General features: G+C 28.5%; 51 protein-coding genes, 3 pseudogenes and 1 other annotated feature (1 of these 55 running past the window's edge). Of the genes and pseudogenes, 36 read left to right on the top strand and 18 right to left on the bottom strand.

What is annotated here, in order from left to right:
* Both ACY1IQ_RS08185 and rsgA read right to left on the bottom strand, forming a co-directional pair.
* On the bottom strand, positions 1–784 hold the 5' portion of the coding sequence (locus ACY1IQ_RS08185; RefSeq protein ID WP_461613490.1) for a GNAT family N-acetyltransferase. Its footprint begins 266 nt before the window's first position; 784 of the gene's 1,050 nt are visible here — the first part of the coding sequence; it begins with the start codon at positions 782–784; its stop codon lies beyond the left edge, outside the window.
* Between the two features lie 5 nt (positions 785–789).
* Positions 790–1,848 (bottom strand): ribosome small subunit-dependent GTPase A, encoded by a 1,059-nt coding sequence (rsgA, locus tag ACY1IQ_RS08180; protein ID WP_461613489.1) that lies wholly within the window; start codon positions 1,846–1,848, stop codon positions 790–792.
* Between the two features lie 860 nt (positions 1,849–2,708).
* Between rsgA and ACY1IQ_RS08175 the strand changes: the two genes are divergently transcribed.
* The 3 genes from ACY1IQ_RS08175 to ACY1IQ_RS08165 are packed head-to-tail and all read left to right on the top strand — an operon-like array spanning position 2,709 to position 5,428.
* Positions 2,709–3,284 (top strand): class I SAM-dependent methyltransferase, encoded by a 576-nt coding sequence (locus ACY1IQ_RS08175; RefSeq protein ID WP_461613488.1) that lies wholly within the window; start codon positions 2,709–2,711, stop codon positions 3,282–3,284.
* Positions 3,281–4,144 carry a class I SAM-dependent DNA methyltransferase gene (locus tag ACY1IQ_RS08170; protein ID WP_461613487.1) on the top strand — a complete coding sequence of 288 codons (864 nt, stop codon included), beginning with the start codon at positions 3,281–3,283 and terminating at the stop codon, positions 4,142–4,144. Before ACY1IQ_RS08175 ends, ACY1IQ_RS08170 begins: the two co-directional genes overlap by 4 nt.
* A gap of 6 nt (positions 4,145–4,150) precedes the next feature.
* The gene (locus ACY1IQ_RS08165) at positions 4,151–5,428 is read left to right on the top strand and encodes a radical SAM/SPASM domain-containing protein (protein ID WP_461613486.1); all 1,278 of its coding nucleotides are present in this window, start codon (positions 4,151–4,153) and stop codon (positions 5,426–5,428) included.
* A gap of 113 nt (positions 5,429–5,541) precedes the next feature.
* On the opposite strand, the gene ACY1IQ_RS08160 is transcribed toward ACY1IQ_RS08165, so the two are convergent.
* A complete protein-coding gene (locus tag ACY1IQ_RS08160; RefSeq protein WP_461613485.1) occupies positions 5,542–6,540 on the bottom strand; it encodes a ketoacyl-ACP synthase III in 999 nt (332 codons plus the stop codon).
* 161 nt (positions 6,541–6,701) lie between these two features.
* Between ACY1IQ_RS08160 and ACY1IQ_RS08155 the strand changes: the two genes are divergently transcribed.
* From ACY1IQ_RS08155 to ACY1IQ_RS08115, 9 genes and pseudogenes are all read left to right on the top strand, one after another.
* Positions 6,702–8,168, top strand: a complete 1,467-nt coding sequence (locus ACY1IQ_RS08155; protein WP_461613484.1) for a methyl-accepting chemotaxis protein — start codon at positions 6,702–6,704, stop codon at positions 8,166–8,168.
* A 619-nt stretch (positions 8,169–8,787) separates the two neighbouring features.
* Positions 8,788–8,913 (top strand): annotated as a pseudogene (locus tag ACY1IQ_RS08150) (helix-turn-helix domain-containing protein); the annotation flags it as partial.
* Positions 8,914–8,987: 74 nt separating this feature from the next.
* Positions 8,988–9,857 (top strand): alpha/beta fold hydrolase, encoded by an 870-nt coding sequence (locus tag ACY1IQ_RS08145; RefSeq protein WP_461613483.1) that lies wholly within the window; start codon positions 8,988–8,990, stop codon positions 9,855–9,857.
* A gap of 120 nt (positions 9,858–9,977) precedes the next feature.
* Positions 9,978–10,546 (top strand): annotated as a pseudogene (locus ACY1IQ_RS08140) (ATP-binding cassette domain-containing protein); the annotation flags it as partial.
* Positions 10,547–10,789: 243 nt separating this feature from the next.
* Positions 10,790–11,338 (top strand): hypothetical protein, encoded by a 549-nt coding sequence (locus tag ACY1IQ_RS08135; RefSeq protein WP_461613482.1) that lies wholly within the window; start codon positions 10,790–10,792, stop codon positions 11,336–11,338.
* A 215-nt stretch (positions 11,339–11,553) separates the two neighbouring features.
* Complete coding sequence (locus ACY1IQ_RS08130; RefSeq protein ID WP_461613481.1) at positions 11,554–11,871, top strand: DUF4070 domain-containing protein; 318 nt, start codon at positions 11,554–11,556, stop codon at positions 11,869–11,871.
* Positions 11,872–12,354: 483 nt separating this feature from the next.
* Positions 12,355–13,005, top strand: a complete 651-nt coding sequence (locus ACY1IQ_RS08125) for a CatB-related O-acetyltransferase (protein WP_461613480.1) — start codon at positions 12,355–12,357, stop codon at positions 13,003–13,005.
* Between the two features lie 512 nt (positions 13,006–13,517).
* Positions 13,518–14,576: a tetratricopeptide repeat protein gene (locus ACY1IQ_RS08120; protein WP_461613479.1), complete on the top strand. Its 1,059-nt coding sequence runs from the start codon at positions 13,518–13,520 to the stop codon at positions 14,574–14,576.
* A gap of 322 nt (positions 14,577–14,898) precedes the next feature.
* A pseudogene (locus ACY1IQ_RS08115) lies at positions 14,899–15,848 on the top strand (IS30 family transposase).
* 111 nt (positions 15,849–15,959) lie between these two features.
* On the opposite strand, the gene ACY1IQ_RS08110 reads toward ACY1IQ_RS08115, so the two are convergent.
* Complete coding sequence (locus tag ACY1IQ_RS08110; RefSeq protein ID WP_461613478.1) at positions 15,960–17,177, bottom strand: MFS transporter; 1,218 nt, start codon at positions 17,175–17,177, stop codon at positions 15,960–15,962.
* Positions 17,178–17,301: 124 nt separating this feature from the next.
* Positions 17,302–17,937, bottom strand: coding sequence for a flavodoxin family protein (locus ACY1IQ_RS08105; protein WP_461613477.1), 636 nt, complete (start codon positions 17,935–17,937; stop codon positions 17,302–17,304).
* Positions 17,938–18,026: 89 nt separating this feature from the next.
* Here ACY1IQ_RS08105 and ACY1IQ_RS08100 point away from each other — a divergent pair, with 89 nt between their 5' ends.
* From ACY1IQ_RS08100 to ACY1IQ_RS08085, 4 genes are all read left to right on the top strand, one after another.
* The gene (locus ACY1IQ_RS08100; RefSeq protein WP_461613476.1) at positions 18,027–18,599 is read left to right on the top strand and encodes a TetR/AcrR family transcriptional regulator; all 573 of its coding nucleotides are present in this window, start codon (positions 18,027–18,029) and stop codon (positions 18,597–18,599) included.
* A gap of 382 nt (positions 18,600–18,981) precedes the next feature.
* Entirely contained in the window at positions 18,982–19,341 is a 360-nt protein-coding gene (locus ACY1IQ_RS08095) for a zinc-ribbon domain-containing protein (protein ID WP_461613475.1), read from the top strand.
* A 499-nt stretch (positions 19,342–19,840) separates the two neighbouring features.
* Positions 19,841–20,695 (top strand): AraC family transcriptional regulator, encoded by an 855-nt coding sequence (locus ACY1IQ_RS08090; protein WP_461613474.1) that lies wholly within the window; start codon positions 19,841–19,843, stop codon positions 20,693–20,695.
* A 304-nt stretch (positions 20,696–20,999) separates the two neighbouring features.
* The gene (locus ACY1IQ_RS08085) at positions 21,000–21,890 is read left to right on the top strand and encodes an SPL family radical SAM protein (protein ID WP_461613473.1); all 891 of its coding nucleotides are present in this window, start codon (positions 21,000–21,002) and stop codon (positions 21,888–21,890) included.
* A gap of 280 nt (positions 21,891–22,170) precedes the next feature.
* On the opposite strand, the gene ACY1IQ_RS08080 is transcribed toward ACY1IQ_RS08085, so the two are convergent.
* Positions 22,171–22,743 (bottom strand): GNAT family N-acetyltransferase, encoded by a 573-nt coding sequence (locus ACY1IQ_RS08080; protein WP_461613472.1) that lies wholly within the window; start codon positions 22,741–22,743, stop codon positions 22,171–22,173.
* 255 nt (positions 22,744–22,998) lie between these two features.
* Between ACY1IQ_RS08080 and ACY1IQ_RS08075 the strand changes: the two genes are divergently transcribed.
* Positions 22,999–24,096 (top strand): helix-turn-helix transcriptional regulator, encoded by a 1,098-nt coding sequence (locus tag ACY1IQ_RS08075; RefSeq protein ID WP_461613471.1) that lies wholly within the window; start codon positions 22,999–23,001, stop codon positions 24,094–24,096.
* Positions 24,097–24,617: 521 nt separating this feature from the next.
* On the opposite strand, the gene ACY1IQ_RS08070 is transcribed toward ACY1IQ_RS08075, so the two are convergent.
* Together ACY1IQ_RS08070 and ACY1IQ_RS08065 are read right to left on the bottom strand one after the other, a co-directional pair.
* Positions 24,618–25,181, bottom strand: coding sequence for an HAD family hydrolase (locus tag ACY1IQ_RS08070; protein ID WP_461613470.1), 564 nt, complete (start codon positions 25,179–25,181; stop codon positions 24,618–24,620).
* Positions 25,182–25,527: 346 nt separating this feature from the next.
* The gene (locus ACY1IQ_RS08065; RefSeq protein ID WP_461613469.1) at positions 25,528–26,004 is read right to left on the bottom strand and encodes a LysE family transporter; all 477 of its coding nucleotides are present in this window, start codon (positions 26,002–26,004) and stop codon (positions 25,528–25,530) included.
* Positions 26,005–26,121: 117 nt separating this feature from the next.
* Here ACY1IQ_RS08065 and ACY1IQ_RS08060 point away from each other — a divergent pair, with 117 nt between their 5' ends.
* The gene (locus ACY1IQ_RS08060) at positions 26,122–26,676 is read left to right on the top strand and encodes a helix-turn-helix domain-containing protein (RefSeq protein WP_461613468.1); all 555 of its coding nucleotides are present in this window, start codon (positions 26,122–26,124) and stop codon (positions 26,674–26,676) included.
* A gap of 182 nt (positions 26,677–26,858) precedes the next feature.
* On the opposite strand, the gene ACY1IQ_RS08055 is transcribed toward ACY1IQ_RS08060, so the two are convergent.
* Both ACY1IQ_RS08055 and ACY1IQ_RS08050 read right to left on the bottom strand, forming a co-directional pair.
* A complete protein-coding gene (locus tag ACY1IQ_RS08055) occupies positions 26,859–27,311 on the bottom strand; it encodes a hypothetical protein (protein WP_461613467.1) in 453 nt (150 codons plus the stop codon).
* Positions 27,312–27,386: 75 nt separating this feature from the next.
* Positions 27,387–27,728 (bottom strand): PadR family transcriptional regulator, encoded by a 342-nt coding sequence (locus tag ACY1IQ_RS08050; protein ID WP_461613466.1) that lies wholly within the window; start codon positions 27,726–27,728, stop codon positions 27,387–27,389.
* Between the two features lie 196 nt (positions 27,729–27,924).
* Positions 27,925–28,133: a binding site (T-box leader), on the top strand.
* A 74-nt stretch (positions 28,134–28,207) separates the two neighbouring features.
* Here ACY1IQ_RS08050 and serS point away from each other — a divergent pair.
* The 3 genes from serS to ACY1IQ_RS08035 all read left to right on the top strand — a co-directional run bounded on the left by serS (position 28,208) and on the right by ACY1IQ_RS08035 (position 32,098).
* Positions 28,208–29,485, top strand: coding sequence for a serine--tRNA ligase (gene serS / locus ACY1IQ_RS08045; protein WP_461613465.1), 1,278 nt, complete (start codon positions 28,208–28,210; stop codon positions 29,483–29,485).
* A 203-nt stretch (positions 29,486–29,688) separates the two neighbouring features.
* Positions 29,689–30,552, top strand: a complete 864-nt coding sequence (locus tag ACY1IQ_RS08040; RefSeq protein ID WP_461613464.1) for a pentapeptide repeat-containing protein — start codon at positions 29,689–29,691, stop codon at positions 30,550–30,552.
* A 592-nt stretch (positions 30,553–31,144) separates the two neighbouring features.
* On the top strand, positions 31,145–32,098 hold the full coding sequence (locus ACY1IQ_RS08035; protein ID WP_461613463.1) for a hypothetical protein: 954 nt from the start codon (positions 31,145–31,147) through the stop codon (positions 32,096–32,098).
* A gap of 61 nt (positions 32,099–32,159) precedes the next feature.
* Here ACY1IQ_RS08035 and ACY1IQ_RS08030 read toward each other — a convergent pair whose 3' ends face one another.
* Positions 32,160–33,344 (bottom strand): pyridoxal phosphate-dependent aminotransferase, encoded by a 1,185-nt coding sequence (locus ACY1IQ_RS08030; RefSeq protein WP_461613462.1) that lies wholly within the window; start codon positions 33,342–33,344, stop codon positions 32,160–32,162.
* A 553-nt stretch (positions 33,345–33,897) separates the two neighbouring features.
* On the opposite strand from ACY1IQ_RS08030, the gene ACY1IQ_RS08025 reads away from it, so the two are divergent.
* The 4 genes from ACY1IQ_RS08025 to ACY1IQ_RS08010 all read left to right on the top strand — a co-directional run bounded on the left by ACY1IQ_RS08025 (position 33,898) and on the right by ACY1IQ_RS08010 (position 36,413).
* Positions 33,898–34,161: a phosphorylase family protein gene (locus tag ACY1IQ_RS08025; RefSeq protein WP_461613604.1), complete on the top strand. Its 264-nt coding sequence runs from the start codon at positions 33,898–33,900 to the stop codon at positions 34,159–34,161.
* 24 nt (positions 34,162–34,185) lie between these two features.
* Positions 34,186–34,758, top strand: coding sequence for a nitroreductase family protein (locus ACY1IQ_RS08020; protein ID WP_461613461.1), 573 nt, complete (start codon positions 34,186–34,188; stop codon positions 34,756–34,758).
* A gap of 351 nt (positions 34,759–35,109) precedes the next feature.
* On the top strand, positions 35,110–35,754 hold the full coding sequence (locus tag ACY1IQ_RS08015) for a TetR/AcrR family transcriptional regulator (protein ID WP_461613460.1): 645 nt from the start codon (positions 35,110–35,112) through the stop codon (positions 35,752–35,754).
* 53 nt (positions 35,755–35,807) lie between these two features.
* The gene (locus ACY1IQ_RS08010) at positions 35,808–36,413 is read left to right on the top strand and encodes a hypothetical protein (RefSeq protein ID WP_461613459.1); all 606 of its coding nucleotides are present in this window, start codon (positions 35,808–35,810) and stop codon (positions 36,411–36,413) included.
* A gap of 175 nt (positions 36,414–36,588) precedes the next feature.
* Here the strand turns inward: ACY1IQ_RS08010 and ACY1IQ_RS08005 are convergent, their stop codons facing one another.
* Positions 36,589–37,098: a flavin reductase gene (locus ACY1IQ_RS08005; RefSeq protein WP_461613458.1), complete on the bottom strand. Its 510-nt coding sequence runs from the start codon at positions 37,096–37,098 to the stop codon at positions 36,589–36,591.
* A gap of 126 nt (positions 37,099–37,224) precedes the next feature.
* Between ACY1IQ_RS08005 and ACY1IQ_RS08000 the strand changes: the two genes are divergently transcribed.
* The 7 genes from ACY1IQ_RS08000 to ACY1IQ_RS07970 all read left to right on the top strand — a co-directional run bounded on the left by ACY1IQ_RS08000 (position 37,225) and on the right by ACY1IQ_RS07970 (position 45,940).
* Positions 37,225–37,581 carry a winged helix-turn-helix transcriptional regulator gene (locus ACY1IQ_RS08000; RefSeq protein ID WP_461613457.1) on the top strand — a complete coding sequence of 119 codons (357 nt, stop codon included), beginning with the start codon at positions 37,225–37,227 and terminating at the stop codon, positions 37,579–37,581.
* Between the two features lie 506 nt (positions 37,582–38,087).
* Positions 38,088–39,815: an ABC transporter ATP-binding protein gene (locus ACY1IQ_RS07995; protein WP_461613456.1), complete on the top strand. Its 1,728-nt coding sequence runs from the start codon at positions 38,088–38,090 to the stop codon at positions 39,813–39,815.
* Positions 39,815–41,596, top strand: a complete 1,782-nt coding sequence (locus tag ACY1IQ_RS07990; protein WP_461613455.1) for an ABC transporter ATP-binding protein — start codon at positions 39,815–39,817, stop codon at positions 41,594–41,596. The genes ACY1IQ_RS07995 and ACY1IQ_RS07990 overlap by 1 nt, the downstream gene beginning before the upstream one ends.
* 429 nt (positions 41,597–42,025) lie before the next feature.
* The gene (locus ACY1IQ_RS07985; RefSeq protein WP_461613454.1) at positions 42,026–42,538 is read left to right on the top strand and encodes a nitroreductase family protein; all 513 of its coding nucleotides are present in this window, start codon (positions 42,026–42,028) and stop codon (positions 42,536–42,538) included.
* 6 nt (positions 42,539–42,544) lie between these two features.
* Entirely contained in the window at positions 42,545–43,513 is a 969-nt protein-coding gene (locus tag ACY1IQ_RS07980) for a helix-turn-helix transcriptional regulator (RefSeq protein WP_461613453.1), read from the top strand.
* 470 nt (positions 43,514–43,983) lie between these two features.
* Entirely contained in the window at positions 43,984–44,820 is an 837-nt protein-coding gene (locus ACY1IQ_RS07975; protein WP_461613452.1) for a GTP-binding protein, read from the top strand.
* Positions 44,789–45,940, top strand: coding sequence for a hypothetical protein (locus ACY1IQ_RS07970; RefSeq protein ID WP_461613451.1), 1,152 nt, complete (start codon positions 44,789–44,791; stop codon positions 45,938–45,940). Before ACY1IQ_RS07975 ends, ACY1IQ_RS07970 begins: the two co-directional genes overlap by 32 nt.
* A gap of 239 nt (positions 45,941–46,179) precedes the next feature.
* Here ACY1IQ_RS07970 and ACY1IQ_RS07965 read toward each other — a convergent pair whose 3' ends face one another.
* Together ACY1IQ_RS07965 and ACY1IQ_RS07960 are read right to left on the bottom strand one after the other, a co-directional pair.
* Entirely contained in the window at positions 46,180–46,776 is a 597-nt protein-coding gene (locus ACY1IQ_RS07965) for a superoxide dismutase (protein WP_461613450.1), read from the bottom strand.
* A 1,085-nt stretch (positions 46,777–47,861) separates the two neighbouring features.
* Entirely contained in the window at positions 47,862–48,344 is a 483-nt protein-coding gene (locus tag ACY1IQ_RS07960) for a CarD family transcriptional regulator (RefSeq protein ID WP_461613449.1), read from the bottom strand.
* A gap of 926 nt (positions 48,345–49,270) precedes the next feature.
* Here ACY1IQ_RS07960 and ACY1IQ_RS07955 point away from each other — a divergent pair.
* The 4 genes from ACY1IQ_RS07955 (at position 49,271) to pdxR (ending at position 54,234) form a co-directional block, all read left to right on the top strand.
* Complete coding sequence (locus ACY1IQ_RS07955) at positions 49,271–50,437, top strand: bis-aminopropyl spermidine synthase family protein (RefSeq protein ID WP_461613448.1); 1,167 nt, start codon at positions 49,271–49,273, stop codon at positions 50,435–50,437.
* 125 nt (positions 50,438–50,562) lie between these two features.
* Positions 50,563–50,964, top strand: a complete 402-nt coding sequence (gene speD, locus ACY1IQ_RS07950) for an adenosylmethionine decarboxylase (protein ID WP_461613603.1) — start codon at positions 50,563–50,565, stop codon at positions 50,962–50,964.
* A 901-nt stretch (positions 50,965–51,865) separates the two neighbouring features.
* Complete coding sequence (locus ACY1IQ_RS07945) at positions 51,866–52,759, top strand: D-alanine--D-alanine ligase (protein ID WP_461613447.1); 894 nt, start codon at positions 51,866–51,868, stop codon at positions 52,757–52,759.
* Between the two features lie 14 nt (positions 52,760–52,773).
* A complete protein-coding gene (gene pdxR, locus ACY1IQ_RS07940) occupies positions 52,774–54,234 on the top strand; it encodes a MocR-like pyridoxine biosynthesis transcription factor PdxR (protein WP_461613446.1) in 1,461 nt (486 codons plus the stop codon).
* A 151-nt stretch (positions 54,235–54,385) separates the two neighbouring features.
* Here pdxR and ACY1IQ_RS07935 read toward each other — a convergent pair whose 3' ends face one another.
* The 4 genes from ACY1IQ_RS07935 to ACY1IQ_RS07920 form a co-directional block, all read right to left on the bottom strand.
* On the bottom strand, positions 54,386–54,736 hold the full coding sequence (locus tag ACY1IQ_RS07935) for a hypothetical protein (RefSeq protein ID WP_461613445.1): 351 nt from the start codon (positions 54,734–54,736) through the stop codon (positions 54,386–54,388).
* 172 nt (positions 54,737–54,908) lie between these two features.
* Positions 54,909–55,919, bottom strand: a complete 1,011-nt coding sequence (locus tag ACY1IQ_RS07930; RefSeq protein ID WP_461613444.1) for a 3-oxoacyl-ACP synthase III family protein — start codon at positions 55,917–55,919, stop codon at positions 54,909–54,911.
* A gap of 298 nt (positions 55,920–56,217) precedes the next feature.
* Positions 56,218–56,811, bottom strand: a complete 594-nt coding sequence (locus ACY1IQ_RS07925; RefSeq protein ID WP_461613443.1) for a hypothetical protein — start codon at positions 56,809–56,811, stop codon at positions 56,218–56,220.
* Between the two features lie 181 nt (positions 56,812–56,992).
* Positions 56,993–57,671 (bottom strand): EcsC family protein (locus ACY1IQ_RS07920; RefSeq protein WP_461613442.1); only part of this gene is annotated, 679 nt, incomplete at its 5' end.

Raw genomic sequence — 57,671 nt, 5'->3', positions numbered from 1 at the left:
TTTCTATTGGTGGATATGAGGTAAAAGCATAATAATCATTTTTTCTTACAAATCCAAGTTTTTCAGCTATTGCAATTGATCCAGCATTAGTATCAACACATAACCAATCTATTTCTGTTATCCCATTACAAAGACAATAATCTGCAGTTGCAGCTGCAGCAATTGCTCCAAAGCCATTCTTACGATAATTAGAATCACAATGAATCCCTATTGCTGCTCTTTTGCCATATGCACAGTCAGTTAATGACCAGCTAACGATAGTATCCTCGTTTCTTATCATAAAACCTACACCGTATTTGCTGAAATTGTCAATACTTCCCCAATTATTAACCCAATCCATTACTTTTTCTGAGTTCTTGAGATTATACTTGCTTATATAGCTTGGATTCACTCTTTCTAAGGAAAATCCTTCTTTTACATTCTGCTTATAATCACAATATTTTAGATTATTTAAAATATAATGACGTCTTTTATACTTTCTAATAAACTTGTTTTGGTGAACTTCAGAAAGTTTAGTTTCCCATTCATCAGTATCTAAAATTAAGTCATCCCAAAAATCTAATTCTTCTTTTACCTCAGAATTAAACTTTTCATTATTAGAGATTCCTGCAAGAAGATTACATTCTGAAGTTTGTATTAATACTGATGTTGGATTATCACCGCAATCTACAAAAATTTCACCTGGCATAATTCCATTAATTACAGAAAATATAGATAAATCTTGGGATGAATTTTTAATTAAGTTTTTTATGATATGATAATTGCTCTCTTTTAATTTTAACATTCAACTTAACCTCTTCTCTTATTTCTATTATTGTAATAGGATTTTTTGTTATCCTTTAGAGTTTTAAGTTCTTTCAATTGGCTTTTGTAGCTATTAAATCTTTCAATACTTAATCTTCCATCTTCAATAGCTTCTTTAACTGCACAGCCAATTTCTTTATCATGTTTACAGTCTCTATATTTACATTGGTCTACCAAGGAGTAGATATCTTGAAAACTTTCTGAAAGTATATCTTCATCAGCCCATAACTGCAGTTCCCTAACACCTGGGGTATCTATAACTGTGCAGCCTGAACTATGCTGTAGAAGCTGGCTACTTGTGGTAGTGTGCCTGCCTTTACCGTTAGAATTGCTTATAGTATTTGTTTTTTGTATTTCATCACCAAAAAGGTAATTAATAATTGTTGATTTGCCTACACCAGAAGAACCAAGAAATACTACGGTCTTGCCATAACATAAAAATTTATCAAAGATATTCATATTAATATTATTTAAAACACTTATGGAATGTACAGCTATCCCTTTTGCAATGGTATTTATTTTTTCTATATAATAAGGTATGTTATCACAAAGGTCACATTTATTTAGTAGTATAACAGGGGTAGCACCACTACTAAGAACTAAGGTAATATATCTTTCAATTCGACCTATATTAAAATTATCATCAAGCCCACTTACAATAAATGCAATATCTACATTTGAACCTATGATTTGTTCTTCTATATTTCCTCCAATCAGCATACCATTTTTCATCTTTCTTCCGCCTGATATAGCAAGTTTACGAGCAAAGTAGCTTTTTCTTGGTAATATTGCATATATAATAGCTTCAGTATCATTAATGGTTTTAATTGCAGCCCAGTCACCAACTGCAGGATAATCTTTTTTCACATCTGCGTTATACATAAACTTACCACTTAGTCTACTATTAAAGTCACCTTTTTCTGAACGAACAATATAGTTGCCTTTATGCTGAGTTATTATTCTTGCAGCAAAGAATCCATTATTTAAATAGGGTTGAAAATTATTTTGAAAATATGTGTCCCATCCTAACTTTTCTAAACTCATAAAGTCTCCTTTTCTCTAGAAAGCTAAATTTTAGCTTATTTAAATTTTAAAGCTTAATTTGAGTTTAAGATAAAGTTATATGAAGTTCTGAGTAAATTAGCATTAACCAAAATTCATTTATTAAAGTTTTATTTAAAAAAGTATATAAAAATACCACAGCAACATTAACCTACTGTGGTATACCTAATATTTGGGCATAAAAAATACACGCTAACCTGTACCGTGAATTCTAATACAAACTATTAAGACTGAAAGGTTAAATCAAAGTTGTTCAAAAGGCATAACAAATAAAGAGTATAATAAGTACTCATAAAAAATCCTTTTGAACCTATATGCAATTATTTTAAAATCACCTCATATAACTTTTGCATAAAAAAATTCACTCCTTTCGCCTAAAATTAACTATTAAGCTTTAACCATAATATACCATATGCCTGTTAAGAATACAACACTTAATTTTACCATTAAATTCAAATTCCAATAATAAAATTAAATTAACAATAATTTGAAATATATTATATATTTCAAATTACAATAAGATAAGTAAGTGATAAATGTGTGCTATATTTGCTTCTAAATATAAAATTTACATAAAAAAATAGCATCATTTAAAACTATTCTAATAATATAAAGATCAGAAAAGCCCTTTAATATCAAATCTATCATATTCAATATTAACTTACGATAACAAGGTATAATTTAATCATAATATTTTGAATATACTATATATACATATAACTGCGGTATAATAAAGTGGAAAAGTACTTGCATAATTTACCTAAAATTCAGGTATGAGATATAAATCTAAAAAGAACCACTGATAATGACTTATAATATTAATTACTGAGGAAATGGTGCTTATGAAAGAAATAAAAGATTTTGATAAGGTTTACAAGCATTATGATAAATTTATGGCTATGTTTAATTTATATAAACATGAAGAAATAAAGTCTGCTGCAAATATCGATGAACATGAAGTAGTTGTAGATATAGGGAGAGGAACTGGGAAGTTAGCTAAGTATATTTGTAATAGTTGTAAGATTGTATATGTACTTGATGAAAGTGAGAAGATGCTTTCAATGGCAAATCAAGGGGAAAATTTGATATGCATAAGGGGAAATGCTCTGAAAACTCCATTTGAGGATAATTCAATTGATATAGTAATATTAAGTGATGTTTTTCATCATACTGAAGAACAAAAAGGCCTTATAGTTGAAATAAATAGAATATTAAAGTATGACGGAAAGATAGTTATGATGGACTTTCATAGAAAGCATATAAAAACGAAGTTACTGAGGGCATTTGAATTTACTCTATTTGGACGATTATTCTTTAGAACTAAAGATGAAGTTAGGAGTTTATTAGAAGAATGTTTTTACATACAAAAGGTTTATGATAAGGGGTATTATTTTATATTTGTAGGAGAGAAGAGATGATAAATAAAATATGGTTCTACTCAAAGCTTGCATATAAACTTATAAAAAAAGAAGTTGTAAGCAAGAATGACTATGAGGAAGAGTATGATAAAGTTTCAGATACATATGATTTTTGGCTTAAAGAGATGAGTAGATATACAGATAATATTATCCATTCAAAATACATAGAAACAGATAGTGAATTAAAAATACTTGATTTTGCTTGTGGGACAGGCTACATAACAAAAAGTTTATTAAATAAATCTATAAAATATAAAATTATTTCTGTAGATCAGTCAAATAAAATGCTTGAAAAGCTTTTGAATACCAATGATTCTAGAGTGACAGCTATTCAGAGTGATGGTATTGAATTTTTAAAAACTACTAATGAAAAATATGATGTTATATTTTTTGGATGGGCACTTTCTTATTTTAATCATAATGAACTTTTAAAACTTTTTAATAGAGTTTTAAAACCAAAAGGTATATTAGCAATAATCACAAATATTGAAGGAACTTTGGATAAAATAGAAAGTATTTTTTTGAAGGTTATGAGTGAGAAGCAAGATGAAGTAATTAAACCTATGGATATAAAATTGAATTTACCTAAAGGAAAGAGTGGATTAGTTAAATGGTGCAGCCAATACGGATTTAAAGCTTTGGAGGTAGAAGAAGGTGAGGCTTTCTTTAATTTTAAAGAACCAGAGGAACTTTTACAGTGGCTAAATATAACTGGGGCAGCAGCAGGAACTAGGAAAATTTTTAAGAACTACAATGAAGTTAAACCACTAATAATTGAAAAAATAAAAAAAGGAAAATATAAAAATGGAGCTTATGAGATAAATCACAAATTTGCATATGGTATCTTTAGAAAGGAATAGAAATTAATGAGTATTAATAATTTAAAGATTATGAGAAAAATGGCTATAGATAAAAATGTTCTAAAGAGCTTATTAGAAATTTATAATATTTTAAAAGAAGATAAGAAATTCACCCTATTAAAATACATAAAGATGATGGATGGTATTTTAAGGGGAGAGAAGATAGTGAAGCATGAGGATAAATACATATTGAGTACCTTTTTTCCGCCTTTCCCATCTAAATCATTTATACAAAACATCTTAGCAGTAGATGAACCTGTAAATATATTCACAAAGCAAATATATGCTGAAAGAACTGCACCTATATCTATGTACTTATGTATAACAAATAAATGTCCTAATAATTGTCTTTATTGCAGTGCAAAAAATAGGGCAGCAGAAAAGGAATTAACAAAGGAAGAATGGATTAAGGTTATAGGGGAGCTTCAAGATATGAATGTGCTTATTATTGGAATAACAGGAGGAGAGCCCTTAATACGTGAGGATATATTTGATATTATAAGGGCTATAGATAGTAGAAGCACATCAATTCTATTTACTAGCGGCTTTAATTTAAGCTATGAGAAAGCAAAAAAATTAAAAGATAGTGGGCTATTTGGTATAGGAATAAGCTTAGATTCTTATGATAAAGAGAAACATAATAGGAATAGAAACAATGAAAATGCTTTTGATTATGCACTTGAGGCACTTAGAAATGCAAATAAGGCAGGATTGTATACTATGGCACAAACAGTTATATTAAAGGAGAATCTTGATGAAGAAAAACTGTTTAGATTATTTAAGCTTGCCAAAGATAATGGTGCTCATGAAGTAAAAATACTGGAACCTATACTAAGTGGCAATCTTTTAACTGAAAAGCAATTAAATAATGTGTTTCATGATGAGAGTGATAGAGAAAAGCTTATAAAAATACAGCATAAAGCAAATAAAAGAAGTGATTTACCTAAGATAACAAGTTTTGCGTATACAGAAAGTGAAGCGAAATTTGGTTGTGGTGCAGGAAATCAACATTCCTATATAAGTGCTTCAGGAGAATTGTATCCTTGTGATTTTGTACCTATGAATTTTGGAAATGTAAAAGAAGAATCTATAAAAAGCCTTTGGATTGAGATGAAAAATTACATTGGTAAACCTAAAATAGGGTGCTTTGCTCAGAAGGTGAATAAAGAAGTATTTAAGCAATCAGAAGGTATGCTGTCACTTAACAAGGAAAAGGCAATAAGCATTTGTAATAAAAATAAAAGTGATAAATATCCAAAATACTATAGGGATTTACATAAATAGTATTTAAATATGAACTGTTAAAAAGCTGTAGATAAAACTACAGCTTTTTAGTCTATAGAAGGCTAGCATACAATTTGAATCAAAAAGTTCATATCTGACTTTTTGATTTGATATTAATATCTAAGTAGTATACATGAAGCAACCACACCAGCTCCAACTGTCCATAAAATAACATAATCTCCACGCTTAAGGTTATCATTTGAAACAGAATCAGCTAAGGCCATAAATGGGCTTGTAACACTTGTATATCCAAATCTGTCACCTATGAATGGAAATTTGTGTTTTGGTTCTTCTAAAGTCTCTCTTATCATATCAATATTTTTCTTTGCAAATTGAGATAAACAATATAATTTAACATCATCTTTAGTTAGATTATTTCGAGCTAGTATTTCATTTATTGAATCAACAGAACTTGCGAATGCATCATCTGTATTAAAATCTAGCCATTCTATTAGTCTATTATCTTTTGGTGTATCTCCATCTATTGGTAATACCTTAGAAAAGCCTTCAGGAGGAAATTTTATATAGCAGTTTAATGAACTATCTACGTAAGATGAACTATCTATGAAATCTGATATCTTATCTTCAGTGTTTTCTAGTAAAACAGCACATGCAGATTCTCCAAAATTAGCATAAGTAATAGGTTCTGATTTTCTTGAATATCTAAATGATAAATCTGAACCTACAAGTAAGCTATATTTAATTCTGTTATTACTTTTCATTACTCTACAGACTTGATCCATGGCAATTATCATTCCTGAACAATTACCATTCATATCATATGCATTTGCATTCTTAGATAAACCCAAAGCATCATGAATTTTAACAGCATTTGTAGGAGATAGGTATTCTGGTGTAGAAGATACAAATACAACTAAATTTATATCTTGTACATCTATATTTGCAGTTTTTATTACTTTGTTGCAAGCTTCTATAGCCATAGTTAAAGAATTTTCATTAAAATCTTCAGAAATATATCTCTGGTCTCTTCCAGTAACATTTAACAACCCAGAAATATCTACGTCTTGCTTTGAAAAATGCTTCAGAAAATATTCATTAGAATAATTTGCTTTAGGATGGTAGTATTCGATATTTTTAATTTTTATATTCATCTTCTCTCCGCCTTATCTTTATTGTTAAATATGTTATTTATAATTATCGAAGAATACTCTAATAAATTAAGATAATTATATAAAAAAATATAGTATGTGATAAAGCTACATAACAATATTACGAATAATAATAATATGACATTGAGTAAGGGGGAGTAGTGATGGATTACAAAAAAAATGTGGAATTGAAGAATAAAATAATGTTGGTAGGATTTATATTATCGGTAGTATTAAGAGTAATTGTTGATATTATTTTAAATACAGATAGGAATGCAATATTAATATTAGTTGGAGTTTCCATACCTTTAGCTATAATCGATTTTATATTAATAAAAAAGAAATATATTATTCAAACAATGTATTATACGTTAATGATGTACAGTGCTGTTATATGCATAATGTTTATATCAAACCCAAATTGGGCTAATTTTATTTTGATATATTATGGTGTTATGTTAATGAGTGTATATCAAGATTTAAGGATATTAATTATTGAAGCAATTTTGGCTATAGTACTTGTAGTGTATTTCTTCTTAGGCTATAAAACAACATTGTTTGCTTCAGCAGAATACTATGAATTAGTATTTTATATAGGATACATAATAGCAGGATCAGCTATATTATCAATTAATGCCATTACTACCAAAAGGATTTATAAAGATTTAGAAGAAACTCATAAGGCTACTGAAGAAGCTAAATCTAGAGCAGAGTTGTTGCTAGAAAAAATATATAGTACTATAAAGGTTTTAACAACAGCTAATGAGAAAATAAAAAGTGGAATTTCTGTAGCAGGACAAATAGCAGAAGAAATAACTAGTTCTACAAGCGACGTTGCTAATAGTGCAGCCAAAGAAGTGGATGTAATGATTGGAATGAAATCCTCAATAGAGGATGGAGTAGAAAAAGTAGAAGAAGTTACGAATGCTATTAAAACTATGGAGGAATTATCTAAGTCAACTGAAAATGTTGTATTAGAAGGTAATAATAAAGTAGATATATTATCTTCGGAAATGAATAACGTAAATACAAATATTTTAAGTGTGGTATCCATGATAAATGAATTAAGCGATGAAAATACAAAAATAGTTCATATTATTAACAGTATTAGAAAAATATCAGAGCAAACCAATCTATTAGCTCTTAATGCATCAATAGAAGCAGCTAGAGCTGGAGAGTATGGAAGAGGTTTTGCTGTGGTTGCAGAAGAAGTAAGAAAACTTGCTGAGGATTCAAGAATATCCACAGATCAAATAGAATTAATATTGAATAATATATCTAATAAAACAAAGGTAGTTGCAGAGGAAATATTAAAAGAAGAAAAGTCAATTGAGTTATGTAATGAACATACAAATGATGTTAAAGAGTTATTTAAAAATGTTAATAAGAATACGTCTAATGTATTAAGTTATTCAGGAAATGTTGGATCACAATCTGTATTGCTTGAAAATACGATGAAAAGTACATTAAGTTTAGTAAATGATATTAGTGAAATTGTAGAATCGACTGCAACGGCTATGGAAGAAATTTTTGCAGCTATTGATGAACTTAATAATAGCATAATGGATATAACAAGTAGCTATGATGAAATAGATGATATATGTAATGAATTAAACTCTATAAGGGAATAAAGTAGATAATATAAAAAGATGGTTATTGCAAATTAGCAGTGACCATTTTTTGGGCATAGCATAGTTACATTAGTAAATTTAATTCTAGGAAAAGTTACAAAATGATATAATAAAATGGAATAAATAACCAATAGTGTAGTATAATACAAAAGAGCAAATAAATGAATTTATAATTATAATCAGTAATAGGGGTAATGGAGTGCCAAGACCAATATTAGTATGAAGTTATCAGAAAGTACTATAAAACGGCTTGTAGATATCACATATGAATTTACTGGTGCAGATTCAGAATATGAAGAATGAACTGTATCGCAAGTAATTGATGTAAGTAAAAAATATCATAGATGTCAGTTAAGTATGTATTGATGTAAAAGTCGATACATATTTTTTTATTATTTACCAAATAAAATAATCATTTAACTACTACTCGGTTGAATAATAAAATATGATTAATAGAAATATAAGGAACAAAGTCAAATAAATATCAACAAAGTACAATAAAATACATTTACAATTCGCACAAAGTGCAATATAATGAGTATATAAATGAAATATGAAAGGATTGTTTTTAATGGAAGAAAAATTTTATACAGTTGATTAAATTGCAGAAATATTAGGTATGCACTATAAAACTATAAGAAAATTTATAACATAAGGTAAGCTTAGAGCAAATAAAGTTGGAAAACAATGGAGAATATCAGGACATGATTTAAGTATTCTTATGGAAAATAATAATGTTAACATTAGTTTAGGGTGTTTAATAATATTAGAGATGCTGAAAACTGGATTTTAAATATTAAATAATAAGGATGTGTGATGATGAGAACAAGTATCAGTAAAATAGATAATAGTAAGGTGCAAGTTGCATTTAAATGTGAAGAAGGAAAAAATGAAATTTTAAAATATTATGAATCATTAGTTGAAAAATGGTCTTTTCCACATGAAGAAATTAATGTTAATACAGATTACGGAAAAACATTTATTATAGCTAGTGGAAAAGAAGAATTACCACCACTTATATTACTTCATGGTAGTGGCATGAATTCAGTTATGTGGATAAATGAGATGGAGAAGTATTCACATAATTATAGAGTATATGCGGTAGATATGCCTGGAGAACCAGGGAAAAGTAATGAAACTCAATTGCCATTAGAGGGTGATGATTTTACAAATTGGCTCAATGATGTTTTTGATGCCCTATCAATAAAAAAAGCAAGTATTGTTGGAATTTCATTAGGTGCATGGCTAGGAACAAAGTTTTCTATAAAATATTCACAAAAGGTAAATAAACTTGTTCTACTTTGTCCAGCAGGCATAGGTCCTCAAAAAAAGTCTTTTCTTTTTAAATCATTATTTTATATGTTATTAGGAGAAAAAGGAATAGATAAACTATACTATAAAATTAATGGTAATAAACTTATACCACAGGTAATGTTAAATTATCAAAAGTTAATTGCAAAACACTTTAACTTTAGAAGAGAAGTTATTCCTCTATTCTCAGACGATGAATTAATACAATTAACAATGCCGATTGCATTATTTGTAGGAGGAAAAGATGTTATGTTACATTCTGAAAAGACGGCAAAACGCTTAGAATCATTACTAGGACATGCTAATATAAATCTCATTCCTGATGAAGGGCACTCTCTTGTTAATCAAGGAGATGAAATAAGGGAATTCTTAAATTAAGAGTATATAAACTATAATAAGTCGTTGTGGTTTGTACGATAAGAGATAATAGAAGGTGTAGCTTAAAATATTTTGGTAAACCATATGACAATAAATGGTATGAAGAATATAAGTGGTTAATTCATTTTAAAAGACAAAAGTTGGTTTGTAGTGCGCCCTTCTGGTACAGAACCAAAAATAAAAATATATACTTCTGTTGTTGGAAAAAATAAATGTGAGGTAAAAGAAAAGTCGGAAACCTTTAGAGAAAATCTTGTTTATAACAAAGAAGAAGTTTCAGATAAAAAGTTAGATGAAGTATGTAAAGCAGTAGGATTAGAACACTTTATTTCAATTCTTCCAAATGGATATGACACAGTTTTGGATGAATCTATAAGTTTATCAGAAGGTCAAAAGCAACAGTTAACTATTGCAAGAGCAAGGTTAAAGATGCACCATTGTTAATCTTAGATGAAGCTACAAGTTCAGTAGATGCAAGAACAGAAAAAATAATTCAAGAAGCTATGGATGCATTAGCTCAAAACAGAATGTCATTTGTAATAGCACATAGATTATCTACAATTAAAAACGCAGATGTAATTTTGGTTATGAAAGATGGAGATATAATTGAAAAGGGAAGCCATGAAGAATTAATGCAACAAAAAGGATTCTATGCAGATTTATATAATAGCCAATTTGATGTAGCTTAATAAAAATGAGAAAAAGATATGAAATAGAATTATAGGTATACACTGTTATAATGGTGGATTTCAAAGGTTGTACTTTGCCTCTACCATTGAAATCCTCGACGGATGTCAAGGGTTTTTGTCTTATAAATCCACAGTTTCTGAACTGATAACTTCTGAATTTACAGGTCTTGGCTTTGTTCCATAAACTGCATTAAATGCTCCAACTGCTAGTTTAATAAAATTTAAATGAATGGGGGTTAAAAAATGAAAGAGTTGATATATCATCCATCATATACTTTAATCAATAAATTGAATGATAAAGATAATATGAATAATATAGTGATTGATTATGTGATTTTGCAAAATGATGAGCCAGATTGTGGCATTGAAGAACATAAACAGGCTGCTATAAATGCAATGGAGATTATTGCAAAACGTTATAAAAATAAATATCAATATATAATTCAGATTGATGAATCTAAAATGAGAGGTGTACCATATTCTACTGATGAATTTTTCGAGGATAGAATAGAGGCACCATATCAGCATTCATTTCTAGATCCACCATATGGTAGTGTACTGAAGAAAGAAGATTTTTGGCATGTTAATAATATATTATTTTCAAATATTTATAACCTTGAAATTTATGATTGGTGCAGTGGGATAGACTGGAGTGTGCCAGATGCTTATTGGGAACATAAATGGTCTAATTATTTTGATGATGGTTTGGAATGGTGGGGTGTTATTTTTTTTACTGTGTATGATAAAGTAACAGAAATGTTTACTATAATTGCAGCTTCTGCAACAGATTAGCAAAGACTAATTTATAAAAAGATTAAGAGTTAATTTATATGAGGAATATTTATTTAACATAGAGTTATAGAAAGTTTAATAGAAACTTGAATTTGAAGTATTATTAATTATATTGCATATGGGAAAATTTAATCCTTTTTCTAGCGGTTGATAATGTAGGAATAATATTTGGATTTGATACTGACACAAAGAAAGTGTTTAAAACAACTCTAGACATGTGCAATTACTTAGGAATTGATAGTGTTACAGTTACTATATTAACACCACTGTCAAAGACACCATTGTATTATCAGTTAAATGAAGAAGAGCGATTATTAACTGATGATTGGTCATATTATAATGGAAAAATTAGAGTAGCATTTAAACCTAAAAATATGAGTGCAGAGGAATTATTTGATGGATATATGTGGTTTAGAAGGAATTTCTATTCGCTAAAATCAATAACTACTCGATTAAGAAAATCAAAAGCCAATATTTTATATAATTTAATAGTTAACTTAGGATACAAGGTTTCAATAAGAAAAACAGTATAATTAATATGAGTACAATAAGGTATGATAAGCAAAAGAAGCTTGGAATATAGATTGAAAACACTATCATTTAGAAGTGTAACGGAGAACAGTATCACAAATAAATGAGGCTTTTACTAATTTTGGATTATAGTATTAAAGTATGATTCGTTTCAACTATTGAAATTCATAAAAAGATATTATCATAATATTATGATGATATCTTTTGTTATATGAATACACATTGATTCAGAAGAATGGTATAATGGGAAAAGAAAATACATAGAAGTATTTGTTTTATAATCTCAGGGGATATGAAAAAATAGAGACGTAAGTCAATTAATTTAAATATTTATGTCTAAAATATTGATACATATTTGCATGTATATAAGAAATAATAAAATTTAAGGAAGTATTCTAGAATGATAAAGAGAATTAAAAATTTTAGGAATGTAGCAGTATGACCTAAGTTAAGTGATATTTAAAACTTAAATTTAGGAGGATAAGATGAATAATACATTTAATCATTGGACAGAAATAAAATATTTAAAGGATACAGTAAAAAATCCCTTAATTGAAGTTGGGAAATATACATATTATTCAGGATATTATGCAGGTAGGAATTTTGAAGATATATGTGTAAGATATATATGGGGAGATGAAAAATCTAAGGAGATGTATAATCCCATAGAAGACTATGGATGGACTTTAGATAGAATAAAAATAGGTAAGTATTGTTGTATTGCCAGCGGAGTAATATTTATGATGGGAGGAAATCACAATCATAACCCTGAATGGATAACTGTATATCCATTTAAAGATAAGTTACTAGATTCATATAAGCCCAAGGGAGATACAATTATAGGCAATGACGTATGGCTTGGTACAGAAGCTATGATTATGCCAGGAATTACAATTGGAGATGGTGCAATAATTGCATCTAGATCGGTAGTTACAAAAGATGTAGAACCTTATACTGTTGTAGGGGGAAATCCTGCAAAGTATATAAAAGAAAGATTCGATAAAGATAAGATAGATATGCTACTTGAAATGAAATGGTGGGATTGGGAAGAAAATCATATTAAAAATAGTATAGATATATTGTCTAGTTCGGATATAAATAAATTGTATAAATACTATGAAATCAACATAAAGTAATACACATTTATTTTATTAAGATTTTATGTAAGAGCATAATTATAAAATAATAGATGATATAAATAAAAGAATTAAGACATTTTAAAATGTCATAGCGAAAAAGTTATTAAATCAAGTATTAGTGAAATTTTATACTATTAGGATCACTCTGATGACTGTCAGAGTGATCCTTTAATTTATGATTCATTATAATATATTTTAATAATTAATATCTAACTGAATGTATAAATAAAGAATAAAATATAAATATAGAGAAATGGTGTATTTAGAGGGTATGCCCTCTTTTTTGTTTCAAGAAAAAGATTATAGATAAATTTGAATAAAAAAATAGTTAGAAGTAGGATGGTTATAAAGCGGTGTAGTATATCATAAATAATTAAGGAATCTAGCCTTAGATATTGATATAACTTAGCTAAGGCTATTTTTTATTTAAAATATATACAACTAAATCGATTATTTATATAATTAATGTACAAGGTGTTGAGGAAGTGATATAAGTGAATATAACCAAAATGATAAAAGAATTGCAGAGTGTTATGAATTTAGAATTTGATGAAAGAGCTAAATTTTTTTACGAATGTAAAGAAAAATTAGAAATAGAGGTTAATAATAATCCTTCTAATATTCAAGCTTTTTCACTTATGGCAATGATAAATTTAGAATTACGGAATGATACAAAAATTTCAATTGATATTTTAGAGAATTGTTATAACAAAAATAAAAACAATATGTCAAAGGATGAATATTGTTTTTGGGCTACTAATATGGCTTATTTGTTAAGTGAGGAATACGAAGAGGTCGATAAATCAATTGAATTACTTACAAAAGCAATAGAATATGAATCAAAATATGATAATACATATTATGCTTTAGGAAAATTATTTTTTAAGAAAAAGAATTATAGGGAAGCAATAACATTGTTTAATAAGGCTTTTGAAATTTCTCATTATAAGGGATATAAATATAATGAAGCTATTAGCTTAATCATTTCAAATAATAGAGAAGACGGAATCTCAAAGTTAATGTCAATCTATAAATACCCCTATAAAGACGAAGAGATAGATGGAAGAATTGCTTTACTTCTTGGAAGAGAGTTAGCGCTGAATGGAGAATTAGAAGAGGGTAAAAAAATAATTCAATTATTATTAGAGAGTAGTTATGAAAGCTTAGAGGTTAGAGCTAATGAATTAGCAGAATGTATGTATATACTTGGTGATTATCATAAATGTATAGAGTTATATGATGAAGATAAACTTTATGAAGATGAAAGTTGGATTGGACAGTATTTTTATGCACTAAAAGAATCATATAGTATAGATGCATCAGAGAAAAAGATGAATGAAATTGAAAAAGAAATAGAGAAGAATATTTATGAAGAAGAAACCAATTATGGAGATTGGGATAGTGAAAAGGAGTGTAAAGAATATATTGATGGAGAAAAGGTTAGATTAAATAAAATTAAAGAATGTTATAGACGGGTTGTTAATGGCATTAAGCCTTTTATAGAAGTAGATTACGATATATTTTATAAATGTTATTACATAAATTGCCCTCGTCATTATATAGAGTAAATATTTAAAATTAAAACATTTATTTTGTTTTAAGGCTATTAGATGAATTAAATAAAGATTTAATTAAGAGTGAAGCACTAATCTTCGTGAGATATGTGCTTTTTTTCTTTACCATTAAGCTCTATATGAATACCAATAAATTTAATATTGATAATTAATTTAGATATAAAAAGAGGGCTTGTTGTAAAATGAAATTGAACTAATAAAAAATCCATAGTAAATTATTCTGTGTTATGATTTAATCGCTAAAGAAAAACATACACGGAGGATAATCACTATGGATTACCCAAATAATAACACATAATCATGCAAAAATAAACATTTGAATTTTGAAGAGCACATGATTATTCAACTTCGTCTCAAAGATAGATTTTCAGCATATAGGATAGCTAAAGAGCTAAACCACCTTATAAATACTGTTCTCAATGAAATACGACGTGGTACTACTACACAGATTAAACAGAGAAATCATATTGAACTTTACCTTGCAGATACAGGCGAAGCCATTTACAAAAAGCATCGCTTGAATTTTTGTTGTACTTTTAAGCGCTTAGAATGTTGTGACTTTATAAACTATGTAGTAGAGTAGCTAAGATAAAGCTTGATTCATGGTCACCTGATGCTTGCGTAGGTAATACGATTGAAACTGGTAAGTTCAAGTGTTCTCAAATGTTTGCACCAAAACCTTGTATAACTATATTAATCTTGGATTGTCACTTATTAAAATGCAGATTTACCAATGAAGCTACTTAGAAATACTAAACCAGCAATGATCAGAAAGCACAAGAAAAAGCTTGGTAGAAGTATTACAGAACGTCCAAATTACATAGATAACCATGAGGAATATCGATACAGCTGTCGGTGAAAAGTCTGGTAATGACTGTGTACTTTTAACCATTCTTGAGGGTAAGACTAGGAATGCTATTGTGCGTAAGATTGCTTCTAAAAGTGCTTGCGCATTTATGAATGAGCTTAAAAGTATCCGTAACTTATATGGCGACCACTTTAGTCAAGTATTCAAAACAATAACTGGAGACAATGGCTCCGAATTTGATGATTTATCTATAATTGAAACCGACACTGATACAAAGGTACACTTTACTCATCCTTATTCATCCTTATTCATCCTTTGAGAAAGGAACTAATGAACGTCATAACGGCCTACTACGTCGATTTATCACGAAGGGAAAACTTATGTCAAACTATAGTTCCGATGATATTGCATCTATAAAGAATTGGATGAACATACTCCCAAGAAGAATACTCAAATAAAAAACTCTAGAGGACCTGTTTGAAGCACAGTTAGATATAATATACGCTACATAAGTAAACACAACGATTTAAATTATAAATAGAAATTAGTTCAATTTGTCAAAATATATTTTATGTATTTTTTCCAACCTTGTATAGAATAATTGCTATGATTTGAGTTGCCATTCCAAAAGTGCAAACTCCATACCATCCAAAATGAGAATAACTATAGGAACCTAAAAAGGAACCTAGCGCTCCACCGAGAAAAAAGCTAACCATATAAATAGTATTAAGTCTATTACGCGTTTTCTCGTTTAAGGAATGTACTCTTGCCTGATTAGAGACATTACAGGATTGTACTCCTAAATCTAGAAGAATAATTCCTAAAATAAGTCCCCAAATTTTAAAGCCAAATAGAAAGAAGAATAAATAAGCAATTATAACTACGATTATACATATACCTATAGCAAATCTTGAACCTCTTTTGTCAGCTAATTTTCCAACTATTGGAGCAGCAAGAGCACCAACAATACCAACTAATCCAAATAAACCTGCTGCTTCAGCTCCCATATTGTAATGAGAGCTTTCAAGTAAAAATATGAGGGATGTCCAAAATGCACTAAAAGCTGAGAACATTAAAGCACCATTAATAGAGACTTCTCTTAAAATTGGTTCAGTTTTTATTAAGTTTATCATTGATTTTAGCAGTTGAGTATATTTAATGTCAGAGATAGGTTCGCATAAGGGTAGCAACTTCCTAAGAATAAGCATTAGAGCAAGCATCATAATCGCTGCAATAAGATAAACTGCTCTCCAGCCAAAGTAGCTGCCTAAGATGCCGCTGATTGTACGAGAAAGCAATATTCCAATTAACAACCCGCTCATTATTGTACCAATAGCTTGCCCTCTTTGCTGTGGATTTGATAGTTGTGCTGCTAGAGGAATAATAAGTTGAGGAATAATAGAAGTAAATCCAACGGCAAAGGAAGAAATTATTAGAACATATATATTTGAAGAGAAGAACATACTCATAAGTGAGATTATTGAGAATAAAAGCATTATTACTATTAATTTTCTTTTTTCTTTTATATCTCCCAAAGGTAAGATAAATATCATTCCAATTGCATAACCTATTTGTGTAAGCATAGCTGCAAAGCCTATGCTTAATTGGGTGACATGAAAGGTTTTTGCTATATCAGCTAAGAGGGGCTGGATATAATATAAATTTGCTACAGTAAGTCCACAAGCTATGGACATAACTAAAGTTAATAAATTAGTCAATATGGGTTTATCTTCAAGATTATTTATTAAAGAATTTGTTTTTATAACGGCATTATTTGATTGACACATTTATAAAGCACTTCCTTAGATTATAATAATACATTTAATTGAATAAATGATTGAAATTATAAGTGATAAAAAATCTATTTTAAATAGTAGTAAAAATTATCTAATGGATAGGAAAAATAAAAATTTATCGAATAAAATTAGTAAAAATCTTTTCTTCCATTTCTGGCTTCTTAATAATTCCTTGTCTATTTTCAATAAGTTTCATAAGCCAAGCCATATTTTTACCTAATATCCTCATTATTTGTATTCCTTCCTCGTCCTGCATTGCCTCACCTGGTAATCTTCCATTAATAATATTCCAATAGTTTGAAGTAGGGATGAGCATTTCAGAATGATTAAAGTAATTATTTAACTGATCAAAGGTTGAAATTCCGCCTGTACGTCTTACTGCTACTACTGCAACTCCAACTTTATGTCTTAGCATACTATCATTGGCTTCTGCCACACGAAAAGCTCTATCTAAAAATGACTTCATTGTTCCAGCAATTGCTGAATAGTGTACTGGTGATCCTAAGATTATTCCGTCGGCATTTTTCATTTTTTTAATCCAATCATTAACTGAATCAGTAGTAATAGCACATTTTCCATTTTTATTTTTTGTACAATATCCACAGGCAATACATCCTCTAATAGATTTATTCCCGACATGGATTATTTTTGTTTCCATTCCTTCCTTTTCTAATTCGTCAACAACTATTTTTATTCCATGATAAGTATTACCCTCCTTATTGGGACTTCCGTTAAAAACTACAACTTTCATTAATTTTTCCTCCTTGTATATTTAACAATACTATACGTTTAGTTTACTAAGTATATTATTATAAATTAAATACAATGGAGGTAAATATAATGGAGAAAAAATTGGGACGTCCGCGTAGCGTAAAAACTAAGGAGGCCATTCTTTTCGCTGCATATGAGTTATTACTTGAAAATGGTTTTGGAGCTACTACAATTGAAAAGATTGCTGAAAGAGCTGGAGTTAGTAAAGCCACTATTTACAGATGGTGGCCCAACAAAGCTGCTGTTGTTATGGACGCTTTTTTTGATGCTGCTGTTGTAAGACTTCCAATACCTGATACAGGATCAACTATTAATGATATGATAATTCAAGTAAATAATTTAGCAAAATTTCTAATTAGTCGAGAGGGGAGGATAATTAATGAGATAATAGCAGAAGGCCAATTTGATCAAAAGTTAGCTGAAGCCTATAGAACAATATATTTTAAGCCCCGTAGACTTGATTCACGATATATTTTAGAACGTGGAATTTCAAGAGGAGAATTAAAGGATGATTTGGATATAGAATTAGTTATAGATTTAATTTTTGGCCCATTATTCTATAGATTATTAATAACAGGGGATATGGTAGATGAGACTTTTATAAAAAATCTAATAAATTATGCATTTAAGGGTATAAGATAGAAGTTAATATTAATGGTAACTTAATGAAATATTAAGAGGAAGAAATTTGATTCCACTTATGAGTGGATAGAAGAACTTCGAATGTTTTGAATAATTAAGGAAGTGTTATCACTTGTTACTGATGCGGGTAACCGTACTGCAAATGACGTAGATTTTCCGCCAATTCCTTGATATGACTAGATTTAAAAGAAAAAATAGTGTTTGATGAATTATAAAGATAAAAATTTGATGGTGTGAAAAATCTTATTATAAGTAATGAAATGATTTTTTATATACTGCCAAATTTTGAATATATGTAGAACTATGGATATTTGTGTTGTATATTGAGATAAATATTGGAAAATGGTACAATTGGGAAAGATTATTGATATGAGGTGATAAAATGATAATTTGGGGATGGGGGAAAGTGACTAGAAAGATTGTCGGACCAGTATTTGAACGTCCATGTAACTATTGTAATAGTACTGAAGTTTGGAATTTATGTGTTGTAAGAACGTGGTTTACGTTATTTTTCATTCCAATAATACCATATAGAAAGCAATATTGTATTACTTGTCCAAAATGTTATAGTTACATAGATTTTACAGAAGAGCAATTTCAAGAAATGAAGCTCTCTATAACATCTCAATCTAATAATATTAACCAAAATTCTGTTAATGATGATATGAAATATAGAGGGAAGACAGAAACTCAAATTAATTATTTGAAACAGATGGAGGAATATAAAAATGAGGCTAACTAGAAAATAGTTAACTTATTTTTTAGTGATGTTATTATAAAATTATAATTATTAATAAGAAAGCCCCTAACATTTTTGTTAGGGGTTTTTCTATTAACATATTTATTGGTAATTATAAATTAGAATGTTAAGCATAGTGTAAATAAACCTCAATTTATCATGATAACCTTGAATTTACTGCACAAGAGAATCTAAAAACAAGTATATGTTTAACAATTTCTCAAGATGTAGATATAGATGGTGAAATAGGAAAGATTGAATCTAGTAGTATTGATTCTACTGTATTTAAAGTAATAAAAGATCCCTTATTTGTGATATTAAGAACCGTATCCTAAATAGAGAAGGTTTTTATTGTTTAAATGCATAAACAAAATATGGTACAATTTGAATATAAAAGAAAAGTTAATTAATAAGTAAATAGCAACCTCTCATATTTGTGCATTGGATGAGAGGTTTTTAAATTTATAATTCACTATACTATTATTTGGAAGGGGATAGCTTAATGGAATGGTTAGAAAAATTAAATGAAGCACTAGGATATATTGAAGCAAATCTAGATGGAGAAATTGAGTATGAAAAAGCAGCAAAGATAGCATGCTGTACAGTTTATCATTTTCAACGAATGTTTTCATATATAGCAGGAACGCCACTATCAGAGTATATAAGAAATAGGAGATTAACAAAAGCTGCCCTTGATTTACAAAGTGGAGATAAGGTAATTGATGTAGCCTTACGCTATGGTTATGAATCTCCAACCGCTTTTAATAGGGCGTTTCAAAAAATGCATCATGTATCACCTTCAGTAGCGCAAAAAGAGGGAACCTTCCTAAAAGCATATCCTCCTATTAGTTTTAGAATAACAATAAAAGGAGTAGGAGAAATGGAGTATAGTATAGTTAAAAAAGAAGAAATCAGAATAGTGGGAGTAAAAGCATCATTAGAAAAGAATATTGAGAAAAATTTTAAATCTGTACCTAAGTTATGGCAAGAATCAGCACAAAATGGAAGAATTAATCAGATAGTATCTCTTATGAATGCAGAGTCTAAGGGAGTATTAGGGGTTAGTGCTTGTATGGATAGCTTGGAGAGATGGGAATATTATATAGCTGTAGAAACTGATAAAGAAGTACCAGAGGGTATGTATGAATATGTAATACCCGCAGGCACTTGGGCAGTTTTTCCTGGACAAGGTGCTATGCCAACAGCAATTCAAGAAATTGAAGAAAGAATAATTACAGAGTGGTTACCAACGTCAGGATATGAATATGCAGATGCGCCAGATATTGAATTATACTTAAATCAAGATCCAGCTAATTCAAAGTTTGAAGTTTGGATACCAATTAGAAAAAATCAATAAAAGTTGAGAGAAGTAACTCGATTGTTATTAGATAGGTATTTAAATTTGATTTAAATTTGATTTTAATGTAGATAAACCACTTTAAAAAATAATGTATATATCTATAGTATCTTAATTCGTAATTCGCAATTCACAATGCAAAATGCATAATTAATTTCTTTAAATAGATTTTTAATACAAGTGATTGTGTCACATGAAAAGAAATCAATTGAAAGCTTCTCTTATAAAAGAGAAGTATCCATAATTGTCCATTGTCAATCGTCAATTCTCAATTATATAAATATATAGGGGTGGATGAAATTATATGGCAAGCTACAAAGAGATAACTTGTACTATAGGATGTAATAAATTAAAAAGAAAAATACCATTTGCTTGGGATTTAAATATATATAGGGGGTGTGAGCATGGCTGTAAATACTGTTATGCTATGTACTCACATCAATATATGGGTTCTGAGCAATATTTTGAGGATATATATGTTAAAACTAATATTGTTGAACGATTGGAGGAACAACTTAGCAGTCCCACTTGGAAAAGAGAAGTTGTTAATATTGGTGGCGTAACCGATAGCTATCAACAAATAGAAGCACAGTACAAAATAATGCCAGATATTCTACGATTAATGATAAAATATAAAACACCTTGCATCATTTCCACAAAGTCAGATTTGATTTTGCGAGACTATGATTTAATTGAGGAACTTAGCTCCATTACTTATGTAAATGTTGCAGCAACCATTACTTGTATGGATGAAAATATTCGTAGAAAGATAGAACCAAATGGTGTGGAATCCCTTAAAAGATTTGCTATGTTAAAGGAGTTCTCAAAGACAAAGGCATCCACGGGACTTCACTTTATGCCAATCATTCCATATATAACAGATGGAAGAGATAATGTTGATGCTCTATATTCTAATGCTGCTGATTGTAGAGTTAGTTATGTGCTACCTGGAGTACTCTATCTAAGGGGAAAGACTCGTTCCGTATTCTTTGATTTTATAAAAAAGGATTTTAACCATTTGTATGAGCCATTACAAACCCTATATAAAACAGGTGGTGCCAGCAAGGAATATAAGGATGAGCTTTACATTATGGTTAATGAATTAAAAGGCAGATATAATCTTTTCGGTAGTTATTCAAAGCCAATGAAAGATAAATTAAATAAATCTACTAATGAACAGCTATCTCTTTTTTAATTTCTCATATTATAAGCATAGAAATAGATTGCATTAAGCCAAGTGACAGTCACTTGGCTTAATATCGAAGAAAATATTATTTTATGGATAATTCATTAAAAGGCTATGTTATTCCCGTTACGGAGAAACGTATCATAAATAACAGAGTTTTTTAGCATAGCATTGCAGGACTTTGAGGTTAGCATAATACAGATATAGTCTCTATTATCGATTTATGCTAAATGAAATAGGACTTACTGTGATAAAGTAAACCTTTGATTCATCTATTGAGAGCAGCATATCATGATATACTGTTAGATAACATTTGCCATTCTTCCTTCAAGATACCATAACTCACTGAATCATAATATTGATTATCAACTATCCTTGCTTTTCGGTAAATAGCCTCTTTTTTTAAACCCAATCTTTCAGCCAGTTGCATCATTCTTAAATTCCCAGACCAAGTTGACAATCCAAGTCTTATAAGTCTTGGGTTTTCAGCAAAAATTTCATCAATCCACATCTTTAAAGCGGTATAACCTATACCATTTCCCCAGTAATTCTCATTAAAAATTACAATCCCAACTTCCATCCAGAGGGTTTCTTGTGATTTCCAATACCAATTAACTTGACCGATTATTTCGTCAGTGTCTTTATTTGCTATTATCTTTTTATTTTCCAGGACATTTCTTTCCCCTTTTAACAATAGTTCTTTAAGTTCTTCAACATACTTTCTTAGCTCTTCTTCACTACTTTTTCCGTAATATGGACCATTAAATTTATGGAACTCACGTGAAGGATGATTCCAATACAAGTAATCCTCTAAATCTTTAATTTCTAATTCTCTTAAGATTATGTTTATTGGTTTAATCATATTAATCCTCCATAAATTTTAAAATTTATTATTCCAGTATGACGCAAATTCCTACGAATCCGTGGCAATACTACAAATTGAGTATAACATAAATATACTATTGGTAACTATTATTTTAAATAAAATGCTTTAAGATATGAGTTAATGAAATAAGAGAAATAAACTACAAAAGGTATAAAAATATTTAATATCACAATTAATATCAAAATAAAATATTTAAGATGTGTTACTATCTTTAAAAAGGAGGAATGCTTGATGATAGACACCAATATGAAAAGAATACTGGATTTTGTCGAGAAAAATTTAACAGAGGATTTTTCTCTAAGTGAATTGGCAAGGCAGTGCAATTTTTCACCCTATTATTGTTCTGTTATTTTTCATCGTTATTTTGGTGAAACTATGAAAAGCTATATGCAAAAGCGACGTTTGATTTGTGCTGCAAGTGAGCTTAAAAGTACTAATGACAGAATTATTGATATTGCGATAAAATACGGTTATTCGTCTCAGGAGGCATTTTCAAGAGCATTTTCTTCTATGATTGGAATGTCGCCGAAAAGGTTTCGTGAAAATCCGCTGCCGCTTGCTGTTTATCAGAAAAATAGTTCTCTAACATTTCAAAATAAGGAGAATACAGCAATGAAAAATGAAACTATTAAGAATGTACAAAGTCAAATTGAAAGAAACTACCCCTTAAAAACATTGCATGTTTTAAATGGTTTGTGTATGCTTGATTCTTTTCAAAGAGATAACTTGATGAATGAAAAAGCTGTCTATATTCCATTTAATGAAGCTATGTGTTGGGGTGAAACGGACGAAAAAATTTTCTCGCCCGAATTTATTGAAAAAAGAGTGCATTCCCTCAACTCCACACCTGAAGAATATAAAAAAATTGTAATAGAGCCGTTAAAGCCGTTGTTTGATGAACAGTTTGACATTATCGTTTTATGGTTTGGTGATGATATGTTCTGCCAAATGAACTTTATTACGATTCTTTCATATTTAGAGCAAATTCATTTTGATGGTGATGTACTTTTTTGTATGGCACAAGAGCAAAAGGATAAAATGTTGCCCGATGCTGTGGAAATTGATACAGATGGTTATAATTATATCTACAAAACCATACTTTGCGATAGAAAAAAATGTGATGCAAAAATGCTGCCTGTCACTTATCAGGCAATGAATTTATATCTTGGCTACCGAGAAGAAAACAGTGATATCATACGTTATATCAAAAACAATCTTAATAAGGAAAATCTCGTAAAAGAACTGCTTACACTGTTTTCACAGTACGGACTTGGAGATTTACAATATCAGTGGATGATTGAAGAAATAAAGAAGGAAAAGACTATATGAAAATTAAAAAAACAAGTATTTCCGAGAATTATCTAATTATATCAAGATTTGAATCAATATGATAAGTTTTATTATCTTAAAATCATATAGATAAATTACTTTAAAAATTAATGTATAGCTGAATATAGCTACACCCTTAAGTATTTCAATTCACAATGCAAAATTCACAATTATGGTGGAAATTAATTCTTTATGAATTAATTTCTTAAACTAAAATTGTGAGTTGTAAACTGTAAATTGTGAATTCAATAGTTTCAACTGTAATACTAAAAAATACCAATTATTTTCACATATATATTAATTTTAGAGCTGATATATCTATAGATATTATATAAACTTGGTGAGTAAAGTTTGTAGTAAAAAGCAGCTTAAAATAAAACTATTATTAGTTTGCTAAAGAAGTTAAATAAGGATAAGCGTGAATTTTCATTGATGTAAATCTACGCTTATCCCTATACTTAATTTCTGTTTTTATTATTTTATTGTTTTGAAATAATCTAGTCAATATAGTGTCTTACTGGTTAATCTAATAAACTGTACCCTTCTTTTTGCAGCTTTGCTTCATGTGCAATGAGACCATTAACAATAGTATCTACATGCTCATTAAATTCAACACCTAATTCTTCAGCAGATGTTATTAGTTGTTCTCGATTTACTGCTTTGGCAAAGGCTTTATCTTTCATTTTCTTTTTTACAGATTTGGCATTCAATCCTTCAAGTTTTGTAGGACGCATTAATGCGATTGCAATGATGAAGCTTGCCATTTCATCCACCGCATGTAGGCATTGACGTTCTTTTGAGTCTCTTGGGATTTTAGTTTCTGAAGAGTGAGAAAGAACACTTGCAATAAATGTTTCACCAAAGCCTGCAGCTTCAAGAATTTCAGGCGCACGATTTGGATGTTCTTCAGGATATTTTTCAAAGTCAATATCATGAAGTAATCCTAATAATCCCCAATAATTTTCATCTTGTTCAAATTTTATTGCATAAGCTATCATTGCGCCTTCAACAGCAAGAGAGTGTCTTAATACACGATCTGTTTTAACATGTTCTTTTAATAATGCTAATGCTTCTTTACGTTTCATATGTAACCTCCTTTTTAAGTTAAAGTTAATAGTAACTTTTTAACTTAATTCATTAATTTTCTATAATTGATTTATATATAAACTTGCCTATTTAACTAGAAGCTGTGATTTTAATTTGTAAAAATAAAAATATAGATAAAGATTAGGCAAGTATTTAACAGAACTATTTTTTAAATAATAAAATTCTATAATGATTATATTAAATTTGGTTATTTTTTAATTTTAAAATAGTTATTAACTAAAGAAATAATGAGATAGAACAATAGACAAGCAATAGTGCCATAACAATATTGACAATTTTATAATTTTTTATAAGAAACTTTTGAAAAATAGAGCCAAACAATGCTCAGCAGCAGGTTCCTACAAAGCCAACAAAAGCAAGAATTAAAGAAAAATATAAAAGCGTAAATATAGATTTGTAATAAGGCATTATAAATGTTGAAACTGTTACAAGACTATAAATAATAACACTAGGATTTACAAATTGTAAAAGTAATCCCGATAAAAGTGTGTTTGTACGCTTTTGTGTCTTATCTTCATTTTGAGGGTTACTTTTGTAGATTTGCCATACAAGCCATAGAATATAAGCTGCGCCAACGTAGGCCATAATTGATTTAATTGATGGGATATAGTCATAAAGTATTACACTAAATATACTGCTTAGAATAAATATAACAAATACACCAAAGAAAACACCTACATTAAACATTATGCTTTTCTTAAATCCGTATCGGCCTGCATTTGACATTGATATAATAGTATTTGCTCCAGGAGCAAAGTTTGCAATAAGGACATAGGATAAGAATGCTGTGAGATTTGGCATGTATATTTACCTCCTAATTTTCGTATGATATAATATACAAAAAGAACGATATATTATGCTGCGCAATATAATGATACTATTTGTGCAGTATACTGTCAATAAATTGGAGGTTAAATTTTGGAAAAGCTTAATTTGATTATTGCGAAAAATTTAAAAAGACTTCGTGAAGAAAAAGTACTTAGTCTTAATAATCTTTCGAAGATGACTGATGTAAGTAAGAGTATGCTTGGCCAGATTGAACGATGTGAAGTAAATCCTACTGTGTCAACAATATGGAAGATTGCAAATGGACTTAAAATATCATGTACTGAACTTATGAGTATATCTGAAGCTGATTTTGAAATCGTAGATAAGTCTCAAGTGCAGCCACTTATTGAAGATAAGGGCAAGATTAGAATATTTCCTGTATTTCCTTTTGATAACACAACTCGATTTGAAACTTATTCTATTGAAATTGATAATAGAGGACATCTAGCTTCAGAAGCTCATCAACAAGGTACTCAGGAATTTATAACTGTGTTTTCTGGAGAGCTTACTATAAGTATAAATGGTGAGGATTTTATTATAACAAAAGGTAATTCTATAAGATTTAAGGCGGATAGAGCCCATGTTTATAAAAATACAGCTGATACAATTTGCTCATTAAGTATGGTTATTTACTATCCAATTTAGAATCTCATTCTCCTTCATAATAAGATTAAAATATATAGTTTAATTATATGATAAAAATAGCACAAACTTTGTATGGGATTTCTTACAAGATTTGTGCTTTGCTTTTATAGTTTATACAATATAAATAGTTATTCCATCCAGTTTATTTTTTTGCTTGTTTGTGAATTAGATTATTGTATAGATCAGAATGTAGATAACACCCATGTGATACCAAAAACTAAGTGTATTATATAATTTGGAAGAGTGAATAAAACAATTCCCTTTGAAGCCCTTGCAATTAGTGCGATTAATAGTGTTATTATAATAAAAATCATCGGCTCAATTAAAGATTGTTTAATTGAAGATTGAAATGCAAATTTAGTTGATATAAAAAAATTATAAATAATTATAAATAAAGCATATAATAAGAATACTGATAACGTTCCTATATTAAATTCTACTATTGATGGGGTTATATTAAAAAAAATAAATCCCCATATAAACCACAAAATTGATACTTGTTTTAGCATTGAAAGAATTAATTCTGAAAGGGAAACTTTTCCATAACTAGCAACAATAGAATCGCACCAAGATTTTTCATCAGTATCCATTATATCAGATAAAGTCTTTCCACGTTTTTCAGCTTCCATAGCCATTCCAATTAAATCTTTTGATTTGTGTCAGTGAGTTCTTGGGTAGTGGTTTCATTTTGTCTCTTTAACATACTTAATTCATTTGACATTATCTATACCTTCTGTAGATAATATTGTGTTTACAGATTGAGAAACTTCATTCCAATTTCTGTGGAATTCCTCTAGTATTGAAATTCCTTCTTTCGTTAGAGAATAATATTTTCTAAACGGTCCTAAAGGTGAGGGACGAAATTCTGAATTAATGATGTTTTTTTTCTCAAGTCTTAAAAGAAGAGGATAAATAGTTCCTTCTTTTATTTCTTTGAATCCATATTCTTGAAGCTGTTCTACAATTTCATAACCATAAGTTGTTTTTATATTGATTATTTGTAAAATGCAGCCTTCTATTATCCCACGCATGAGCTGAGATTTATCGTTCAAGACAAAACACCTCCTTTTTACTACCTTGTACCACAAAGTACATAGCTATATTGTACCACAAGGTAGCTATAGAGTAAATATATCACAGGGTATTTATGGAAATAAAAAGAATGAATTTAATTAAAACAAAATATTCAGTCTTTACTTGAAAATCAGTATGAATATATATATAATTAATAAATAATAAAATATAGCAAAAACAGTGATTATAAAAGCTACGATTTATGAATTTCTTCAGAGAGCCGATGGATGGTGTGAATCGGTGAAAGGTTAAATCTTTCCACTTTTGGAGCTGTCGGTGATGAATCGAAAGGGTGGTATCCTCTATAATACTAATTTCGAGTGGCTGATTTTTAGTATTTATCAGCAATTTGGGTGGCAACGCGGATACCTTCCGTCCCAGTTTATATATTGGGATGGGGGTTTTTTATTTTATGGTTTCAAATAATAATATATATATTTAATCAGGAGGTAAAAATATGTTAGATTTAAGATTTGTAAGAGAAAATCCAGATATTGTTAAGCAAAACATAAAAAATAAGTTTCAAGACAATAAGCTAGATTTAGTAGATGAAGTAATTACTTTGGATGCTGAGTTAAGAGATACAAAAAAGGAGGCTGAAGCTTTAAGAGCTAATAGAAATAAGATTTCAAAGCAAATCGGTGCATTAATGGCTCAGGGGAAAAAGGAAGAAGCAGAAGAAACAAAGAAGCAGGTTACTGCAAATTCTGAACGTTTGGCTGAGTTAGAAGCAAAGGAAGATGAACTAGAGAAAAAAGTTAGAAAAATTATGATGACTATTCCAAATATAATTGATCCAAGTGTACCAATTGGAAAAGATGACAGTGAAAATGTAGAGATAGAACGTTATGGTGAACCTGTTGTACCTGATTTTGAAATTCCATATCACACTGAAATTATGGAAAAATTAAGCGGAATTGATTTAGATAGCGCTAGAAAAGTTGCTGGTAATGGTTTTTATTACTTGATGGGAGATATTGCGAGACTTCATTCTGCAGTAATTTCTTATGCTAGAGACTTTATGATAAATCGTGGTTTTACATATTGTATTCCACCATTTATGATTCGTAGTGAAGTTGTAACTAGTGTTATGAGCTTTGCGGAAATGGATTCAATGATGTATAAAATTGAAGGCGAAGATTTATATTTAATAGGAACCAGTGAACATTCTATGATTGGTAAATTTATTGATACTATATTACCAGAAGCTTCTTTACCTCAAACATTAACAAGTTATTCACCTTGTTTTAGAAAGGAAAAGGGAGCTCATGGAATAGAAGAAAGAGGAGTATATAGAATTCATCAATTTGAAAAGCAAGAAATGATTGTTGTATGTAAGCCTGAAGATAGCATGATGTGGTATGATAAATTATGGCAAAATACAGTAGATTTCTTTAGATCTTTGAATATACCAGTGAGAACTTTAGAATGTTGTTCTGGAGACTTGGCAGATTTAAAAGTAAAATCAGTGGATGTAGAAGCTTGGTCTCCTAGACAAAAGAAGTATTTTGAAGTGGGAAGTTGTTCTAACTTAGGGGATGCACAAGCTCGTCGTCTAAAAATTCGTGTAGATAGCGAAAACGGAAAATACTTTGCACATACATTAAATAATACAGTAGCAGCACCTCCAAGAATGTTGATTGCTTTTTTAGAGAACAACTTAAATGAAGATGGCTCTGTAAATATTCCAGTTGCACTACAACCATATATGGGCGGTATGACAGTGATTAAATAATAATACGACAGCATATTGAATTTTAAATTTGATGTGCTGTTGTTGTTTTTTTAGAATAATATACAATTAAAGTAATCTAATATCATCAAACTATTTTCAGCATTTACAATCATATTAATATGTACAGTAATTTAATATAAGGCTATGATATAATTTAGAGGTCAAAATTATTTATATTTTAAGAATATGGGGTGACAATAGATATGTCATATAAAGATGAGGCTACGTATGATAAGAAATTATATGAAAATTTGAGAGTTGACTGTGAAAAATGTTTTGGGTTTTGCTGTGTTGCATTGTATTTTTCAGCTTCTGAAGGATTTCCAACGGATAAAGATGCAGGTAAACCTTGTATAAATTTACAATCTGATTTTAAATGTGCTGTTCATAAAGAGCTTAGAGAGAAAGGGCTTAAAGGATGTACTGCTTATGAATGCTTTGGAGCAGGACAAAAAGTTGCTCAAGTTACATATGATGGACACGATTGGAGAGATAATTCAGAAACTGCAAAGCAAATGTTTGATGTGTTTTTGGTTATGAGACAACTTCATGAAATGTTATGGTATCTAACAGAAGCATTGAGGATGCAGTATGATAGTGGTATAAAAGAGGAAATTAGCTACATGATAAGTGAAACCATGAGGATTACTAATTTAGATGCTGATTCTCTCATAGAACTAGATTTAGTATCACATAGAAATAAAGTTAATGCTCTACTTTCAAAGACTAGTGAACTTGTGAGAAATAAAGCTCGTAAAGGACAGAAAACTACTTTAAAACGTAAAAATACAATTGTCGGAAGGTTAAATCTTATTGGATCAGACCTTAAAAAAGTCAATCTAAAAGGAGAAGATTTGAGAGGGGCATTTCTTATTGCAGCAGACCTTAGAGATGTGGATTTAAGTGGTGCAGATCTTATTGGTGCTGATTTGAGAGATGCTGATATAAGAGGGGCTAATCTCACAAATAGCATATTTATTACACAGGCTCAGATTAATTCTGCTAAGGGAGACTCTAATACAAAGCTACCAATATCACTAATTCGTCCTACATATTGGGATAAATAATTAATTTAGAAATAAAAACAAATTTTAAGTTTAATATAATAATATTGGTGAGATTTTATTGGCAGACTAAGGAGTGCAGAACTCTAGTAAATAAGCTTTAGATTCAGAAAGTATGTTTTAAGAACTAAACTAATATACATTTTCCTATGCATTGGCTCTTCAATAATTAACTATTTAATTAAAGATTATAATATTATGTAATATTTGTGAGATAAGTTGTATGATTATTATAAGTTTATGTAAATTAGATTTAGCATATTATTTAGAAAACAATAATGCTAAATAGCTTAGAGGAGAGAAAATTTTATATTTTATTAAATCTTATAAAAATATTTAAAAAGCGTCCTAATGAATTGGACTAAACTTTAATACTATAAGTTAATGATTTAAATAGAATTTATTTGATATTATAAATCTTACTTAGAATGTATTTGTCTCTCGTTATAAAAGTGCTTTTTAAATTTTTTTATATTTAATTAATTCTCATAACTTACTTTAAATGACTTTCTATACTGTAATTAATTTAGAAGTAACTGGCTAAGATATTTTATAAGCCTAACAAAAATCATAATTTATAGAAAAAGGTGAGTAGATGTTAAAAACGAAGGATATGGTAGAGGCAGCTATGTTGTCTTCATTGTTTGTCGTGACAAGTATAGTAGCTATAGGAACTGGCATTGGATATTCGCTATATTTAGATATACTAGTTCCTCTAATTATTAGTCTTATATATTTAAAATGTGGATTTAAATATACAGTATTATCGGCAATAACATCATTAATCATTATAATATTAGGAATAGGAGATATAGGAGCTGGTATTTGGATGAGTCAAAGTATGATACTAGGGCTCATGTGCAGCATATTCATAGAAAAGGATGGTCAAATTATCGATGATATGGTTTATTGTTCCATATTTGCCTGTATATTAATGATATTTATAGATATATATTTCTCTAAGCTTATAGGGTATAGCTTTATAAAAGAATTTGAAGGATATGCTAATTCATGGAGCTTTAAATATATAAAACCACAGGTTATTTTATATGTTTTAGTAGCATGTGTTCCTGCTGGTACTGTAGTTGCTACATACTTAGGAACTTTAATAATAGGAAATAAATTAAAGCTTTTAAATGAATATGGAAATGAAAAATTTAAATTAATTAAGAATTATAGAAAAGTTGGTTATTATATGTGCTGCTCTAAAAATATTATCATCATGGCAATTGCATATTTAGCACTTTTAGAAGTTTTAAATTTATTAAATTATGATATAAAAATAGCATATATTAGAGTTATTGCTATATCAATTAAATATATATTATTATATATTGTTTTAAAAGATGCAAATTCTTTTATAGGAAAGTTTTTATATATGAAAACTAGGTCTAAATTGCTTTTCAGCCTAGTAAACTTAATTACAATAATATTTTTAGTGATTAAGTTTAAAATAACTTCATGGCTAATGATATTAGGAGATATAATTATAAATTTATCTTTAGATATGAGAAATAAACAGCTAATCTTTTTAAAGAAATGTATATGACAATAAAACCGCCCAGTAATTTTTATTAATTAGCAGGCGGTTATTTTTTATATTAACTATCTTATTTATATTCTTTTGCAAGCTTTTCAAAAGCTGGCATAGAATTAATAATTTGCTCAGTGCTGACACAGTAAGAAATTCTTACATAACCCAGACATCCAAAATCATCAGAAGGAACTAACAATAGTTCATGTTTTTTTGCCTTTTCACAGAAGACATTAGCATCTGGCTCCATTGATTTAACAAATAGATAAAATGCTCCATCTGGTTTTATACACTGGTAACCTAATTCTGTTAAGCCATTATAAAGTAAATCTCTATTTTTTTTGTAAATAGCAATATCAGAAGTTTCACCAATACATTTTGCAATAACTCGTTGGAATAAACTTGGAGCACATACATATCCAAGTGCTCTTCCTGCACCACATACTGCAGCATATACATCTTCTGCATCTTCCATCTCATTAGATACAACAATATAACCTATTCTTTCTCCTGGCAATGAAAGAGATTTACTAAAAGAATAGCAAACTAAAGTATTGTCATAATGTTTTGTTAGGTATGGAATCTCAATGTCATCATATACTAATTCACGATAAGGCTCATCTGAAATTAAATATATAGGATGACCATATTCTACTGACTTTTCCTTAAGTACTTTACAAAGTGCAATGACATTTTCTTTAGATATAACCACTCCTGAAGGGTTGTTAGGAGAATTAAAAACAACTGCTTTAGTCTTTGGTGTTATTGCTTCAGTGAATTTTGCTATATCAATTTGAAAATCATCTTCATTAGAAGGAACCGCAACAAGCTTTCCACCAGCACTTTCAATAAAAGTACGATATTCAGGGAAAAATGGAGTGAAAACAATAAATTCATCTCCTGGAACAGCTAGTGCTTTTAAAGATATACTAAGAGAAGCAGCAGCTCCAACAGTCATATATATATTATCAGCACATAATTTTGTATCATATTTGTTATTGATAAAATCTGCAATTGTTTTTCTAACATTAAAGTCCCCTTGAGCTGATGTATAACCGTGTAAAACCATAGAATCTTCTTTTTCTAGTAAGTCTATAATAGTTTCTTTTACACAATCTGGTGCCGGAATGCTAGGATTTCCTAAACTAAAATCATATACATTTTCTGCTCCTATTTCCTTTGATCTAATTTTTCCATATTCGAAAATATCACGTATAATAGAGCGTCTTTTTCCAAGTTTGACCATATCATTTGAAATCATTTTAAATTACCCCCAAATAAAATATAAATTAAAATTATTACCCTTAATGTTTGTTTTACAAGAGATTAATTAATCAATTTTATTGTCTCTTTGGCTATGCATAAAATGTATTTTTGTTTTTTCTGTATAGCGTAATTTAATCTTTAGTTTAATGTGTTAATTTAATAAGATAGAAATTTTGAATTTTCTGATATTAAATTAAAAATTTATCTTTGCTCACTATTAGTATAACATAGAGGATAGAATTTCGCTAAAGAAGTTTTTCAGATTTTTCACAATTGAGTGATTTTAATAATTATATTATTTTTAAGGGAAAATATAAGTAATATAAACTCAAAAAATTGTTATAATATATCTATTTGTTTCTCATTGCTTTAAATATGATAACTCTAGGGGAATAAAATATATAAGTTTCCATAAGAAAATAACATTACTTAGAATTTAATGAGTATGTATTAAAATATTTACCTATAAAGTATGAAGTTTGATAATACATATTGAAATTTATATGGTATAATTTACCTAAATAATGATTTTAAGATGAGTTAAATAAATATGCATTTTAAAATTTATTATACATAATAAAAGAGAGGATTTAATAGAAAACTTTAACCCTTTATGTGTAGATATGGAAAGTGCTAGTGTTGCACATACATGCTATGTAAATAACATTCCTTTCATAGTTATTTGGTTAATGTCAGATAATGCAGATGAACACAGTTCAGAAAATTTTGAAAACAATATAGAAAGAGCAGCATTAAATTCTATAAGTTTGGTAGAAGGAGTTATTGGAAAGTTAGGTTTGATTAAGAAATAGAAGGGAATCATTAAGGAGTAATTTATGGGAAATATAATGGATTGCATATTTGCTAGGAGAAGTATTAGAAGATATGCTGATAAGGAAGTTGAGAGAGAAGTTATTATAGATTTACTAAAAGCAGCTACAGCAGCACCATCAGCGGCTAATAGACAACCTTGGGAGTTTGTAGTTGTAACAAAGAAAGAAACCATGGATTTATTTAGGGGAAATTTATACAATGGAAATTACAATGCACCAGCAGCTATTGTGGTTTGTGGAAATATGGATTTAGCCTTTAGTGGTCCATCAAAAGACTATTGGATACAAGATTGTAGTGCTGCTATAGAAAATATACTACTATGTGCTACAGGACTAGGGCTAGGAGGAGTATGGATTGGTGTATATCCAGTACCTTCAGTTGTTAAGCCTGTTAGCAAGATTTTATCATTGCCTGAAAAGGTGATACCTTTAGGGGTAGTGTATATTGGCTATCCAGCAGAGGAAAAAGAAGCAAGGTACCAATACAATGAAAAAAGAGTGTATTGGGAGGAGTATGACTCCACAAGAAAACATAGAGCTAGACCAAAGAATTTAAAAGAATTAGGAAGCTTGTAAATTTATCTTCAAGAAGGCGTTAATTATTTAATAAATTAATTTTATAGAAATAAATATTATATAAAATACCTCATTATTTAAATTTTTGAATAAGGGGTATTTTTATATTAGAAAAATATTGGATAGAGAAGAGAATAAAATTGGTGATTAAATTTATAGGTAATTTTAAATTATTAAACATTAAAGATTATAAAGAAAAGATAATTTTAAGGGTGGCGCAATACAAGACTATTGGATATAAGATTCTATTGATACTATAAAGAATATACCATTTTATATTAATTGACATTTAGAAAAATGTGAAATAAAATATACATACCGACCGGTGGTATGTAAGGGGAGTGATAAGTAATGGCAAGAAATAAATATCCAGAAGAAACTAGAGAACAAATATTAGATATATCTGCAAAGTTATTTATAGAAAAGGGATATGAAAAGACCAGCATACAAGACATAATAAATGAATTACAAATGAGTAAAGGGGCAGTTTATCATCATTTTAAATCAAAGGAAGAAATTTTACATGGAGTTTTGGATAGAAAATTTTTAAGGGCTAGTTCTGAAATAAATAAAATCATTTTAAGTAAAAAAGGTTTAACTGCATTAGAGAAGTTGAGAATGGTATTTGCGTATAGTATCAATGATAATGAAAGTAGGCTAATGGATATTTCTATAAAATCAAAGTGTAAAGATCCATACTTTATATTTAGAAATATTGAAGAAATGATGAATCGTGTAGTTCCAATAATCAGGGATATAGTTGAAATGGGACAAATAGATGGATCATTAAAGTCAGAATATCCACAGGAAGTTGCAGAAGTTATAATTATGTTAACAAATATATGGCTTTCACCAATTATATTTCAGAGAACTCCCGAGGATATAGTAAAGAAAATAAAATTTTTAAAGCATATGCTTGAAAATATGGGGGTACCTATTATTACAGAAGAAATGATGTCAGATTTTATTAGAAGATATAAAGAATTGCGTGAGTAAGATATAAAAATATTTTATATCTTACCCATTAATAAGTTAAGGGGATTTATAAGATGTTAAACCTAATAATAAAAGAGCAGCAAAAATACTATTTTAAATTATTTAAGATATCTATTATAGGATTATTTATTTTAATATATTTTGTAGCTATAGTTTCAAGAGTTGAGAATAACCCAGACATGCAAATATATAGAAATATTTTTAAATTTATATGTGGAGTAGAGGTATTATTGTTTACAGCTTTATCTTCAATGATGTATTTTAAAGTATCAAAGGAAGATATAAGTAGAAAGGAATTATCCTTAAGATTATTTTCTATAGCAATATTTACAGCAATTTTTATGATATTAGGATATATAATAGTTACAGGAGTATTCTTGATTACAGAGAGCATAAAACCTATATTAAATGATTCAATATCATTTTCAATGATAATTTTTGGTATAGAAGAAATTATAATAACTTCTATAATTGTAGCTTCAGTAGGTATTATTGGAATTTGGTTAGCAATAGAAAAGAAATCTTTAGCTAGCAATATGACAATATCAATGGTCATAATTATTTTATTAGAAACCTTAATAAATGGACTAAGTTTAAATATACAACTATATGTAAGCATTATATCAGCGATCTTTAGCTATGATACTTACGTTTATTAAGAAGAAAGAAACTATTTAATTATATGTTTTTTATTTTCAACAATACATACCGACAATCGGTTTTATAAAGATTAATATAAATGATGAAGTTTTGAAAGAAATCTTAGAATAAGTGATATAAAGAATATATTTTTAAGAAGTGCTACACAAGTAAAGCTTGTGTAACACTTTTTAACTATTCTTTTATAAGAACTTTTTCTACTTCAGCTATATATAGCATATGATAATCTTTTTCAGGATACCATTTTTCATTTAGTTCACTTGCGATAAAGCATTCAGGTTTAAAATCTTGAGCATATAGTTTTTTACATATAATTGTAAGTTTTGCTTCTTCAAAATATGGAGTATTATCCGAATGTTCAACTGTTAAATTACATTTAGATAGTTTGTCTTCATCCCTTCCAGATACAGTTCCAAGATAGCTTAGTCGTTTTCTAAAGCTTTCATCAAAAAATGTTAAAGAAAAAGTATCAGAGTTATCTACAAACTTTTTAGTGAAACGTTGAGGTCTTATAACAATATAGGCTACATTTTTACCCCACATAACACCAAAGCCACCCCAAGATGCGGTCATTGTATTTATCTTATTATCTTTTTCAGCAGTTACTAGCATCCAATCCTTACCGATAAGTTGAAATGGGCTTTTATTTAACTCTTCAGGCTTTACTTCTACAAATTTGTTCATAATATAATCTCCTTTCATAATATGAATTATTTTACAAAATACTTTTAAATATATTATCATATAAATAATAATAAAAATATAGTATGCACTTTAATGTAAGATACTAACCAAAAGGAGAGCAATGAAGTGGATGAAAAAATAGAAGTATACTCAGCACCATTTGAATATACGTTATCTATAATTGGTGGTAAGTGGAAGATGGTTATAATGTTTTGGCTATCTAAATGTAAAGTTATGCGTTATGGAGAACTAAAGAAATCTGTTAAAGGTATTACCCATAAGATGTTGAGTAGTCAACTAAAGGAGCTTGAATCTGACGATATTATAATCCGTAAAGAATATCATCAAGTTCCCCCAAAGGTAGAATATTTTTTATCAGAAAAAGGACTATCTCTTATGCCTATTCTAGAAGAAATGTGTAAATGGGGAAGTTTAAATTTTGATGATAATGGCTGTGGGGAATCAAAGGATTTAAAGAAATGAAATCACCTCTGGGGAACAGTAGAGAAGCCCTTTAGGGTTCCCTTGAGGTGCAGTATAGTTTGGATCAAAAACATTAAATTTATACTAATACTATGAAGATATACAATGTTATTAAGATATTGCTTAATGTGCAAATGTTGTTATGTATATCACTGCACCCCAGGGGTCTATGTAGAGAGTAGTTGCAGATTTAGATTTTGTGACTACTTTAATTTTATCTAAAACCTATGATTTTGTTATAGACCCCAGGGGTGAAAGTTAATACTAAGAAATATTAATAATTGTGAATTAAATAAAATTGTCCATTGTCAATCGTCAATTTTCAATTGTAGAAGGGTGTATAGATTTAAAGCTAAATAGAAAAATTATATATGAAAAGTACAAAATTTTTTAAAATATGTGTGGACATTAAAAAGTCATAGTATATAATATACTTTATACCATAAATCAGCAGGCTCATATTAAGAGTAATTTTAAACATATGATGAAAGGAGTTAGAGAATATAATGAAATTAATATTAAAATATTTAAAGAATTATAAACTGTTTATTATGTTAAATATAATATCGGTTTTTGGTTTTGCATTAGTTGAATTAGGTATTCCAACAATAATGGCTAAAATCATTGATGTGGGTATAGCTAATAGTGATATAGCTTATATAAAAGAAAAAGGTCTTATACTTGTAGCTATATCTATAATTGGAGTTATGGGTACTATATTAGTTGGATATTGTTCTTCAAAAATATCCACTAGCATAACTAGAGATATGAGAAACGATATTTTTAGAAAATCACAGGAATTTTCTCATAGTGAATATGATAGATTTGGAGTATCTTCAATGATTACTAGAACTACTAATGATGCATTCCAGTTATTACTATTTACTAATACTTTACTTAGAATAGCATTGATTACACCAGTTATGTTTACTGTAAGTTTAGTAATGATTCTTAAAACAAGTTTGCCATTATCTGTAGTTTTAGCAGTAACAATACCTTTTATAATAATAGGAGTAGTTATTATAGCTAAAAAATCTCATCCTATGTCACAAACTCAGCAAAAGAGATTAGACAAATTAAATCGTATATCTAGAGAGAATTTAACAGGGATAAGAGTAATTAGAGCTTTTGGTAATGATGATTATGAGAGAAAAAGATTTGGGAAAACCAATGAAGATTATACGGATATCTCCAAAAAGCTGCATAAACTTATGGCAGTCTCACAACCTACCTTCTTTCTTTTATTAAATATAGCTATTTTAGCGATACTTTGGATTTCAAGTAAGATGATAAATGTAGGAACCCTTCAAGTTGGGCAATTGGTTGCCTTTATAGAGTATTTATTCCATGCTATGTTTTCTATGATGTTATTTTCAATGGTATTTGTTATGTACCCTAAAGCACAGGTTTCAGCAGATAGAATTCAAGAACTATTAGAAGCAGATCCACTTATAAAAAGTCCAGAAAATGGAGTTAAAGACATACAAGCTAAAGGACTTATAGAATTCAACAATGTTACCTTTGCTTATCCAGATGGAGAAGAACCTGTACTTAAGAACATATCTTTTACAGCAAAAAAAGGAGAGACAATTTCTTTTATAGGAAGTACTGGTAGTGGAAAAAGTACTTTAATTAATTTGATTCCAAGATTTTATGATGTTACAGAAGGTAGCATAAAGATAGATGGAGTAGACGTAAGAGACTATGATTTAAATTCTCTAAGGGAAAAGATTGGATTTATACCACAGAAAACTTTATTGTTTACAGGTACTATAGGAAGCAATATTAGATTTGGTAAAAAAGATGCAGATAAAGAAGAACTTGAACATTCTGCAAAAGTATCTCAAGCTTACGATTTTATCACACATAAACCTAAAAAATTCGAGGAATCCATAAGTGAAGGTGGATCTAACGTATCAGGTGGACAGAAACAAAGATTGTCTATTGCGAGAGCTGTAGTTAGAAAACCAGAAATTTATATATTTGATGATAGTTTTTCTGCTCTAGATTTTAAAACTGATGCAACTCTTAGAGCAAAATTAAAAGAAGAAACAGGGGATGCTGTGGTTTTAATAGTTGCACAAAGAATAGGATCTATAATTGATAGTGATAAGATTATAGTATTAAATGAAGGAGAAATAGTGGGGATAGGTACCCATAGGGAACTATTAAAGAACTGCGAAATATATAATGAGATTGCATCATCTCAACTTACAAAGGAGGAGTTAGCATAATGAAAAAATTTAAAGCTAGTATAAGTAAAATTGCTCCTTTTGTAAAAACCTATAAATTTTCTTTTATTGGTGCCATAATATTTATAATATCAGCAGCTTTTTTTAATGCTGTTGCACCAATGACAGAAGGGCTAATAACAACACAACTTATAAAGGATGCAGTTAATATAGGAAAAGGTATAGAGGGAGCGGCTGTAAACTTTAATTATATTACAAAGGTACTTGGACTTTTGGCGGGTATATATGTATCTAGTACAATATCTACCTATATAGCAAGTTTTTTATTAACTAATGCTATTCAAAATACCATGAGAGATTTAAGAAATGCTATTCAAGATAAAATTAGAAAATTACCAATAAGTTATTTTGATAGTAACAGCTATGGAGATGTATTAAGTCGTATTACAAATGACGTAGATACAATATCTAATGCAATGCAGCAGAGTTTTATACAGATAGTTAATTCAATATTATCTATATTCTTAGCAGTTATAATGATGTTTAGAATTAATACTAAAATGGCTCTTTTAGCTATACTTATAATACCTTTAAGTTATTTAGTATCAAAGTTCATAGTTGGTAAGTCACAAAAATTATTCTATAGACAACAAAGAGCTTTAGGAAAATTAAATGGTACGGTTCAAGAAATGTATACTGGATTTAATGAAATAAAGCTATATGGAAAACAAAATGAAGCTATAGAAGAGTTTGAAAATATAAATCAACAACTTTGTAACACAGGATTTAAGGCTCAATTTATATCAAGTATAATGTCACCAATGATTTCTTTAATAAGTTATCTAGGTATTGCAGCTATAGGGGTTATTGGAGGAATTTACGCTATTAGTGGAGTAATAACAGTAGGTAACCTTCAAGCTTTTATACGTTATATATGGCAAATAAATCAACCACTTTCTCAAGTAACTCAGCTTTCATCTACAATACAATCTGCTTTTGCAGCAATTGAACGTGTATCTGAAATATTAAATGAAGAGGAAGAGATTCCAGATCCTAAGAACTCAGTAAAAATTGAAAATCCTCGTGGGGATGTTACTTTTGAACATGTTAAATTTGGATATAGTGATGATAAACCATTAATAAAGGATTTAAGTGCAGAAATAAAAAGCGGCCAAATGGTAGCTATAGTTGGGCCTACAGGAGCAGGTAAAACAACTTTGATAAATTTATTGATGAGATTCTATGATGTTAAAGGTGGAGCTATAAAGATAGATGGTGTAGATATTAGAGATATGAAACGTGAAGACTTACGATCAATGTTTGGAATGGTTCTTCAAGATACATGGTTGTACAAAGGAACTATTTATGACAATATTGAATATGGAAGATTTGGAGCAACTAAAGAGGAAATCATAGAAGCAGCTAAAATAGCTAATGTCCATCACTTTATTAAAACTCTTCCAGATGGATATAATATGATTCTTAATGAAGAAGCTTCTAACATATCTCAAGGAGAAAAGCAGTTATTAACTATAGCTAGGGCTATAATATCAGATCCAGCCATATTAATATTAGATGAAGCCACTAGTTCGGTTGATACTAGACTAGAATTATTGCTTCAAAATGCTATGAGAAACATAATGAAAGGAAGGACTAGCTTCGTTATTGCTCATAGACTTTCAACTATTCGTAATGCAGATTTAATATTGGTTATAAATGAAGGAAATATAATAGAGCAAGGAAATCATGAGGAGCTAATGAAAAAAGGCGGCTTCTATGAAAAACTTTATAATAGTCAATTTGCAAATAAGGAAGAAGCTTAATATATTAGAAGAATAAATAGTAGCATTTTGTATGCTACTATTTATTTTTTTATAATGTGCAGAAATATAATTACTATAGATAAAGTATTTTAAATAATTTGTAATTAGCAAATTCTCCATTGTCAATTGTCAATTCTTAATTGTATAAGGGTTCCCCTGAGGTGCAGTATAATTTGGAACAGTATCTAAAAATTAATTTTTTAAATGGATTTTTAATAGAAGTGACTGCAATTGCATAACTTTAAAATAAATCAATTTTAAATTTCTTAGTTTTTCAAAATAGGATTTCTAAAAAAGCTAATAATAACATAGTAATACTGACAGGTTTATGTCAGTATTACTATGTTATTATTAATATAAAATTATATAAAAGAGAAAATAAAATAGATATAAAACATTTGATAATAAAAAATATAAGGAGGATTTATTATGGAAACTATGGATACGATTTTTCAAAGAAGAAGTATAAGAAAATATGAAGAAAGGGAAGTTTCTGATGAAATCATAAAGGGGCTTTTAAAAGCTGCAATGGCTGCACCATCAGCAAATAACAAGCAACCTTGGGAGTTTCTAGTGATAAAAAATAAAGATCAAATGAAGAAAATAATTGAGGTTGATCCCGAGGCTACTCCACTTAAAGGGGCTTCAGTTGCTATTGCAGTTTGTGCAGATACAAATATTTATAGTGGAAAATCTGATATTTGGGCCCAAGATTGTGCTGCAGCAACTCAAAATATACTATTAGCAGCACATGATAAAGGGCTAGGTGCAGTTTGGATTGGTATATACCCTATGGAGCAAAGAACCAAAGATGTTCAAAGTGTACTAGCGTTACCTAAAGAGATAATTCCTGTCTCAATTATATCCATTGGTTATCCTGCTGAAAAGAAAGAACCAGCAAATAGATATAATGAATCAAAGGTACATTTTTATACATGGTAATTTAATATGCAAAAAATAGAACGATTAATGGCTATTATTTTAGCCTTAAATAATAATAAGAAAATGACCGCAAAAGAGTTAGCAGAAATGTTTGAGGTTGATATTAGAACTATCTATAGAGATATGCAGGCACTAAGTGAAATCAACGTGCCTGTGATATCTTATCCAGGTAGTGAAGGCGGATATGAAATATTAGATAATTATTTTATACCACCAATAATGTTTAATAAAGATGAGGTTTTTGCTTTACTTCTTGCTAAAAAGATAGTTGATATAATTAATGTTCCAGGTTATGCTGCTTTTGCTAATTCTGCATTTTTAAAAATTGAAAATCTCGTAAATAAATGTTTTAAAGAAGATTTTGAGGATATTCAAAAGAAAATAGTTTTTGATATAAAATGTAATGATATTACTATTGAAAATTCTTATGTTTTCGATATTGTAAAACGAGCACTTAAGTATAATTTCAAAATAAGGATAAGTCATAATAAAAATATAGAATCAGATTTAGTAGATCAGATAATAAGACCTTATGGAATTGTATTTGAAGATGGTATATGGTACATTGTTGCATTTTCAGAGTTAACTAATTCAAAAATTCATGTAAATATTGAAGAAATAAAGAGTATTTCTTTATTAGATGAAGTATTTGATTCCCCTAAGGATTTCAATATGGAGGATTACTATAGTACTTGTTGTTTTAAAAATGCATATGAAAATAAAAATAGTATAATCATAAAACTAAGGGTAAAAAAGGATTTATATCCTAGTATTAAGGATCATGTATTTTTTAAATATGGAGAAGTTAAGGAAGAAAAAGATAGCTATATAGTTGATGTGAAAACAACTAAAGTTGATTATTATGTGTCATTAGCTTTTAGATTTTTTAAAGGGGTAGAAATTCTTGAACCATTATGGGTTAGAGAAAAATTAAGAGATGAATTGAAGGAATTAAATAAAACCTATCAAATTTAATTTTAATAATATGAGTTCTGCTGAAAAATCAATTATAATTAAATAGACCTCTTGAAGAGTTAAGAGGATTTCGTATAATAAGATTAAACTTAAATATAAACATAAATATAAAAAATATAAACGTAAAGGTGATGTAAATTATGCAAAAAGAGGTAGTTTTAAATTAAACTAACTGAATAACGGTAATTTTTAGAATATAGATTAAAAAATCTTGAATATATCAAGGTTTATTTCCTCTGCAATTAATTTTTAAATTAATAGTAGATGTTTATTTATGTATTTCTAAAAATGACCAATATAATAATGAGCATGTTACACCTTATCTGCATAGTAGGAAATAGGAAAACCGTGTTCTAAACACGGTATTTTTATACCTATTTTTGCTATGTTTATATTTAGGTTATATAATTATGAGGCTGTAAATGGGCGTGTGTTCATTTGCAGTTTTTTTATTTAAGGAGATAATATATATGAAAATAATTAATATAGGAATTGTAGCTCACGTTGATGCTGGAAAAACAACTACAACAGAAAATCTTTTATATTATAGCGGAGCTATAAAGAAAATTGGTAGAGTTGATTTAGGTAACACACAAACTGATTCAATGGACCTTGAACGTAGAAGAGGAATTACTATTAAGTCATCAGCTATATCATTTATGTGGAATGATATTAAAATAAATATTATTGATACCCCAGGGCATGTAGATTTTATTTCAGAAGTAGAACGATCATTAAGTGTATTGGATGGAGCAATACTAGTTATATCTGCAGCAGAAGGTATACAATCTCAAACAAGAATACTATTTAATACGTTAAAAGCACTTAAAATTCCAACAATAATATTTATAAATAAGTTAGATAGAGTTGGAGCTGATTATGATAGGCTTATTAATGAGATAAAATCAACTATCTCTGATAGAATAGTTAGATTGCAAAAGATTGATGGTGAAGGAAGTAAAGATATTTCTCTAAATGATTTATTTGAAGAAAATATAATTAGCGATGATATGATTAATGTTCTATCAGATTTAGATGAAGCTTTTTTAGAAGCATATATTGAAGAAATAGAGTATGATAAAAAAGATATACAGGAAAAACTTTCATTCTATTCAAAGCAAGGTAGTTTATATCCAGTGCTTTGTGGTGTTGCATCAACAGGACTTGGCATTAGGAATTTATTAGACGGAATTTGTAGCTATTTGCCATTTTCTAATGGAGATAGTAATAATGAGTTATCTGGAGTAGTATTTAAAATTGAAAGAACAAATATAAATGAAAAAAAAAGTATATGTAAGGCTATTTGAGGGGCAAATATCTGTAAGAGATATAATTAGTGTACTTAGTAAGGATATGGTAGAAAAGGTTAAAAAAATTAGCGCGCTAGAAAATGGCAAGTTTGCTGAAGTATCAACCATAAAAGCTGGAGATATAGGAATATTATATGGCCTTAAGAGTTTTCAAATAGGTGATATTATAGGCGTAGAAAATCATAAAATGAAAAATATATCTATAGCTAAACCAACATTGAAAACTACAATTTCTGCTATTAATAAAGAAGAAAATAGGAATTTGTTTGAGATATTAACACTGCTTGCGGAAGAAGATCCTCTATTAGAGATAGGAACAGATAACAATCAGAAAGAAATATATATTAATTTATTTGGTGAAGTTCAAATGGAGATATTAAGTGCTGTCTTAGAGGATTCTCATGGAATAAAGGTAAAGTTTTCAGATATCCAAACTATCTATAAAGAAACTCCTAAAGGGGTTGGCACATCTATAATTCACATGGGAGATGATCTAAATCCTTTTTGGGCAACTGTTGGCTTAAAGATAGAGCCTTTACAAAGAGGAGAAGGGCTTAGGTATGTTTCCGATGTTTCAACAGGATCAATACCAAAATCTTTTCAAAATGCCATTGAAGAGGCAGTGATTAAGACAAGTAAACAAGGACTATTTGGATGGGAAGTTACTGATATAAAAGTTACATTAATTCATGGAGAGTTTAATAGTGTTATGAGTACTCCAGCAGACTTTAGAAATGTAACACCTATGGTATTTATGGAGGCATTATATGAGGCTAAAACAGATTTATTAGAGCCTTTACACGAATTTGAACTTAGAATTCCTAAGAATGTTTTAAGTAAAGCGATTTGGGATTTAGAAATTATGAGTGCAGCTTTTGAAAATCCTATTGTTATCGATGAGGAAGTTTATATAAAAGGACTTATTCCAGTAGAAAGTTCAAAAGAATATAAATTAAAAATAGCATCATATACTGGAGGTAAAGGGATGTTTGTAACAAAATTTTACGGTTATCAAAATACAGAGTTTAAGGAACATAAAGTACGTAAGAAAACAACTTATGACCCTCTAAATAAAAAAGAGTATTTACTCCACAAATTAAATGCAATTAGAGATTAATTTATATTATAAGAATAAAAGTTCATATCATTTTAATGTAGTGATATAAGTTTTATTTTAAAAATTAATAAAATAATTCGAAGAATATATATTCGTAGATGGCAAGAAAAAATAAAATTAAATGTATTAATATAGAAGTAAAGAACCTAGAAGAGTCAGCACAATTTTATAATTAATAAAAATAAAAATAAAAACCTGAAGGCCTAAAAACTTCAGGTTTTTATTAAAATTTATAGTATTTATTTTTTACTAGCAAGTTTGAATCTTTCGTTTACAGTATCCCAGTTGACTATGTTCCACCAAGCTTCTACAAAAGCTGCTCTTTTATTTTGGTATTTCAAATAGTATGCGTGCTCCCATACATCTAGAATTAATAAAGGTTTAACTGCCCATTGGGTTAAATCTTGATGTTTTTCTGCAGTTAATATTACTAATTTTTGAAACATACAATTCCAACATAGTATAGCCCAACCAGAGCCTTCTACTGCAACAGCTGCTGCAGAAAATTCTTTTTTAAAGGTTTCATAGTTTCCGAAATCTGTATTTATTTGGTTTAATATTTCGTCCTTAGGTTCTCCGCCATTAGGAGCCATGTTTTCCCAGAATAATGTATGTAATATATGACCTGCTCCGTGAAAAGCTAATTCTCTTTCGTAGTGTTTAATTAATGCGTAGTCACCTGTTTTTCTACATTCCTCAATTTTCATCTCTGCATTATTTAAACCATCTACATAAGTTTTATGATGAAGATCGTGATGTATTTTTAAAGTAGCTTCATCATAATGAGGTTCTAGAGCATTATATGCATATGGTAAATCTGGTAAAGTATGAGCCATTTTATCACCTCTTAAATTATAATTTTAGGCGTCTGAAATAAAATAACTAGTAAAAGATGAGTTGAATAGTTTATGTCAAACAAGGTATAGTTTCCATTTATAGTTGTATTTATTATTAAATTCTTACAATATAATATGGCAAAATACACTAGCATACTAAGTAGTTATTTTTAAAGATGCCCTGTGTGTTTATTATTACTCTTAGCTTATTTTTTATGCATAATGAAGTTTGCCACAAATGATAAGGCATAGAAGTAGAGCTTATACTTTATTTTAGGAAATTCATTAAATATAAGTTTTAGCTTAATTTCATTGAATAAGAAAAAAGATGAAAAGAAATTAAAAGTCAAAATCTATTTACCAGGAAATAGAGAAAATAATAATCTATTTTATAAAAAATAATATGATATAATATCAGTAAAATAGCTAATATAGAGTTCTACGGCATTTTAATTCACAATTCACAATGCAAAATGCACAATTAAGGTGGAAATTATTTTTGATCAAAATAATTTCTTTAATGGATTCTTTAACTAGCAATACAATTGTTGGTATTTTATTGTAGGGACGAACAGTGTTCGTCAGTTTTTTAATTGTGAATTGTGAACTGTGAATTTTGAATTTAGTAGTTTTAGTGGCAATACCAATAAATATTAATTATTTTCAGAGATAGATTAAATTTGGAACTGTATATCTATATATGAGTCTACAAATAACCTTTAATAAACAATTAATATTAAAAAACCTCATTTATAACTGTTACAGAAAACCGTACCATAAATAAATGAGGTTTTTAATACATTTAGTATTATTAAATCCTAATATAATTTTATATACAAAAATTATATTATTTAAAAAATATTTTTACATCTTTGTTCTATTATAATGAGTATATTACTATATAGGAAATGCATAAAAGAACTAAGAATGAAGGATATAAATCGAATAGATTACGTAATGATATATTTAAACTATCTAAAAAGTGGACAATATAAAGTTTAAAACTATATCAAGGAAGGTTATAAGATAGTTATTTATATAGTATAAATTTTGTTTTTATAAAAAAGAAGTTTATTATGATATTTTTAATCAATAATAGAATCTAATAAATCATTAGCTTCATCTTCAGTAATTTTTTTAATTAAAATTATCTCATCAATTAAAAATTTTCGCGCATTCATTAACATCTGACTTTCGCTTGTATTAAGGGCTTTTTCCTTATTTAGTTGGGTTAAGTCATAGACTACCTCAGCACCATCTTTTAAAGAACCCGTTTTAATTTTATCCATGTTAACTTGATATCTTTGCTTAGAATTGAGGGATTCATTTGGCTCTAATTCTCTAGCATTAAGATTGAATAATACGTTTTTAAGCGTAGAATCATCACTAATTAAACGTATATTTGCATTAGATATTCTCCAAGATGGAATCATTATCTCCATATTATTTGTTAACATTTTTATTATATAATATTGTTGCTTCTTCCCTTGAAAAACTTTCTCTTCTATACCTTGAATTACTCCTGCACCTTGCATTGGGTAAACAATTTTATCACCAATCTCAAACAAATAACTCGCCTCCATATATTGTATTCATTATATTAAGTATAACACATATGAAGTTTTTTATCAAACTTATAATAATATCACAGCCTATATAATCATGTCAATATTATAATTTGAAAAAAATTTCGAAGTTTAAATTACAATTAATGGAATAAAATAGTGATATATAATTACATTGTTTCTTTGAAATAAACAGTAGTAATTTATAAATTGTAAAACATATTAACTGATAAATTTACATAAAATGTTTTGGAAATAAGTTTACATATTGTGTGTTATATTTTTATATGCTATAATGAAAAGCATGTAATTAAGCATTAAAATTAAAAAAATGGAATTAAGGAGAGTGCTTTATGAGTGTAGGTGTTTTTAACTAACTAATTGAATAGTTATTTCTTAAAAACTTTTAAAAATCTGAGATATTTCAGGTTTGTTTGTTGATGAGTTTTTTAAGAAAAAGTTAGAACACGGATAGCATTCAACCTTATTATATATGTTATTAAGCCGTGCTTTTGCGCGGTATTTTTATACCCAAAAGGGAAATTGTATATTTTTTACTATAGATTTTGTAATTATTATATTAAGATCTAGCACTATTTGTTTTAAATTTCTAAGAGAATTTTTAAGGCTATAGGGTATTATTTTAGTATATACATTCTATAGTTTTAAGTAATACTATTTAACATATACGACTTAAAAGGCTGTAGTGACTTGATGTTGCTATAGCCTTTTCTTATTTCTCTATCTAATGTTTCTAACTTGGCTATGGGGTTAGGCATCTTTAAAAAAATAATAAACCAGTATGCTAGCCTATTTTCTATCATGCTGCATTGCCAGATATAAAATATACTAACATCTTTGGTTTATTATTTCCTTTCAGATGCCTGCATATTTTAAATTATTGATATTTGAGAGAGAGGTAGATACTAATGGAAAATTATTTAGAAACTGTAAATAAGAATGTAAATATAGATGAAGGAATACAAGCTATAACAAATACATTAATTAATATATATTTTAAAGAAGGTATTTCTACAAAAGAATTAGCTAGAAAAAATTTTTTACCCATCCCTGTAATTGTAGCTATAAAGAAAGAGCTTATCAAGTGTGATTTAGTAGTTCAGGATAGAGGGGTAAGACTTACTAGGAAAGGTAGAGGCTTTGTAGAACAAAATCTAGGCTTTTATGGCTTGAATATAGAGTTATATACGAAATTATTTTCTGAATCATGGGAGGATATTAAAGAAATTAATGAAGTAAAAGAAGCTTTAAATGAAATATTTATAAATCGTCCCCAGGCTGACGTTACTATAGATCAATCAAAATGTACGGTGGATACTGCTATAAAAAGAGCGGTATTATGTCTTAAAAACTCTGCATTGATAGGGAAAAGGATTTTATGTCTAGGTGATGATGATTTAGTAAGTATAGCTTTAGGATTTTTATTAAAGAAGCTATTTAAGGATATAAGATACAGTAAAACAAAAATCTTTGTTATGGATATTGATAATAGAATTCTTGATTATATAAGTAGTATAGCTAAAAAGGAAGAACTACCTATTAATTGTGAGTATGTAGATTTAAGATTCCCATTGTCAGAAAGTTTTAAGGGTCAGTTTGATTGCTTTTTCACTGATCCACCATATACTCTTCAAGGAATGAACTTATTCCTTTCAAGAGGACTTGAAGCTTTAAAAAATGAAAGTGGCCTTAACATATTTCTTTCTTATGCACATAAGTCCCCAGAATTTGAGCTTAATATGCAGAAATACTTTGTTGATATGGGACTTATGGTTTCAGAAATATTAACTGCATTTAATAATTATGATGGTGCGGAAATAATTGGAAATATAGGACAGATGATTATTCTTAAAACTACTAGTAGTAGTAAATCTTTAATAGAAAACTGTTGTCAAGAGCCAATTTACACTGGAGAATTAAAAGTAACAGTTCGCTTTTATAAGTGTAAGGAATGTGGAGAAATAATGAAAGTTGGACTTTCAGAAAAATTTAATACTATAGAAGAGTTAAAAGAAAAAGGTTGCTATAAATGTAATAATCAAATATTTCAGCTTGTTGAAAAAAGAAAAGCGTAGTATTAACAAATAATGGAGATTAGAATGCTTTTTAGCAATTCATTTATGATATATCTTTAGTATTATTAATGATTAAAGTTATTTAAATATCTAAGCTGATATTAAAAGGAGAGATTATGATTAAGATAGAACAACTTGGAAGACATATTTTAGTAGAGTATTATAATTGCGATAAAGAAATACTAAATAGTTATGATAAAGTTGAAGAATATATGCTACAGGCAGCAAAAGAAGCTAAAGCTACAGTGGTAGCAAGTACATTTCATATGTTTAATCCTTGGGGAGTTAGTGGAGCTGTTATTATTCAAGAATCACATTTAACTATTCATACATGGCCTGAATATGGATATGCAGCTGTGGATTTATTTACTTGTGGAGATACGGTTAACCCTTGGAATGCATTTGAATACCTAGAAAAAAATTTAAAGGCGGAAAAGGTAGATTATACAGAAGTATCTAGAGGAATAGTAGATCGTATTCGCAAAAATGCTAAAGAAGATTTGGGAGAAATTAAATTTAAGCCCTAAATTAGGAAAATTAAAAAATAACTAGTCAAGTATACTATCATACTGACTAGTTATTATATATAGATAAACTACATTGAGAATTAATATATAGCTACATCCTTGAGTATTTCAATTCACAATACAAAATTCACAATTATGGTGGAAATTAGTTTTAATCAAACTAATTTCTTTAACTTGCTTTTTTACTAGCAATACAATTGCTAGTTTTTTTCACTTCTGGGAAACAGTAGTGAAGCCCTTTAGGGTTCCCCTGAGGTGCAGCATAGTCTGAAGCAATACTAATAAATTCAACTAATACTATGGAGATACTACGGCTGCTAGTTCTTTATAAGAAGTGACTACATCACTTCAAAAAAGAAATCAATTGAAAACTTCTCTTATAAAAGATAAGTACCAATAATTCCTTATTGTCCATTGTTAATCGTCAATTATCAATTTTATACTAATATGAATTTAAATAATTTAATAAAATGATATTTTTAATCCACCATATAGGGAAATTCCTTATAAGATGGTGCTTACTTGATTTAATTTGATTTCATATAATTTAAATAAGGCATCTTCAAAAGAATAATAAACCAGTATGTTAGCCTATTTTCTATCATACTGCGTTGTCAGAACCCGCCCATAGCACTACTATGAGCAGAACCTGACGCCTTGTCTGATAGGAGGCATATTCAAAAAATAACTAGTCAGTATGCTCATCTATTTTGTATCATACTGCGTCATCAGAACTCCATGATAGTTAGACTATTATGAAGACCTGTCTCCTTGTCTGATGCAAAATATATTTCACATCTTTAACTAGCTATTTTATTTCATATGCCTAAAATATACTAACATCTTTGGTTTATTATTTTCTTTCAGATACCTTTAAGAAAAATTATATGGAGTGATTGAGATGAAGATAGGAGTAATGATGGGAGGGATTTCCTCGGAAAGAAAGATTTCTATACTTTCAGGTAAAGAGATATTAAATAATCTTGATAAAAGTAAATATGAGGTTTTACCTATAGTAATAAATTCAAAAGAGGAAATAATAGAAAAGGTTAAAGGAGTAGATTTTGTATTTATTGCCTTGCATGGAGCCTTTGGAGAAGATGGAATAGTACAAGGAGCATTAGAGAGCATATCCATGCCATATTCAGGTTGTAATGTTCTTACTAGTGCTCTTTGTATGGATAAGAAGCAAACTAAAAGAATATTAAAAAGTGAAGGAATAGTAGTTCCACCAGGTGTTGCAGTTAATGATATAAATCAATTACCAATGAAATTTATAGAAGATTTTGGTTATCCTATGGTGGTTAAGCCTAATAACGGAGGCTCAAGTATAGGAACATTTTTAGTAAACAATAAAGAAGAACTTAAAGATAGAATTTTAAGGGTATTACAATATGATAATGAGATATTAATTGAAAAATATTTAAGAGGACATGAATATACAATACCAATGTTAAATGGAGAGGTATTACCAATAATATCTATTAAAGCTAAAAATGAATTTTTTGATTATGATTCAAAATATGAGGATGATGGTGCTGAAGAAATTATTGCATCATTACCCTATGAACTAGAGAAAAAGATGAAACAAATAGCAAAGCAATGTTGGCATATATTTAATTGTAAAGCATATGCGAGAATTGATATTATAGTAAGTGAGGGAGTTCCATATGTGTTAGAATTAAATACTTTACCAGGAATGACAAAAAATTCTCTTTTTCCTAAGAGTGCAGAGGGAGCCAATATGAAATATAGTGAGTTATTAGATAAGATTATCGAATATTCACTAGCTTGAAAGGAGAAAGAACTTTGATTTTTTCATCATTTAAAATTAATAATGAGCTACCAATATATATACAAATTGAGGAGCATATAAAAGACAGTATAGCAAAAGCACTTCTCCAAAAGGGAAGTAAATTACCTTCTACAAGAGAAGTCAGTGAGATGCTGAATATAAGCAGAAATTCAGTAGTTACAGCTTATGAGAATTTAGAAAGTGATGGCATTGTTGAAACTTTAAAAGGCAAAGGAACTTTTGTAGCTATAGAAACAAAACTAGTAAGTGGAGAGTTCAATATTGATTGGAGTTCTAAAATTAATAGCTATGGAAGTGCTTGCAGAAATTTAGATATAATTAAAACTGAATTACCTTGGAAAAAAGGAATGATTTCTTTTAAAAGTATTGCTCCAGAAGAGAATTTATTTGATTTAGAGGAATTTAAAAGAGCTTTTCTAAACGGATTTTCTTTGGAAGGAGATAAGTTATTAAACTATGGCTATGCTAAGGGATATAGACCATTGATAGAGTATCTTATAGATTATATGAAGGAGAAAGGAGTTAATACAAAAGGAAAAGAAATATTAATAACCAATGGATTTACTGAGGGCTTCGATATAGTATTGAGTTCTTTAACAGTGCCAGGAGATATGATTATTTGTGAAAATCCCACTCATAATACTGCTTTAAAAATTATGAAGGCTCACGGTTTAAATGTTATTGGAATACCTATGACTTCTGATGGAATTGATACTAGAATATTAGAAGATACTTTGCAAAGTAATCTTGTAAAATTATCATATATTATTCCTTCATATCATAATCCCACTGGTGTTGTTATGAATGGTGAGAGAAGACAGGAAATATTTAGGATTTTTCAAAAATACGGGGTGCCTATAATAGAAGATGGTTTTAACGAAGAATTATTATATTCTGGTTCGCATCTTCCATCAATAGCATCCCTTTGTACAAAAGGTAATGGAGTTATTTATATTGGAAGTTTTTCTAAGATACTTTTTCCAGGATTAAGATTGGGTTGGATTTTTGGAGATGCTAAATTGATAGATATATTAGAGAGTGTTAAAAGGTCTAGAACTATTCATTCTTCTTTTCTTGATCAAGGAGCATTTTATCATTACATGAAAAGTGGGGCTTTTAATAGATATATAAAGAAAATTAGAAAATATTATGGATATAAGTATGAATTTACCTTAGAGCAAGTGAAAAAGTACATTCCTAATGAATATATAATGGGACAGGGAGGACTTCATATATTCATAAAACTTCTTAAGGGACTTAGTTCAAGGGCTGTACTTGAGGAATGTTATAAAAGAGGAGTAGTATTTACGCCAGGAGATATATTTTACACTGATGGTAGAGGTACAGATACTATAAGACTGGGTTTTTCAAGAGTTAATGAAGAGGATATAAAGAAAGGAATAAAAATTATTGGTGGCGTTGTTAAAGAGTTAAGTGAGGAAACTAAAAATTGAGTAAGTTAGTAATGATTAATCAAAGTTTGGAGCTAATTATAATAAATACTTTGAAATGAAATAACTAGTCAAGTATGTCATCATAATTGGCTAGTTATTTTTAAAAAGATATTTAAATATAAAATAATTATTAATCTTAGTATATGTAAGATTAACTATTTAAAAATTTTTCAGCATCATTTATATTATCAAAAAGGCTTTCTTGATCTTCTTCAAATACTCTCTTTACTTGCATTTTCAATACAGCAGAACTCATTATAAATGCAGCTTTTTTATATCCTTTCGCTTTTGCATAGGCTTTGCTTTCATTAAGTTTTTCATTGATTTCAGGAAGAACCGCTGTAGTCTTTGATAAATCAGTACAAATTTTAAAATTTGGACCTGCATTATCTACAGCTTTTTTGAAGTCTACTACATAATTATTAGCTTCTTCCATTTTCAAACTTCCTTCAACCACAACATAAATACAGTTTTTTAATTTATCATATCTTATTTTGTACATCTAAAATCCCCCTCGTATAAATAAAAATTATTAACTATTCAGATAATTTTTAGCCTCTTTAACATTTAAAAAAATTATTTGAGTGATTAAATAGTTTTGATAAATTAACATTAAAAGCTCAATTATTTAAAATAGCAACAACTCTATACAATTTTTTTATCTTCTAAAATTATTATAATTTTATTATTGCAGCAATGTGATTTTCACCTGCGCCTGAAGATGCAATTAAAAGAGTTTGACCTTCTTTAAGTAATCCTTTTTCCTTAGCTTCATAAAGAGTCACTGGTATTGAAGATGAAGCAAGATTTCCATACTTACGGAACGTCTGATATGAACGTTCTTTAGGTATATTAATTGAATCTCTCCATGCATCATGAGCCCAATCAGCTGGTTGATGAGAGAAAAACATATCAATATCTTCTGAAGTCATATTAGCTTTTTTAAGTGTTTTTTCAAGAATTTCTTGCATTATATCAACAGAGTTCTTTCCTACTCCATTTGTCTTAATAGGATTAGTTGTAAAGAATGGTCTTAGTGGAGATGGTTCAAAGAATCTTCTTCTTTTCTGATTTAAAGGCATTCTTTCAGCAAGTGTAAACGCATCATGATAATAACCATCAGAATTACAGCAAGATGCAACATATCCTCTTCCTTCAGGAACTTGTCCCATAACTATAGCACCAGCTCCGTCTCCTGCATATAAGCTTAAATAATCTGAGTAATCGAGAATTCTTGAATGAAATACAGAAGTTACGATTAAGATATTTTTAAACTCACCCATTGCTATTAAATTAGATGCAGTGGTAACCATTGTAACAAAGCTTGAACAACAAGTATCAATATGCCAAGCACCTGCATTTTTTAAACCTAATTTATATTGAACTAAACTTGCATTACTAGGAATTATTTCATCTTGAAGCATAGAATGAACCATGACAAGATCAATATCGTCCTTTGAAATACCAGCATCTTTAATAGCTACTTCAGCTGCCTTAACTTCTGCATCTGAAGGCAGCATATTAGTTGGAAACACTCTTCTTTCATCTATTCTTTCAAAAGGACTTTTTCTACCTTCGGGTAAATTTACTAGTTCGATATTTGTCCAAAAGTCATTTTTTCTAATTTCTTCTGGAATATATGCACCTATTCCTAAAATTCCAGAGGGCACGATTTCTTTTAACATTTAATTACCTCCCAACTGTTGTAAAAACTCAAAAATGTAGTAATAATATATAAAATATAAATATTATGCATTATTATATTTTATATATTTATTCTACAAGTTATTTTACATTCCTTTTAAAAATTACCTAATTTATATAATTTTACAACAATTATCGACTATATTTATCAATATTATATGTTGGGGAAATATTATGTATTTAAATTTTCAAAAATATTCATATTATTTTAAATTATTTAAATATTAAATTTAATATTATAAAGAAAACCTTATAGGATACTCTATAAGGTTTAATATATTATTTACCACAATTTTTAAATTTAAAAAAAGGAAATTTTAGTGATAAAGAAGATAAATAAAAATTTACTTCATCTTCTAAGGCATAATCATTATTACCAAAGAAGAGGGCAGGATTATTTTCAAGAAGATGTAGGCTTATAAGAATATATAAATTTAATGGGGTTATATTTATTGTAGCTGTATATAAGGGTAAAATAGCATTAGTGTTTGATATAATGAAAGATATAGAAGCATTAATTTCATCATCAATAGATATGTTATTATTTAGAGTTCTATGAATAAAGTCGTTAGCTACTTTATTATTATGAATTATAGAATTATTATCATATTCAATTATGTCATTCTGAATTTGACTTATATAAAGACCTATTATAAAATTTGAAATACTTATCTGAAGATTAGAAGAAGTTGTTATCATATTATTATTATTATTAGAAGGGTTTACACTTAAAAAACAATATATTCTATTAAAATTACGATACAATAATCTACCATCTTTTATTAAAGGATTAGAGTTGTTTAAGAATTGAGCACAAGGAGGGATTTCACCTTTAAAAGCATTACAGTTATAACATCTATAGAATCTACCCATATAGAGCCTCCATAAACTTAATGATATTATATACTATGATTTAAAATATAGAATGATATATTTTAGTAAGTGTTTAATTAAGTATTAAAGAATAACAAGTTAGCATTAATAAGTATTTTATTAAGTACTTTCTCTTGAACCCGTTATTAAAAATATTTAAAGAATAGAATACAAATCATAGTTATTTAAATAATCTCATTCTATATGAATTAATTGCTGTTTCACCAAGTTTATCTAACAATTTCGAATTAACATAAGCGCCAACTAAAGCTCCAATAGCTGGTAGCATTTGCATAAGTTTAGCAATATCAATATAGTCTCTATATTCCTGTTGAAACTTTCGCCAATCAAAGTAATTTATATCATTCGGCAATGAACTAGAGTATTCTTCCCATCTATCCATTTTTGAAAATACTTTATTTATATTTTCTTGACTAGAAAATGCAAGCTCAAATATATGAAGTATATATAGTCTTTCTTTATAATCACGAACATCAAATCCATAAATTGAAGCAACATCATATAAAAATTTTATTTTTATGCTAAGAAGTAATGGAAAGTCAGCAAGGCTCATAACAAACCCTCCAGCACCTGTACTGGCACCTTCTATCATAGCAGTCCTTTTATATGTTAAAATTTTTTCTTTTACTAATCTTTCTTTTTCTTCAAGATCTAAAATTCCATAAGGAGGTTTAGTAGCAATTTCTGAACCTAAAAGTACAAATTTAATCATATTTTTTATTGCAGATGTTAACATTTTATGATATTTTTCTGGAATTACATTATTAAATTTATTTTGTAAACCTTTTGATGCTTTGCTAATTATAGAAGGCTTTTTTCGCATTTTTGATTTCCAATTC

Source organism: Clostridium sp. Marseille-QA1073 (assembly GCF_054863625.1).
This window is presented reverse-complemented; position numbering and strand designations above follow the sequence as displayed.

Coding starts and splice junctions, on each gene's coding strand:
- rsgA (WP_461613489.1), bottom strand. CDS start 1,848: ATGAGTTTAGAAAAGTTAGGATGGGACACATATTTTCAAAATAATTTT.
- ACY1IQ_RS08175 (WP_461613488.1), top strand. CDS start 2,709: ATGAAAGAAATAAAAGATTTTGATAAGGTTTACAAGCATTATGATAAA.
- ACY1IQ_RS08170 (WP_461613487.1), top strand. CDS start 3,281: ATGATAAATAAAATATGGTTCTACTCAAAGCTTGCATATAAACTTATA.
- ACY1IQ_RS08165 (WP_461613486.1), top strand. CDS start 4,151: ATGAGTATTAATAATTTAAAGATTATGAGAAAAATGGCTATAGATAAA.
- ACY1IQ_RS08160 (WP_461613485.1), bottom strand. CDS start 6,540: ATGAATATAAAAATTAAAAATATCGAATACTACCATCCTAAAGCAAAT.
- ACY1IQ_RS08155 (WP_461613484.1), top strand. CDS start 6,702: ATGGATTACAAAAAAAATGTGGAATTGAAGAATAAAATAATGTTGGTA.
- ACY1IQ_RS08145 (WP_461613483.1), top strand. CDS start 8,988: ATGAGAACAAGTATCAGTAAAATAGATAATAGTAAGGTGCAAGTTGCA.
- ACY1IQ_RS08135 (WP_461613482.1), top strand. CDS start 10,790: ATGAAAGAGTTGATATATCATCCATCATATACTTTAATCAATAAATTG.
- ACY1IQ_RS08130 (WP_461613481.1), top strand. CDS start 11,554: ATGTGCAATTACTTAGGAATTGATAGTGTTACAGTTACTATATTAACA.
- ACY1IQ_RS08125 (WP_461613480.1), top strand. CDS start 12,355: ATGAATAATACATTTAATCATTGGACAGAAATAAAATATTTAAAGGAT.
- ACY1IQ_RS08120 (WP_461613479.1), top strand. CDS start 13,518: ATGATAAAAGAATTGCAGAGTGTTATGAATTTAGAATTTGATGAAAGA.
- ACY1IQ_RS08110 (WP_461613478.1), bottom strand. CDS start 17,177: ATGTGTCAATCAAATAATGCCGTTATAAAAACAAATTCTTTAATAAAT.
- ACY1IQ_RS08105 (WP_461613477.1), bottom strand. CDS start 17,937: ATGAAAGTTGTAGTTTTTAACGGAAGTCCCAATAAGGAGGGTAATACT.
- ACY1IQ_RS08100 (WP_461613476.1), top strand. CDS start 18,027: ATGGAGAAAAAATTGGGACGTCCGCGTAGCGTAAAAACTAAGGAGGCC.
- ACY1IQ_RS08095 (WP_461613475.1), top strand. CDS start 18,982: ATGATAATTTGGGGATGGGGGAAAGTGACTAGAAAGATTGTCGGACCA.
- ACY1IQ_RS08090 (WP_461613474.1), top strand. CDS start 19,841: ATGGAATGGTTAGAAAAATTAAATGAAGCACTAGGATATATTGAAGCA.
- ACY1IQ_RS08085 (WP_461613473.1), top strand. CDS start 21,000: ATGGCAAGCTACAAAGAGATAACTTGTACTATAGGATGTAATAAATTA.
- ACY1IQ_RS08080 (WP_461613472.1), bottom strand. CDS start 22,743: ATGATTAAACCAATAAACATAATCTTAAGAGAATTAGAAATTAAAGAT.
- ACY1IQ_RS08075 (WP_461613471.1), top strand. CDS start 22,999: ATGATAGACACCAATATGAAAAGAATACTGGATTTTGTCGAGAAAAAT.
- ACY1IQ_RS08070 (WP_461613470.1), bottom strand. CDS start 25,181: ATGAAACGTAAAGAAGCATTAGCATTATTAAAAGAACATGTTAAAACA.
- ACY1IQ_RS08065 (WP_461613469.1), bottom strand. CDS start 26,004: ATGCCAAATCTCACAGCATTCTTATCCTATGTCCTTATTGCAAACTTT.
- ACY1IQ_RS08055 (WP_461613467.1), bottom strand. CDS start 27,311: ATGGCTATGGAAGCTGAAAAACGTGGAAAGACTTTATCTGATATAATG.
- serS (WP_461613465.1), top strand. CDS start 28,208: ATGTTAGATTTAAGATTTGTAAGAGAAAATCCAGATATTGTTAAGCAA.
- ACY1IQ_RS08040 (WP_461613464.1), top strand. CDS start 29,689: ATGTCATATAAAGATGAGGCTACGTATGATAAGAAATTATATGAAAAT.
- ACY1IQ_RS08035 (WP_461613463.1), top strand. CDS start 31,145: ATGTTAAAAACGAAGGATATGGTAGAGGCAGCTATGTTGTCTTCATTG.
- ACY1IQ_RS08030 (WP_461613462.1), bottom strand. CDS start 33,344: ATGATTTCAAATGATATGGTCAAACTTGGAAAAAGACGCTCTATTATA.
- ACY1IQ_RS08020 (WP_461613461.1), top strand. CDS start 34,186: ATGGGAAATATAATGGATTGCATATTTGCTAGGAGAAGTATTAGAAGA.
- ACY1IQ_RS08015 (WP_461613460.1), top strand. CDS start 35,110: ATGGCAAGAAATAAATATCCAGAAGAAACTAGAGAACAAATATTAGAT.
- ACY1IQ_RS08010 (WP_461613459.1), top strand. CDS start 35,808: ATGTTAAACCTAATAATAAAAGAGCAGCAAAAATACTATTTTAAATTA.
- ACY1IQ_RS08005 (WP_461613458.1), bottom strand. CDS start 37,098: ATGAACAAATTTGTAGAAGTAAAGCCTGAAGAGTTAAATAAAAGCCCA.
- ACY1IQ_RS07995 (WP_461613456.1), top strand. CDS start 38,088: ATGAAATTAATATTAAAATATTTAAAGAATTATAAACTGTTTATTATG.
- ACY1IQ_RS07990 (WP_461613455.1), top strand. CDS start 39,815: ATGAAAAAATTTAAAGCTAGTATAAGTAAAATTGCTCCTTTTGTAAAA.
- ACY1IQ_RS07985 (WP_461613454.1), top strand. CDS start 42,026: ATGGAAACTATGGATACGATTTTTCAAAGAAGAAGTATAAGAAAATAT.
- ACY1IQ_RS07980 (WP_461613453.1), top strand. CDS start 42,545: ATGCAAAAAATAGAACGATTAATGGCTATTATTTTAGCCTTAAATAAT.
- ACY1IQ_RS07975 (WP_461613452.1), top strand. CDS start 43,984: ATGAAAATAATTAATATAGGAATTGTAGCTCACGTTGATGCTGGAAAA.
- ACY1IQ_RS07970 (WP_461613451.1), top strand. CDS start 44,789: ATGAAAAAAAAAGTATATGTAAGGCTATTTGAGGGGCAAATATCTGTA.
- ACY1IQ_RS07965 (WP_461613450.1), bottom strand. CDS start 46,776: ATGGCTCATACTTTACCAGATTTACCATATGCATATAATGCTCTAGAA.
- ACY1IQ_RS07955 (WP_461613448.1), top strand. CDS start 49,271: ATGGAAAATTATTTAGAAACTGTAAATAAGAATGTAAATATAGATGAA.
- ACY1IQ_RS07945 (WP_461613447.1), top strand. CDS start 51,866: ATGAAGATAGGAGTAATGATGGGAGGGATTTCCTCGGAAAGAAAGATT.
- ACY1IQ_RS07935 (WP_461613445.1), bottom strand. CDS start 54,736: ATGTACAAAATAAGATATGATAAATTAAAAAACTGTATTTATGTTGTG.
- ACY1IQ_RS07930 (WP_461613444.1), bottom strand. CDS start 55,919: ATGTTAAAAGAAATCGTGCCCTCTGGAATTTTAGGAATAGGTGCATAT.
- ACY1IQ_RS07925 (WP_461613443.1), bottom strand. CDS start 56,811: ATGGGTAGATTCTATAGATGTTATAACTGTAATGCTTTTAAAGGTGAA.